Below are 57,671 nucleotides of genomic sequence, written 5' to 3'. Positions count from 1 at the left end.
TTCGGACCATTACCAGAGAATGCCACCCCGTTAAAGGTCGGCTATGGTTTTGGAAAACGGGATACCGGGGGCTTTAACGCCTTACGGGCCGTTTTATTCGAAAAAAAAAACTAAGTCATCAGGTTGTTAACCGAACGAAGGACGACGTGTTAATGATCGAAGCCAATTTAGACGATCAGACGGGTGAGGGTCTGGGGTACGTCATGGACCAGCTGTTAACGGCTGGTGCGTACGACGTTTTCTTTACACCAATTCAGATGAAAAAGAACCGCCCCGCCACCAAATTGACCGTACTGGGTAACGTACAAGCTAAAGCGGAACTGACCAAGCTAATTTTAAGTGAGACCAGTACGATTGGGGTGCGTTACCAAACTTGGCACCGAACGATTATGAAACGGCACTTTATCACGGTGGAAACACCGTATGGTCCGGTTCAGTTTAAGGTTGCGACTTACGATGACGTTACGAAAAAAACACCGGAATACGCGGACTGTGCTAAGTTAGCACAACGGTTCCACATTCCGTTACGGACGGTTTATCAGGCGGCCACGGTTGCCGCCGCGCAGTTGGACGAGGAGGAATAGTTTTTTGTTACATCAATTGATTGCCGAATTCATGGGAACGGCCTTAATGATCATTTTTGGGGTCGGGGTTCACTGTAGTTCGGTCCTGAAGGGAACTAAGTACCGGGGTTCCGGGCATATTTTCGCCATCACGACTTGGGGTTTTGGGATTAGTATTGCACTTTTTATTTTTGGAAATGTTTGTATCAACCCCGCGATGGTTTTAGCGCAGTGTTTGCTAGGCAACTTACCATGGAGTAGTTTTATTCCTTACTCGGTTGCCGAAGTACTGGGTGGGGTGATTGGTTCCGTAATCGTTTGGATTATGTACGCCGACCACTTCAAGGCGTCAACGGACGAAATTTCACCAATTACGATTCGTAACTTGTTCTGTACGGCACCAGCTGTACGAAACTTACCACGGAACTTTTTCGTGGAATTCTTCGATACCTTTATCTTTATTTCTGGGATCTTAGCCATTTCAGAAATTAAGACGCCCGGAATCGTTCCAATTGGTGTTGGACTGTTAGTCTGGGCCATTGGGATGGGACTTGGCGGTCCGACCGGGTTCGCCATGAACCTCGCGCGGGACATGGGCCCCCGGATTGCTCACGCCATTTTACCAATTGCCAACAAGGCGGAAAGTGACTGGACGTACGGGATCATCGTTCCCGGAATCGCACCGTTTTTTGGTGCCGCGGTCGCCGCTTGGTTTATGCACGGATTTTTTGGAATTAACTAGTAATTAAAATAAAAAAAGAAGGCTATTAATATGACAACATTAGCAGCAAAGAAAGCAACGTTAACGAGTTTATTAAAAGATTTGGAAAAGGTTACGGTTGCCTTTTCTGGTGGGATTGACAGTACGTTAGTTTTGAAAATGGCTTTAAACGTTTTAGGTCAAGAAAACGTTACTGCCGTTGTTGCCAACTCCGAATTATTCACTGACGAAGAATTCGATAAGGCCGTTAGCTTAGCTGAAGAAATGGGCGCCAACGTTCAAACGACGACCTTAGACTACTTAAGCGACGAACACGTTAAGGAAAACACTCCTGACAGCTGGTACTATGCTAAAAAGATGTTCTATACTCGTTTGAACGAAATGGCCGCTGCTAACGGCAGCAACGCCGTTTTAGACGGGATGATCAAGAACGATGAAAACGACTACCGTCCTGGTTTGAAGGCCCGGACCGAAGCCGGTGCTCGTAGTTTGTTACAAGAAGCCGACTTTTTCAAGGTTGACGTACGTGCCTTAGCCCAAGAATTAGGGTTAACGAACTGGAACAAAGTTGCATCTTGCTCCGTATCTTCACGTTTTCCATACAACACGACTTTGACGCACGAAAACATTGCGCAAGTTATGGCTGCTGAAAAGTACTTACGTAGCCTTGGTTTCCCAACGGTTCGGGTTCGTTTCCACGAAGACATTGCCCGCATCGAATTACCAGAAGCCCGCATTGGTGATTTCTTGGTATTCAATGACCGTGTTAACCGTCAATTACAATCACTCGGTTTCCGTTACGTTACCTTAGATTTAGGTGGTTTCCGCAGTGGTCGGATGAACGATACGTTGACAAAGGCACAGGTCGAAGCATTCGCGTAATCAGTAAGAGTGTGAAGTTCAGACGGGTCGGGGGTGAGGATTAGCCTAGCCAGCGATGATATGCGGGCTTGGCATATTATTGTTGGCGTCGCTAACCGGAAGCCCCGGTCTGACCTGAACACGTTTCAAAACGCACGTATAAATTAAACATGCATTAACGGAAAACGGGCAATAATCACGGTTTTGGTGATTGTTACCCGTTTTTGGTTAAGCGGAATGGGTTGCCCGAACACGTTTCGAAAGGCAAACTGAATCCGATAATAATGAAAATTTATTGGCGTTGTTCTAGGTGATAATAAACTAGTTAAGCGTATAAAAATCCCGTTAGACATAGTGGCTAACGGGATTTTTCAATTGAATAATTAATCAAAGTTAACGACTAATTTACCAACGACCTGGTCGGCTTGAATTCGTTTTAAACCGGTCACGAGGTCGTCACGACGCAGAACGTCGCTGATGAGCGGATCGACCTTTCCGTTGGCAACTAAAGCCAGCAGTTCAAATGCCATTTGACCCAAGTCGGCAATTTGTGCGGGATTCCCGCTGCGGTGAGCACCACCCAAATCAAGGTTACTGATAGTAACGGCTTGGTTTGTCGGAAAGGCGGGCGTGTCTAAAACACAAACGAGTTGACCATTGTAGGCTAACCGGGGAAGGTCGGCTTCGGGATGACCAATCGTGTTAACGATTAAATCAACGCCTTGGTGGTGGGTCAGTGTCTGGAGTTGGTGATCCACGTCTTCGGTACGGTAATCAATTTGAGCGTCGGGGTGCAACGCCGCTACAAAGGCTTGCTTGCCCTTAGAAACGGTCGTGTAGACGGTTTTGCCGGCTTGTTTAGCCAATTGAATAGCCATGCTGCCGACACCGCCAGCACCGGCGTGAATGAGAACGGTTTGAACGGCGTTTAAGTTAGCTTTACGGTATAGCGCCTGGTACGCGGTCAGGCCCGCACATAGGCTTGCTGCCGCGGTTTCAAAGCTAACGGTCGTTGGAATATCGGCGAGGGCGTCGGCTGGAAAACTAACGTATTCCGCAAAGCAACCGTTCTGAGTCAGGTTACCGTGACCACACACGCGTTGACCCGGCCGGTAGTTTTGAACGTTGGCCCCGACGGCCTCGATAATTCCCGCGACGTCTAAGCCTAACGTGTGCGGGTAAGTCCACGTGGGATGGTCTCCCGTGACAACCTTATAATCAACCGGGTTTAAACCGACTGATTGGGTCTTGATCAACACTTCGTCGGGCTTAAGTACGGGCATGGGCCGTTCTTGCCATTCAAGGTCGCTCAAGGTGTGGAGCGTTGCGGTTGGCACAACTAGAGCTTGCATAAATAGTCACTCTTTTCTTCATATTTTACTACTGATTACATTATAACCGCTTCTGTTGAATAGCCTGAACAAAAAGCTTTTACCGGTGAGGCTACGTAAATTGAACGAAAATTAGTTAAAAAATAGTAATTGACGTTAGCGGTTACAATCGTTAGACTGAAGTTGACCAAATTAATAAATATTAAACACTAGGGGTGTCCAAAAATGGGCTGAGATGGCGCTGTGAGCGTCGATCCCTTTGAACCTGTAAGTTCAGACTTGCGTAGGGAAAGTGTCACAGCTAAGAATTAGCGACCACTCGATCAATGCAGGTTGATCAGTGGTCGTTTTTTTATAAGCGTGCCACTTGGGAAAGGGTGAATTAAACATGGAATTAAGACTATTGACCGCGTTACGGGCACAAAATCCAATTGTTTTTAACATTGCTAACTTTGTCACGGTTCAGGACGTAGCGAACGGACTTAACGCGTTAGGGGCGTCACCCATCATGTCGGCGGAAGTTCAAGAAGCCGAAACCATGGTACAAATTGCTGGAGCCGTCTGTATTAATTTGGGAACGCTGACGGAGTTACAAATTGAACAAATGCGGGTCGTGGGACGACTGGCTAATCAGTACCACAAACCCGTCGTATTGGATCCGGTTGCGGTCGGAGCAGTTCCTTACCGGAAACGAATTGCCCAAGAATTATTGACAACTTTTGATGTAGCTGTAATTCGCGGTAATGCTGGTGAAATCGCAGCGTTAGCGGATATGGATTGGCAGGCTAAGGGGATTGATGCCGGAACGGGGACGGGGGACCTGATCAGTATTGCCAAAGCTTGTGCTAACCGGTACCACTGTTGCGTGATATTATCGGGGCCGACCGACGTGATTACGGACGGGACCCGGGTGGTTCAGGTGCATAATGGAACTCCGTTATTTCAGTTGCACGTGGGCTCGGGAGACTTGCTATCCAGTATCGTGGCGGCGTTTACGGCCATTAGTAGCGATACTTTTGAAGTAGCGCAGACGGCGTGCTTGGTTTTGGCGGCAAGCGGGGAATTAGTTGCCAGTCAACTAACGGCGGACCGTCCAGCGACGTTCACCGTGGAGTTAGTTGATAAGCTGAGTCTGGTGACCGTACCGGAAATTGAAGCCGTTGAAAGTTTAAATTAAGGTCAAAAGGGGACGAGGAACATGAATGAATTTCCACAAGTATTAACGATCGCGGGGACCGATAGTGGAGGTGGTGCCGGGGTCATGGCGGATTTAAAAACCATGCAGGCACGGCACGTCTTTGGCACGGCCGTCGTCGTTGCGGTAACGGCGCAAAATACGCTGGGAGTCCAGGACTTTATGGCGTTACCCACCAAGTTAGTTGATGAACAATGCGCGTCGTTAGCCACAGATTTAAAAATTCTAGCTTGTAAAACCGGCATGTTGGCCGATGCCGCTCACGTGCACGCGGTTGTTGAGAATTTAAAGCGTTACGATTTTGGACCACTAACGGTTGACCCGGTGATGATTGCTAAGGGCGGCGCGGCCCTGTTAGCGGATGACGCAATTCAGACCGTGCGTGATGAATTAATTCCCTTAGCCACGGTGGTGACCCCCAACTTACCAGAAGCAGAAAAATTAACCGGGCTGACGATTACCAATAACGCGACGATGGTTAAAGCCGGCCACGCGTTACAGACCTTAGGGGCTAACAACGTCATTATTAAGGGTGGTCACGAAGCGAACCCGCAAACGGCCAACGACTTTGTTTTATTGGCGGACGGGACAGCCTTCTGGTTATCCGCACCGCGGGTGGCAACCGTTCGGACACACGGTACGGGTGACACGTTGTCCGCCTGCATTACAGCAGAATTAGCGAAGGGTCAATCCGTAGCGAGTGCAATCAAAACGGCGAAGGCGTACGTGGCCGGGACGATTCAGGAGACGATTCAAGTGGGCCACGGTCACGGACCGCTTAATCACTGGGCAGCACCCAGTAACGAGGTGACCGTTCATGACGCTTAAATTTAATAAACGACAATTACAGGCGTACTTTGTGTGTGGCACGCAGGACGTACCGGGTAAAGATCTGGAAACTATTGTTCAAACGGCCCTAGATGCCGGCATTACGGCGTACCAGTACCGGGATAAGGGAGCGAGTCAACTGACCGCGCCACAACGGTTGGCGCTTGGCCGGCGCTTACGGCAACGCTGTGCGGCGGCGAAAGTGCCCTTCATTGTGGACGACGACGTAGAATTGGCTTTGGCGTTAAACGCTGATGGAATCCACGTCGGGCAAAAAGATGATCAGGTCACCACGGTTTTGCAACGGGTTGCGGGCAAAATATTTGTGGGATTATCTTGTTCTACCGTTGCGGAGATTGAGATTGCCAACCAAATTGACGGAATCGCGTACATTGGGAGTGGCCCGATTTTTCCAACTACGTCAAAAGCCGATGCCGACCCGGTCGTCGGTTTAGCTGGGCTACGCCAGTTAGTAAAGGTTTCGAAGCGCCCCATCGTCGCGATTGGTGGCATTACCGTTCAAGAATTGGGTCCCGTTGCCCATACCGGGGCGGCCGGTTCCGCGGTGATTTCGATGTTGGCTCAGAGTCCGGACATTGAGCAGACCGTCAACGCTATGTTGGCGGTGACGGAGGTGCGGCCATGAAGTCAGCGGGTATTTTTAAAAGCCAATTTTTACTTTGGCTGGGGGCGGCTATTTCCATCGCAGAAATTTTAACGGGAACCTTAATGGCACCGCTGGGACTGATGCAGGGCTTAGCCGCCATTATACTCGGCCATTTAATTGGCTGCGGCCTCTTTTTAGTTCCCGCTGGCTATTTAGGGGCTAAGTTAAATCAATCCGCCGTAGGAACGGCGCAAATGGCGTTTGGTCGGGGCGGCGTCATGCTAGCTTCTGGATTGAACGCACTACAACTCGTGGGCTGGACGGCGGTCATGATCGTAAACGCGCAACTTGCCATGAACAGTATTAGTGGTAAGTTGTTTAACTTTAAAAGCCCAGTCTTAATGGCGACCATCGTCGCAATTTTAATTATTGGCTGGCTCTTAATGGGAAATCAATTATTATTTAAGATTAATAACGCGGTGGTGGGCTTACTCGTCTTGGGGGCCGGATTAATGTTAGCCATGGTGTTTATGACCCCCGCCACGCACGCAGCGGTGGCGAACACTGCCAACATGACGTTCGGTCAGGCGGTGGAATTAAACGTAACGATGGCACTATCGTGGTTGCCGTTAATTGGGGATTATACGCGGCGGGTGGACCGGCCGTTACCCGTTGCCCTGATCAGTGCGGGGGGCTACTTTTGCGGTAGCCTCGCAATGTTTACGACGGGCTTATTAGTCGTGTTACGCACGGGACAAAGTGACGTTACCACGTTACTGACCCAATCCGGTCTTGGATTGATTGCGCTACTGATCATCGTCTTTTCAACGGTAACGACTACTTTCTTAGATACTTACTCCGCCGCCACTAGTTTAGCCAATTTGACGGGAAATCGGTCAATCAATCACTTAGCCGTCGGGGTGACGGTGGTGGGGTTGATCATTGCGTTAACCGTTGCGATGACTTATTACCAAAACTTTCTGTACTTAATCGGGTCGGTTTTCACGCCACTTTACGCGATTATCTTTGTGACGTACTTTATTCGTCACGCAACGTTGCCGTACTGGTTAAACTTTATCTGGTGGGTGGTTGGCATTGGCGCCTACTATCAATTGCAAAAACTAGACTTCGTTGGGGGTACCACGCTGCTGGTCTTAGTTGGTCTGGGCTTAGCCGTTTATTTGTCGGGCCTGGTTGTAAAACCGGCACCAATTGTCCACGGACTTGCCAGTTGACATTTAAATTGAATAATTTTATGGTGAAGCTAACCGAGTTTTAGCTGATGATCCCTAGGTTCCAGTTTGGTTCCTAGGGATCTTTTTATAAGAGAGAAGGATGAACTGATGACAAAACCCATTATTGGAATCGCACCAGGAACCCTGGTCGTTAATAGTCAGATGTTTCCGGGTCGCGAACGGGATTACGTTAACCGGGATTTTTTGCGATCAATTACCGATAACGGCGGCGTTCCGTTAGTTTTGCCGGTAACGACGGACGCGGAGACGGTCAACCGTTACGTTAGCTTAATTGACGGCTTATTATTGTGCGGTGGGCACGACGTTGCGCCGTTTACATACGGTGAAGAAGCGTTACCTAAGTTGGGTGAAATTGATCCACAGCGTGACGCTTACGAGATTGCCCTCACCAAGGCCGTTCACGCCGCCCATAAACCCGTCTTAGGCATTTGCCGCGGCATGCAGATCATGAACGCGGGTTACGGCGGTACGATCTATCAAGATGTCAGCTACATGCCGGCGGGACAGGGCACACTAAAACATATGCAGGGTCAAACGGCGGCTTACGGGATGCACCACGTAACGGTTGCTCCGGATTCGGTGTTAGCCGGTTATTTAGGGGCAACGACCTTGGCAGTGAATTCGTTTCACCACCAAACGTTACACAAAATTGCGCCCGGTTTTAAAACGGTAGCCACGGCGCCGGATCAGGTCATTGAGGCCATTGAAGCGACGGATGGTGGGTTACAACTCGGTGTGCAGTGGCATCCTGAAATGATGCAACAAGTGAATACCGTTGAGGCCCGGTTATTTGCCGGCTTTGTTAAAGCGAGTCAGCACTAAGGTGGGTCGAAACCAGTAAAAATGGTCGGATTACGATAAAATAAAACCAACAATGTTTCACGTGAAACATTGCGGTACATAGTTAATTTCACAACGAGAGGATTGGGGACCATGGCAGCAAAATTTCAATTTGAACCGACACCGGTCACGGCGTTGGCGGATCAGTACGATGTGATTATTATCGGTTCGGGAAGTTCCGGGTTAGTGAGTGCGGTGCAAGCACATGAACTGGGGTTAAAGCCCGTTATTTTAGAAAAAATGCCTAAGATTGGTGGGAATACCACGCGGGCCTCTTCCGGCATGAATGCCGCGGAAACTTTAGTGCAGCTAGAGCACCACGTTGTGGATAGTTTTGCCGACTTTTACCATGAAACGTTGGTGGGTGGTGGCCGGCAAAATGATCCCGCGTTGCTGGAATATTTTGTGACGCACGGTGCACTGGCAATTGATTGGTTAAAAGCGCACGACATCGATTTGGATGACTTAACAATTACCGGTGGAATGAGTGTTCCTCGCACGCACCGACCCAGTAGTTTGGCCCCAATTGGGGGATTCTTAGTGACCCAACTATTGAAAATCGTGGCGCGGGAAAACATTCCACTATTTACGGCTGTGACGGTCCAAAGTCTTCAACAAACGGCTAACCGTATCACGGGTGTTAGTGTCCAATTAGCAGACGGGACGCAACGTACGCTTACGGCTAAAAGTGTTATTTTAGCTACCGGTGGTTTCGGTGCCAACCCGAAACTGATTGCTAAGTACCGGCCCGATTTAGCTGGTTACCAAACGACGAACCAGCCGGGGGCCACCGGAGACGGGCTTTCACTGGCCGCTGAGGTGGGGGCTCAATTAGTCGATATGGATCAGATCCAAGTCCATCCCACGGTTCAACAAGAGACGCCGCACGCTTACTTAATTGGCGAAGCGGTGCGGGGCGAAGGCGCAATTTTGATTGATGACGCGGGACACCGGTTTGTTAACGAACTGGATACGCGTAAAAACGTAACCGCGGCCATTGACGCGTTACCGACCAAACACGCGACCCTGATTTTAGACGCGGCGGTGCGTAAACGAGTCCCGGCCATTGAATTTTACGACCACGTGGGCTTAGTTGAAACGGGCGCCGACTTACCAGCACTGGCGACTAAAATGGGGGTTCCGGCGCCGGCCCTGACGGCTACGGTGACTCGCTGGAACCAGGCAGTAACGGCACAACGGGATGAAGATTTCAATCGGACGACCGGGATGACCCACGGACTAACCACCGGGCCGTTTTATGCGATTCGCATTGCACCAGCCGTGCACTATACGATGGGTGGTGTAAAGGTTAACGCGCAAACCCAGGTGTTAGATCACCAAGGGCAAGTTATTGCGGGGTTATACGCGGCCGGCGAGGTTGTTGGCGGCCTTCACGGCAATAACCGGATCGGTGGTAATTCGATTGCCGAGACGGTGGTTTTTGGACGTCAAGCGGGCCAACAAGTTTACCGAAATTCGGTCAATTAAAGACAAGTGATGGAACGTTAATTTCTTAATAATGGGAATTAACGTTTTTATTATACGTGGTAAGGCTTTCATCAACGGCGTCGGTTTCGTATAATAAGGATAACTAAGCAGGGGGTGGGGTTGTGAAATCGTTAGAAGTTGGGATGCACGTGACAACCGACGCACAACGAACGTACCGGATTTTGGCCGTGATTAATCGGGGCCGCCGGGTATTAGTTCAAGCGGAATCCGGACACGCTGATGTCCAAATGATGAATGTCAGTGAAATTGTTCAGATAACTGACCAAGACATCACCACCCCCGACGTTCAGCTCGCCACCGTTACGGTAGTGGGCGAGCATTACGTGGCTGACGTGGCAACGACGTTAGCGTCGTTGCACGTTGGGATCCCCGTTCTATTACAGCGTGAACCTGATAATGAGCATGATGACAACGCCATTTCCGTATGGACGCGTGAACATGCCCAGGTAGGTTACGTTGCCCGGTATCAAAACCAAGCGTACGCCGAATTAATGGACCAAGGCAAACTATTGTACGGTGTCGTCACGCAGCTGGACCGGGAGCAGCAACGCGTGGAACTGATGCTGCGCCGGGTCACCGAACATCCTAGTTCGTTCGACGCGTTACAGGTCCGTCAACGAGTAGCGACTAACCGGGGCGCCTTAGCTACTATGCCGGCGAATTTAGTGCGTTCCCCCTTAGGCGACGTGGTCATTACGTGCGACGGGCGGCCATTACCGTATCAAACGGTACCACTAACGCCCTGGCTGACGCCGGCCGATGAGTTAACCGTAACGCACCGGTACTTATTAACGCCGGACTGGTCACGAGTCAATGAAAATAGCGTGGTCACTTGTCAAACGACTGGTAGTGGCCAAGTGATTCAGCGGTGGCAATCTCCGCAAGAAAATGCATTAGTGTTGACCAACGCCGATAGTTTTTACGTGGTCGGCATGAGCGCCGTAACGATGACGGGCCGTAATGATAATTTAGCGGGAGACGCGACGGACCCAACGGCTTTTTACCGGGTCAGTGACGTTGCCGAGCACGTGCGGTTAGGTTTTGTGGTTAGTTGGACGCCGTTTGGTGATCCGCGAGCACAACCGGCGTTGCAAGCAGCGCTAACTTTTCCGGATCAACCGGTTGTGCCGTATTTACCAGTTCCGGCAAATCAAAACCACGCAACGTTTACGCAACAGGAATTGGCGGCCCTGCTGGTCTCCGGGTTGCCCAATTCACAAGGCGACCGGGTGCTTGAACCGAGTGTTTCTGATTTGACCGTTGAAAAAATTCGGGTCACGTTGGGGGACCAAGCGTACCACGCGTTAGCCGGTTATCAGCGCCGGGTTCAATTACTGCCAGGGTGTTTAGAAAACGTTAATACAACGTTAGTCCAAGCCCTCATTCACGCCGTTATTTATCATGAGATTGCGACCATGCACTACTTTGTCCCAACGGTTGGCATGGTGACCCAACCGATTTATCCGCTGCAACTTTTCAGCACGACGGCTAAGGACGATGAACAGCGGCTAGTGGGGTGCTTGGCCTTTTACAATTACGATACGTTTGACATGCAACAGGTCCCCCTGTCGGCCATTGCCAACTTAGCGGTAATTGCGGATCCGGAACATCCCCAAACTACGCCAGCACCGCCTAACCCAGATTGGCGCCAAATTTTTTTGCATAGTTGGAATAGCCAGGATGGAGACTAAGCAGTCAATAATAGTTAAACTGGATTTCAAGCCTAATAAAAAAACGTGCCGTAGTTTAAAATTACAACACGTTTTTTTATTAGGCTTTTTTCAGGTAAGCCTGTGCGGCGGCCAGCATATCGGCGGTTTGTTGGTTAAGCAGTGGGGGTAAGTTGTCGAAATCAAAATAGTCTAAACCAAGGGTCTCGTTGGTGGCGTGATCTAACGCCGCGCCGCCAACTGGCTTGACGAGGTACAGGGCGCTAATAGTTTGGGCAACGTCACCGTTAGGGTACACGGTTTCCCCACGGTCAAAAATACCGATGCGGTCAATAATTTGGACTTTAAAGCCGCTGTCTTCCTGATATTCCCGGACGCAGGCTTCCGCGTAAGTTTCACCATATTCCAAGTAGCCGCCGGGTAAACTCCAGTTATGGGTATCGGTACGCAGGTTTAGCAGGACTTGGTGCTGTTCATTCACTAAAATACCCCCGGCGGTGTTTAAAATAATTGGTTTGTGACCAACGAGGGCGCGAATTTCTTGAATATAATTTGCCATGAGAGGAACCCCTTTTCTTCTTTACTAAGCTTATTATACGCAAAACGGGGTAGTCTGCCGTTTAAGTTGATGAAATTCTACGAATATTGGTTTAAACGGCGTGGGTATTAGTCTATGACCAGTTTACTAGTGCTAAACTAATTTGCGTCACGGTTATTTTTTAGCTAAGATAAAAGTTATATACTATCAAGAATCGATAGATCGTTCTTTGATTTAATGAAAAGAGAGTAATATATGCAAAGAAAATTAAGTACGGGCCAGATGCAAATGATTGCATTAGGTGGCACGATTGGGGTCGGTCTCTTCATGGGGTCGAGCTCGACCATCAAATGGACCGGACCGTCAGTTTTGATTGCCTACGTTGTATCAGGGGCCTTTTTATACCTGATTATGCGGGCACTTGGCGAAATGCTGTACGTGGATCCTAACACGGGTTCGTTTGCTAAGTTTGCTTCCGAATACATTCACCCGGTATTTGGGTTTCTAACGGCGTGGAGTAACGTGTTCCAGTTCGTGGTCGTCGGCATGAGTGAAATGATCGCGCTTGGCGGTTATTGTCGTTACTGGTGGCCGAATTTGCCCGACTGGGTGCCGGGATTGATTGCAATCGCCTTTCTGTGCGCGGCCAACCTAATCTCGGTCAAAATGTTTGGAACCTTGGAAACCTGGTTCTCACTCATTAAGGTGGTTACCATTATCTTGATGATCATTGCCGGTTTAGGATTGATCCTGTTTGGTTTTGGCAATAACGGCCATCCCATCGGCATCAGCAATTTGTGGTCACACGGCGGCTTTTTCACCGGCGGGGTCAAGGGGTTCGTGTTTGCCCTGTCGATCGTCCTGGCATCGTATCAAGGTATCGAGTTGATCGGGGTTACGGCGGGTGAAGCGGAAAATCCCCAAAGTACCCTGGTAAAAGCCATCCGGTCAACGGTTGCCCGAATCCTGATCTTTTACGTGGGGGCCATCTTCGTCATTGTTAGCATTTACCCGTGGGACCAATTAAGTCAAATCGGTTCGCCGTTTGTACAGACGTTTGCCAAAATTGGGATCACCGCGGCAGCTTCAATCATTAACTTCGTGGTGATTACCGCGTCGCTATCCGGGACGAATTCCGGAATTTATAGTGCGAGTCGCATGACGTACACGTTGGCTGAAAATCACCAGTTACCGCGAAAAATGACGTTGTTGAACCGTCACGGGGTACCGTTTTATTCCGTTATCGCAATTTCAGCGGGAATTCTGATTGGAATCGTCCTAAACGTGGTTTTACCGCTATTCTTTAAGGATGCGGGTGAAATTTTTGTGATGGTGTACAGTTCCAGCGTCTTACCCGGAATGGTACCGTGGTTCGTGATTCTCGTGAGCCAAATTGAATTTCGGCGGCAAAACGCGGACAAAATGGCGGGGCACCCGTTTAAGATGCCGTTTTCGCCGTATTCCAATTATTTAACGTTAGCCTTTTTAGCGTTGACCCTGATTTTCATGTTCATCAACCCAGAAACGCGCTATTCCATTCTAGTTGGGGTGGTGTTCCTGGCCGTCATGACCGTGATCTATTTTCGAAAATACCACGGTAAAACTGAAGAAAATCTGTAAGCAGATGGGCCTTCCTGGTAATGGAAGGCCTTTTTGTTTTGCCATTTTTTGCGGTAAAATTAAAACAATCAAGTTTAGAAAGTGGTGGCACGAATGGTTAAACAGGGGCACTATGCCAAAGCTAGTCGGCAAAAAAAGTTGCGACAATTAAAACAGCGACACCAAGTGCACGCGGACCGCGTCATTGCGGACGACGCAATTGTGGAATTTTTACAGGTTCGGTATCACCTGACTCGTGGAAGTAAGCAGCGGCCGGTGGTGCGCAAAACGATGCAACACTTTGTGACCCAGTGGCTAGTGCTTGCCCAAGCAACGGGAACGCCCAGTTGGGACGTGACGACCATTACCAAACAAACCTTGCAACAATTTAATCGCCAATTACCATGGCAGGGCTACGCGCTCGTCAACGCAAACTTGCTGGATTTTCAAGCCTTCTTGTTAAAGGAAGTTCCGGCGGTACCGTTAAAGGTCCGGCTAGGGGTAAGTCATGCATTGACCCCGCTAACGTGGCAAGCATTATTGACGACGCAATTAGCCGTAAACACGTTATTAGGGATGTTTGGTGATCAGCTCGAAAAGGTGACCACAGCCCAAGTTAACCAGTTACGCAGGGGGTTAATCCGGACGGACGGAGCTTTGGATTGGGGCAAGGTTGCTAGCTTAGTTGCCCCGGTAACCATGACGCCCCCGGACGCGGATGTGGCGACGCAAACTTGGTTCACCCAATTGACTAAATTAGATATCGATGATTTTGACTAATTGGTAAAGAATAGGAGGGCCTAAAAATGAAATTTTTAACGTCGGATGGAATTCAGTTAGATTATACCGATGAGGGCAGTGGGCAACCCGTGGTTATTTTGACCGGTTTTGGGGGCTCTAAGGCTATTTGGCACGCCCAGATTCCAGTGTTAGTTCAAGCCGGTTACCGGGTGATTAACTTGGATGGTCGCTGCCAGGGACTATCGGAACACACGGCGAAAGGACCACGGATGAGCCGCCGGGCAATTGACGCCCACGAGTTAATTAAAAAACTGGGACTGGAACGCCCAATTCTACTTGGCAATTCGATGGGTGCGTCGACCTGGTTTGCGTACCTGTCCCTTTACGGTGATCAATACGTGCGGGCCGTGATCGACGTCGATCAAACGCCTAAAATGATTAATACGCCACAATGGCCTTACGGATTCAAAAAGGTGCAGTGGCGTGATTTTCCGGACTACTTCAAATTACCTTTGGGGCGGTCGACGTACAAGCACATTGATGACGACACGTACGACCAAGTAAAGGCGGTCGAAGCCCAAGCACCGTTTGATGCGGGATTGATGTTACCGCTGCTGATCAACCACGCGTTTCAGGATTGGCGGGACGTGGTGGCACAGATTACGGTTCCATTTTTAATTATTGCCGGTGAAAAATCGCCGTATTTTAACCCGGCGTTTGCGGCGGTCACCGCTAAAATGGCGCAAAATGGGCAGAGCGTAATCATTCCGGCCGCTGGGCACATCGTGATGGCGGAACAGTCGGCGGCGTTTAATGAACAACTATTGAATTTTTTGAAAGCGCTTTAAATAAACGAGCTTTACAAATTAGGAGGGCTGGCAATGTCGATTCACAATAATAACTTTTTTTCAAATACGCTGCGGCGGTCGGTGCAGGTTCAAGTTGTTTTACCCGAACCAATGACGTCGGCCGGAACTGTAGCGGCTGCTTTCCGTAGTGGTCACCAGGCGTTACCGACGTTATGGTTGTTGCACGGGCTAGGCGGTGACGCCACGACCTGGTTACGTGAAACGGCGATTGAACGGTTGGCGACGCAGTACCGAGTGGCAGTGGTGATGCCCCAGACCGAGCGGGGATTTTACACGGACATGGTGGCGGGGCCGAAGTACTGGACGTTTATGACGATGGAATTACCAGAACGGATGCGCTACCTATTTCCGTTAAGTGCGAATCCGCGGGCTAATTTCGTGGCGGGAAATTCCATGGGCGGCTACGGGGCGTTGCGTTGGGCGCTCACGTATCCCGAAAAATTTGCCGCGGTGGCGGCGTTGTCACCAGTCACCGATTTAGCCCGGTTTCGAATGGCACAAGCGGCCATTATGCCGGACATGGACGCCGCCTTTGACCCGCAACGGTTAACCGGTACGCCGAACGACGTTAATTGGCTGGTAAAACAGTTACAACCAACTGTGACCCCGTTACGAGTATTGATGACGACTGGCGATCAGGACATGTTGCGCGGAATGGACGTTGCCAGCCGCGAATTATTCAGGACTAAGCTTGGTGATCACTTTACTTGGTGGGAAGGTCCTGGTCGTCACGACTGGCCTTTGTGGAACGAACAGTTACCCGCTGTGATGCATTGGTTGGTGAAGGGGAGTTTCCAAGAGATATAAATGCGCTTACAATAACTGCTAATGTTGATTTTTTAATAGTTGCAAGTTGTAATATCTGTGGGTGATAATAGTGGCATAACTTGAATATGGAGGCAATGAAATGGGAGAACCGTACGGTGTTGGATTAGATATTGGGAGTAACTCGGTCGGTTGGACCGTTGTGGATCAAACGGGGCATCTGATCAAGGTTAAGGGGAAAACGGCGATCGGAGCCCGACTATTTAAGGAAGGTGAGCCAGCCGCGGAACGACGCAGTTTTCGAGCAACTCGGCGACGTTTGAAGCGGGTAAAATGGCGGCTACGATTACTGCGTGAATTTTTTGACCAACCTGTTAGTAAGGTGGATGAGGATTTTTTTGCCCGGCGAAAGTATTCAGCTGTTTCACCACGGGATCTTCAGTACAATGGCCTAGCTAAAACGTTGTTCAATGATCGAACGGATAAAGCATTTTATGATCAGTACCCAACGATGTACCATCTGCGTCAAGCTCTGATGACTGAGAAACGTCAATTTGATGTTCGTGAAATATATCTGGCGCTACATCACATCGTGAAAAGTCGGGGAAATTTTCTACGCAATGGTTCTGTAGCGGACTACCAAACTGTAAAACTTCAACTGGGTGCTAAATTTAAAGCCATCAATGAACTTTGGGCGCAAATTGATATTAGTTTAAACCTCCAGTTAACTAATAATCAAAAAGATTTACAAAGCATCAAGCAAATTTTAGTTCGTAACGATTTATCACGTAGCGATCAGCAAAAACAAATTACGCCATTATTAGCCCCAATCACCGGAACAACGGCGGACTTAAAGAAGCGCCAAAAAGCGGTAATTAGTGAATTTGCCAAAGCCCTAGTTGGAAACAAAGCTAAGGTGGATGTTTTGACCGTTACCGAGGTTGACGCGAATGCGAAAAAGGACTGGGCCTTTGAAATGGGTGACAGTCAGGACGCTTTACCGATTATTGAAAAGGACATGTCAAATTTAGCACAGGAATTAATGGCATCAGTCATAGAATTATACGCAGCTGTTAATTTGGCACAATTAATTCCTGAGGGTAAGTCATTTTCACAAAGTATGATTGATAAATATAACCACCATCATGATGATTTGGTCTTGTTTAAAGCTTATTTAGATAGCCAAACAGATATTGTACGGAAGCACGCTATTCGGACCACGTATGACCATTATATTGATGGTGTTAAGAGTAAATCGGTACCACAAGCTGATTTTTATAAGGAATTAGAGAAATTTATTAAACTTGACGCGAGTGAAAATGAGTTTGCAGCAAAAATTCAACAGGCAATTTCAATTGAAGAATTTATGCCAAAGTTACGAACCAAACAAAATGGTGCCATCCCGTATCAAGTACAACAAAATGAGATGGATCAGATTATTAGTAATCAAAAGCGATACTACCCATGGTTAGGCGAAGCCAATCCGGTTAAGAAACGTCAGGGAAAATTTCCGTATAAGTTGGATGAATTAGTTGGTTTTCGAATCCCATATTACGTTGGGCCGTTAATTACCTCAGAACTGCAGGAAAAGACGGCTAACGCCCAGTTTGCATGGATGGTTCGTAAGGGAAAGGGACAGATTACGCCGTGGAATTTTGAGGAAAAAGTAGACCGAGAAGCGTCGGCAACTCAATTTATTCAACGAATGAAAACGACGGATACGTATTTGCTAGGAGAAGACGTCCTTCCACAACATAGTCTAATTTATCAGCGATTCATGGTACTTAACGAATTAAATAAGATTAAAATTGATGGTCAACCCATTACGGTTGCGCAAAAGCAACGGTTATATGAGCAGGTTTTTAAACAAAAAAAGACGGTCAGTGTAAAGGTTATCCAACGTAATTTAGTAAGTGCTGGTGAGTATCCGGTGGAGCCTAAAATCACGGGCTTAGCAGATCCCAAACAATTCAACAGTTCATTATCAACCTATTATGATTTGAAGAAGATCATCCCAGAAGCTTTAATTGATTCAGTGAAGCAGGATGATATCGAAAAAATTATTATGTGGTCGACCATTTTTGAAGATAATGAAATTTTTATGACTAAGTTAACCACGATTACTTGGCTATCTGAAGCTCAACGTAAAGCCTTAAGTCACTTACGTTATCGTGGTTGGGGTCAACTATCTAAAAAGTTGCTAACGTCGTTTAGAGATGAAAATGGGCGTTCAATTTTGGATGAGCTGTGGGCAACTAATCATAATTTTATGGAATTACTTAGTCAGGAATCAATTGCAAAACAAGTTACTGCGGCTAATTCCGTTGATTTACATGAGTCAGATTTGCAAGATACAATCAATAGCTTGTATACTTCACCGCAAAATAAAAAAGCGATTCGCCAAGTCATGCTCGTACTGGCGGATATAACGAATGCCATGCATGGTCAGGCACCGAGTCATGTATACATTGAAGCTGCACGGGGTGGGGGCCAAGTAGGCCGTCGAATTCAAGCACGTGCCAATCAAATTCAAAATGTCTATAAAACTACGGCCAAAGAAATTGTTGATACGGATGTTAAAGCCGAGTTACAGACTAAAGTGAAAGATAAAGCGACGTTTACGGACCGCCTAGTCCTTTATTTTATGCAAAATGGGCGTGATTTATATACGGGTAAATTGATTAATATTGATCAGTTATCAAATTACGATATTGATCACATTTTGCCGCAATCCTTAATTAAAGACGATTCACTGGACAACCGGGTATTGACTAACGCCGTGCTTAATCGGGAAAAGGACGATAATTTTGCTAGTGAAAAGTTTGGTGACCGGATGGGTGGCGAATGGCGGAAACTACACCAGGTTGGGTTGATCTCTAGTCGAAAATTACGTCATTTAACGTTACGTCGGAACGAAATTAATAAGTACGCTGAGGGTTTTATCCACCGGCAATTAGTTGAAACACGTCAGGTTATTAAACTGATTACTAGTTTAATTGACGCGAAATACCCGGAGACGGCCATTGTATCCGTCAAAGCAGATCTAACGCACCAATTTAGAGAAACGTTTAATTTTCCTAAAGTTAGAGAAATCAATAATTACCACCACGCTTTTGATGCTTATTTGACGGCGTTTATTGGTAATTATTTACTACGGCGGTATCCGAAGTTAGAACGTTTCTTTGTTTATGGTAAGTTTGCCAAGGTACCGGTGACTATGAATCGGTTTAACGTAATTGAAAAATTAAAGTCGGTTACAAAACCAATTACCATTGCGGAAACGGGAGAGGTACTTTGGGATAAGGACCGCGATTTAGCCATGTTTGCCAAAATCTATAACTTTAAACGGATTTTAGTGAACCGTGAAGTTTATGGAAGTAACGCGGCCATGTTTAATCAGACACTGTACAAGGCTTCGGATAATAACTCTAAAACATTAATTCCAAAGAAAAAAGGGATGAATACGGACATCTATGGGGGTTATTCAAGCGAAAAATCGGCTTACTTGGCTATTGTGAAAGTACCCAAGAAACAGAGTTTTGAATTTAAGGTTATGGGAATTGCGACGCGTCAGTTATCACAAATTAAACAATTGGTAGCTAGCGGGAAATCCGAAAAAGAAGCGGTTGAGGTAGTGATTGCACCGAAGTTTGAACGGTTTGATAAGAAGACTAATGCAATGACTCAGGATGAATTTGAGGTTGTTCTTCCAAAGGTTAGATTTGAACAAGTTTTTCGCGATGACTTTAAAGGGAAGGTTCACCGGTTTGCATTAGGAACTAATTTTTATTATCACAATATCCAAGAATTAATATTGAAATTAGGTGTTCAAAGAAAATTACGAAGGAAGGAAGCAACGTCAAATGATTTAGACCAGGTGTTTGATGCTACGATTAAACAAGTAAAAAGATATTTCCAATTGTATGAAAATCGAGGATTTAGAAAAAAACTGCTATCAAAAGTGGATGATTTTAAGCAAATTAATGATCTTGAACTTAAAAAAGCAGTGCTAAATCAGTTGTTTATTGGACTTCATGCTAACGCTACACTGGGCGATTTACGCGAATTAGGACTCGGAAAAGACTTCGGAAAATTAATGTTATCCGGCGGAATCAAGTTAACAGAGAACGCGGAAATCATTTACCAATCACCAACCGGATTGTTTGAACGAAAAGTTGCTTTGAAAGATCTTTAAAACAAAAAAGGTGCCACCAAGTAACTGGTGACATCCATGTACATATGTAGGGCCCAATAAATGCATAGATGCAAGGACCTCAAAAGGTGAAACTCGACTAAAAGTCTTGTTTGATCTTGACGCTAGTAGTCATATCAATAAGGATTAAAAATTGATACAGGTTAATAGTAGCACAAAAAATTAAATAGGCAAGAAGGAATGAATATGGGATGGCGAAACATGGTCATTACACAGCATGCAAAGGTTTCGTATTCAAATAGGTTGTTAATTATTCAAACGGATCAGGATAAGTACCACGTGCCAATCACGGATTTACAATTACTGTTAATTGGGACTACCCAGGCAGTTGTGACTACTTCGGCTGTGTGTGCTTTAGCCGAAGCCCACGTTAAAATTGTTTTTACGGACCATCAGGGTGAACCGGTTTGTGAAACTAATGATTATTATCCAACTAGACGAACTGCTGACCTAGTTCGTAAGCAAGTTGCTTGGAGTACGCAACGGGTTGAGAACTTGTGGACTAAAATTACGGCTAGTAAAATTACTAATCAAATACAGGTAATCGATTTTATTGGTGGCGACTCACAGGAATTGAGTGATGAACTGGATAAGTTGGAACTAAACGACGCGACGAATCGTGAAGCCGTGGTGGCTAATAAATATTTTACTTTATTGTTTGGTGATGAATTTCATCGCAGAAACTTTGATCCGGCTAACGCCGCACTGAATTATGGGTATGCATTGTTACTATCACTAGTTAATCGCGAGATTGTTTCCAATGGCTATTTAACCTGTATCGGAATTCACCATGTGAATAATGAAAACGAGTTTAACCTGGGATCGGATCTAATGGAACCATTTCGGCCCATTGTGGATCAGTGGGTCAGTCAACAAAAGTTTATCGAGTTGACACCAGATGTGAAGATTGGACTTGTAGCGTTGTTGAGCGTTGAAATTAATTTTAATGGTCAACAAACGTATCTAAGCAATGCTATTAGTCAACATGTTGCTAGTTGTTTACATTTTTTGAGTGAAGAAACGGATGAAATCAAGGTAGAGGTGATCTTACCAGATGAGGTATCGAGTCATGCGATTAATAGTCATGTTTGATGTGCCAATGGATACGTCTGAACAGCGACGGGCGTACCGGCGATTTCGAAAAGCACTGATTGGTGAAGGCTTTTTAATGATGCAATATTCAAATTATGTGCGCGTGTGTGTCAATAAGAAGGCGGCACAATTTGTCGAAAAAAGAATCACACCGTTGGCACCACCGGGTGGTAAAGTTCAGACGATGACGGTGACTGAAAAACAGTACCAAGCCATGCATTATATCGTGGGGGAGCCAAGTACGGATATCACGAATTCGTCGGAAAGGACTATTGTCATATGAATTTGACGTATTATCCTTTTAGACCTTTTCATGTAGAGCCGGGAAAAATTAATGTAATTGATACTGGAAGCAGCAAAATGTATTTTGATTTGATTCAAGGATTTGAAGATCGTACGGATACTATTCGGGTGAGTGACGATAACCTTGAGTTGAAAACCATAGCCAGTCAATGTAGTTGGTATGGGGATCTGATGCTAACGGTAGATCTGAACCACTTGTTTAAACAGAAAATCCAACAGCGAATCATTGAATTAATGGTTGACAATCAGCAAGTAGCACTACTTGAAAGTGGTAGTAAAATGGTTTCACAGGTAACAGATGCTAGTTTTTTGATGGATTTACCGTTAGAAGTGACTGAGTTACCTAATATCGACAAGATCATGAAGTTTGTGGGAATCTCGTTTCCAAAAACGTTGGCGGAGAATGCCAGTGAAATATTGGAGACCTTGATTCAAACGCACGTTGAATTAGGTAGTCAAAAATGTATTGTTTTGACAAACGTTAGCCATTACGTCACCACTAAGCAGTTAACAGCAATTAATCAGTTATTAAAGGAATTACAGGCAACTTTACTTATCATTGAATACTCAGAATTAAAGCGAGTGAAGAAGTTTCGAAATTCCTGTTATTATTACGTCGACAGCGATTTAGTAGATTGGCGTGATATGAGTTAATTAGATAAGGATTAGGATATGACGGTCTTGAATAGTAGTCATATTAATAAGGATTAGGACGGTTAGGGGTCGTTTGCATGGTTGAACGTGGTCTTGAATAGTAGTCATATAGGATTTGAAACGATATTTATAGTCCTGTTTTGTTGTACAATAAACATGATGGACTTAGGGCAGTAACTACATTAATAAAAACAAATTAATACTTGAAGGTGTTTTTAATGTGCAAAATTTGTGGAACTTATAAGAACCATCGTTTGAATTCAGGAGGTTGTCCCCATATATCTTGAATAGTAGTCATATCAATAAGGATAAAAATGCATTTTAAAGTAATTGCTGTCAATATGTCTCATCCATAAGCTGTACAAATTGTTTCACGTGAAACATCTTCAAAATAAAAGGATCCGTATTTTCGACTGACTAATAGCCGGAAAAGCGGGTCCTTTTTACAAGGAGTGTAATGCTAGTTAGGATGAATGCAGTTGATTAAACAATCTTGTCCGGATTTAACAAGTTATCCGGATCTAACGCGGCTTTAACCCGTCGCATGGTTGCCATTTCGGCGGAATCGCTAGTGCTTTGCAGGTAGGGCCGTTTAACGTAGCCGATGCCGTGTTCACCGGAGACCTTACCGCCGAGTTCGCTGGCTTTGGCGTACAAAGCTTCAAACACCGTCTTCAATTTTGCCGGCCATTCGGTATCGCTATAATCGTCCTGGCAAACGTAGAGGTGTAAGTTACCGTCACCAACGTGGCCAAAGCCGGGAATACGCACGTTTTGTTGTTCGGCTAAGTGGTGGGTAAACGCCACGAATTCGGCCGTTTGATCACGTGGTACGACCGCGTCGGCTTCGTCCATCGTCGTTGTTGAGGCTTGGATGGCTTCCAAAAAGGCGTCGCGGGCTTTCCAAACGGTCTCCTTTAATTCGGGAGTGTCCAGAACGTAAGCGTCGGTTGCCCCGTTGTCCAGGCACAACTCAGCTAACGTCTCGTAATCCTGCTCAACGACTTCTTCGTGTTGACCATCGAGGGTCATTAGGAGGTAAGCCGCCGCGCCCGCTTGCGGAAAGTCCTGCTTTTTAAAGGCTTCCCAGTACTTAACGGTGTCCGCTTCAAAAAATTCGACGGCGGTTGGTGTGATGCCCGACTGTAAGATTTTCGGAACGGTGGTTAAGGCGCTGTCAAAGTCGTCAAACGGAATCAGTAGACCGGTACTGTACTTGGGGAGGGGACTAATCTTCAGAACTGCTTCCGTGACAATCCCGAGGGTTCCTTCCGAACCAATGTACAGGTCCTTTAAGTCAAAACCGGAACTGTTCTTAACGATCTGGCCCCCTAAGTGGAGCACCTGGCCATCGACGGTAACGACGGTTAACGCCCGCACGGATTCGCGGGTTACGCCGTACTTGACAGCCCGCATACCACCGGCGTTGGTCGCGATGTTGCCCCCAATCGTTGCCGTTTTTTCGCCGGGGTCGGGGGCGTACAAGAAGCCCTTCTCAGCCGCGTAGTCCGCAACGGATTTAAGTTGCGCGCCGGTTTGAACGGTCAGTGACAAGTTGTTTTCATCTAAGGCGATAATTTGGTCCATCGCGCTCATATCAATGAGCAGGCCCCCTTCGGTCGGTACGCAGCCCCCGACAAGTCCAGTACCGGACCCGCGGGTCGTCATTGGGACTTTGGCGGCACTTGCTAATTTAGCGAGGGTCGCTACTTCGGCAGTTGTTTTAGGGGTGACCACGATGTCGGGCAGGTGGGCCACCGTGCCGAGTTCGTCGTGGCCCCAGTCAGCCGTGATTTGATCACCAAACTGGATGGCGCTGGCATCAAAGTTAGCCGTAAGTTGGTGGTAAAGTGCGGTAGTTTGGTCAGTTGTAATCATATGTTAAACCTACTTTCATAAATTAATTTTCTACGGTAATTTCCTTAGTACCCTTAATGTAATCGATAAACTGTTGCAAAACGGGGGACAGTTGCCGGGTATGGTTGTAAGCAATGCAGACGGTCCGGGTATCTGCCGGCACGTCCAGTGGGATGCGTTTTAGATTAAAAGCATCTAGCAACATGGTGTTAGCCACGACCCCCACCGTCTTGTTTTCAACAACTTGACCAGCAATTGGAATTTCACTGTCAAACGATTCGGCAAACGTCAGGTTAGGGCACTTTGCGTTTAGGGCGTGCCGCACCGATTGACCAATTGGGGCTTTGGGATCGTATGTAACCAGGTCGTAGGGGCGCAGTTGATTAGGATCAATGTGCTTTTCGTTGGCAAGCGGGTGGTCCGGCGGTACAATAGCGACAATTGGTTCAGAAAACAGGGGAATAAAGGACAGGTCGGTATACGTGACCGCCCGGGAACAGATACCAACGTCGTATTGACCATTATCCAGCCCCTCTAAGATGGGAACGGAGAACTCGTCGTGCAGAATAAAGTAGGGTGAACGACTATTCTGGGACTGAAAGTTCTTAATGAGTTTTGGCAACCGTGTCCCGATGGAAGTGGGAATACAGGCCACGTTGATAATGCCGGCGTCGCTTTTAATCTTCTGTTGCAATTCACGCTTACCCTCGTCTAAAATGTTAAGAGTTGAGCATGTTGTGTTATAAAACATTCGTCCATATTCGGTTAGTTGGACGTTACGTCCAGTTTTTTTAAATAGTACGCACCCGAGTTCCTTTTCCAGGGACTTCATGGCGTTGCTAAGACTTGGCTGACTGATATAAAGGTGGGCTGCTGCTTTAGTGTAGTGTTGATATTCGGCTAATGTTCGGAAATAATAAAGCTGATTTAAATTCAACAGGGATCCCTCCTAATAGCGTAATGATTATAGTTACTTTACTTCTATACTATACTATGAAACCGCTTACCAATAAATTAGCCTTTATCTATGAACTAATAGATTTCATCTATAAGAAGCCGCTAATTCAAATAGTTAACGTGTTTAAAAATCGACAAAATAATTAAATCACAAACAAATTTGCGCCACTTTTCAAAAATAGGGGCCAAATCAGCGCTGTGATATCAACGTTATTTCCAAAAGTTATGAATCCGATGACTTTTGGAATTTTTTTTTTGTGAATCGACGCACTACACTAAGAGTTGTAAGAAAGCGATACCATTTAGCGTCAAAGGAAAGGAGGTTCGATATGGAAACAACTAATACCAGGATGGTTCATCGTTCGCACGTGTTTACGGCGGCGTTTCTAATCATCTTTTGCTGTGCGGCATCTTCGGCGTTTTCCGTTTTTGCCATTCCGTTACAAAAAGCGACTGGCGGTACTGAATCGCAGGTCGCGTTAACGTTAACCCTTTATCAGTTTTTCATGGCGTGCTTCGGCGTTGCGTCGGGTCACATTATGGATAAGTTTGGTGCAAAGAAGTTGATGTATTTTGGTGGATTGATCTTTGGCCTGGGATGGTTGTTAACCGCTTTCGTGCATAATTTATTCTTTCTTTACTTAACAGTTGGTCTGATGGCGGGTGCCGGAAACGGTATTATGTATAACCCCGCATTATTGACCGCTTTGAAATGGTTCCCCGAAAAACGCGGGACCATCTCCGGGCTACTATTAGGAGCCGCTTCGTTAGGCCCCCTGGTACTAGCTAAGGTGGGTGCCATTTTATGCAGCCAGTACGGAATGAACGGATTCATTCCAATTGGACTAGCGTACTTAGTCATCTGTTGGGCAGTCGGTTGGATGATGGAGACACCAACGGAACACGACGTTGCAACGCCGGCCGTGACCGCAAATAGTCACGATTTCACACCTCAGGCGATGCTTAAAACGTGGCAGTTCTGGTCGTTATTGCTATTATTCTCAATCGCTTGTACCGCGGGCATTATGTTGATTGGCTCCCTTTCAACGATTGCCCAAGTTCAATTACAGATGACCCCGATCGTCGCCGCTAACATGGTGGTGGTCAACACCTTAGCCAACTTTGGCGGTCGGTTATTGACCGGTAAGCTAACCGATAAGCTGGGACAAACTAAGACCTTAGCCGGAATTTTAATTTTGACGATGGTCGGTCTGGCCGGATTGCGGTTTAGCACGGGATTAGTTGGTTTCACCATCTTCCTAATTCTGTTAGGCGCATCCTTCGGGGGTGTCCTGGTGGTTTACCCAACCTTAACGGGTAATACGTTTGGGTCGACCCACTCGGGAATTAACTATGGTTTGATGTTCTTTGGTTACGCGATTGGCGCGTTGGTTGGACCGCAAATTGCTGCGCTCTTTACCGATAAGGGTGCCGGGACCGCAACTTATTACCCAGCTTACTTGGTAGCCATCGGGGTTGCCGCGGTAGGCCTGATTATTGATTTAATCCTGATGTCGAAAGGCATTGGTACTAAAAAACAAACAGAGGAGAGTGCAAAATAATGACTACTACTACTGAAGAAGCACGTCCATACGAACCAACTAAAAAATTAGTTCACACTAAACCTGGGACTAAGATGACGGATGAAGACTTCCAACTTTATTTGAAACAAATCAAACACTTGGCAGAAAACGAATTTGACTACTTACAAAAAGAAGTCGAAGTGACGAACCGTTTCCCACAAGAATTCTTTAAATTAGCGATTGACAACGACTTATACCGTTTCGCTTTACCATTGAAGTACGGTGGCTTTGGTTTAACTTGTTCCCAAATTTTCCAAGTCCAAGAAATGTTCTCACGTGGCCCTGGTGGCATGCGGATGCACTTACACTACGCCGCTGACTTGAACTGGCGGATCATGGATGAATTCGGTCAACCAGAATTAAAGGCCGAAGTCATGCCAAAGCTACAAGATAAGACCATCTTTACTTGTTTCGCCTTAACCGAAGAGACCGGTGGTACCGGTGCCGACTTGCACACGACCGCTGTTCGTGACGGTGACGACTACATCTTAAACGGTGAAAAGACGTTGATTTCTCACACCGACTGCAGTGACGCGGCTTACGTTATTGCCGTAACTGATCCGGATGCTGAAGGTGACAAGCGTTTGAGTGCCTTCTACGTTCCAGTTGACACCCCAGGATATGAAATTGTGCCAATGCCTCACATGATGGGCTGCCGTGGTGCTGGTCACGCCGGCTTGAAGTTCACGAACATGCGGGTTAACAAGAAGTACTTGTTAGGCAAGGAAGGTGACGGTTTACACGTTGCCATCGCTTCATTATCAATCTCACGTGCGCACATTGCTTCAAGTAACTTAGGGATGAGCCAACGGATGCTTGAAATGTCGATTGCTCGTGCTAAGGATCGTGTCACCTTTGGTAAGCCGTTAGCAAAGCGTCAAGCCATTCAACAAGAAATTGCTGACATGGGGACTGAAATCTTTGCTTTACGGACTATGTTACACAACTTGGCAGAACAATATGATCGTGGCGAAGATATTGAAGAAAAGGCCGCAATGTGCAAGTTGTTCAGTATCAACACGGTTAAGTTAGTTTCAGACTACTGTCTTGAAATCTTCGGTGGGATTGGCTACTTCGAAGACAACCCTTACGGACCAGTTGAACGCATGTACCGTGATTGCCGGGCAATGTGGCTTGAAGAAGGTCCACGTTCAGTTCAACGTCTTACGGCAGCGCGCAAGCTGATTGCTAACGACGGCATTATTGAATAATAAATCGTAAAAAAGCATGCCGATAGTATAGGTTGACTAAGCCGTGCTATCGGCATGTTTACTTAGGAGGAAGTTTTCATGAGTAAAACTTTAGAAGGTATTCGCATTGTTGATATGACTACGTTTTTGGCCGCACCAACCGTTGCCCGGGTTTTAGGTGAATGGGGCGCGGACGTCATTAAGGTTGAACCGCCTAAGGGGGACGCGGAACGTACGCAGGGGGCCGTCTTTAACATGCACTACTCTGACGACGAAAACCTCGGTTTTGATATTTCGAATTTGAACAAACGTTTCGTTACCTTGAACTTAAAAAAGGAAGACGGGTTAAAAGCTTTTGACGACTTATTAGCCGGTGCTAACGTCTTTTTGACGAACATTCGGACCCAATCCCTGAAGCGGTTGGGCATTGACTACGATTCGCTGAAGAAAAAGTTTCCAAAGCTGATTTTTGCGCAGGTCTTGGGTTACGGCGAAAACGGTCCACAAAAGGACGCCGCCGGTTTTGACGCGACGGCTTACATGTCACGTGGCGGGGTCTTAGGAACCACCTTGGAAGCGGGTCAAAGCCCAATGAACCCGGCGAATGGTTACGGGGACTTCCAAGTTTCCATGTGCCTCGCTGCCGGGATCTGTGGCGCGCTGCTCAAACAGCAACGGACGGGCGAAGGTGACAAGATCACCGTTAGTCTGCACCACGCCGCGTTATTCATGCAAAACGTCGCAATGGTTTCCGCACAATACGGGAATACTTACCCGAAGAGCCGGTTGAACGTGGCCAACCCGTTTAACGACTGCTTTAAGACCAGTGATGACCGTTGGTTCGTAATGTGCGTTCCCGTCTTCAACCGGGACTACAACAAGGTCATGACCTTAATTGGACGTAAAGATTTGGTTGATGACCAACGTTATAACAACATTGATCACATTAACGCTGAAAAACTAAATACTGAATTCATTAAAATTTTGGACGAAGCGTTCAAGAAACAACCCCTGCAACACTGGGTCGACGTCTTTAAAGAAAACGACCTGCCACTAGAAGCTTGCTACGTTCCAACCGAAATTTACAAAGACGACGAAGCTTGGGATAACGACGAGTTACGTAAGCTGAAATACCCGTCCGGTAACGAACGGATGATTCCAACGAACCCGGTACGGTTTGCCTCCCAAGGGAAGCCTGAATTGAAGATTTCCCGGGCGCAGGGTTCGGACACCAAGGCCGTTTTGAGTGAACTTGGTTATTCAGACGAAAAGATCGCTAAGTTAGTTGATGAAGGTGCGGCCGCGGAAGTTCGGCACATCGGCGACCCGGTTTAAGACGGAGAGGAGAGCACGTTATGGCATTACAATACACGGATGAACAAAAAGATTTTTTGCAAATGGTCAAGGAGTTTGGTGATCAATACTTAAGTCCTAAAGATGTTCAGAAATACGATCAAGCGGGGGAATGCCCCGTGGACCTGTTCAAACCAGCTTTTGATATGGGACTACACATGTTGGAAATCCCAGAACAGTACGGTGGCGCGGGCCTATCCTACGAAACCACTGCGATGATCTTTGAAAAGTTGGCCAGCTACGATCCAGGCTACGCAATTACGCTGGTATCGACCTTCGTGGCGTTACGTTCCGTCATGATTGCCGGCAACGAGGACCAGGTTCAACGGTTTGCAGATATCATTGCCCCTGGGGCCTTTGCAGCCTTTGCGTTAAGCGAAGCGGACGCTGGGACCGACGCGGGTTCCGTTCAATCAACGGCCGTTCGCGATGGCGATGATTACATCTTAAACGGTGAAAAAGCCTTCATTACTAACGGGAGTTTAGCCGACGTCTTTGTTGGGGTCTTCCGGACCTCCGATGACGGTAACAAGGGTCTTAGTGCTTTCATGGTTGAAAAGTCCCGGGGCGGTATCACCGCTGGTAAGCACGAAGATAAGATGGGCTTGCGGCTCTCTAACACGACGAACGTAACGTTTGACCACGTACGGGTTCCAGCAACCAACCGGATCGGTGAAGAAGGGGCCGGCTTAAAGGCCGCTTTAAACAGTTTGAACTTATCACGGGCCTTTGTCGCGACCTTAGCCGTTGGGATCATGCAACGGGCCTTGGACGAATCGGTCAAGTACGCCCAGGCACGTCAACAGTTTGGCAAACCAATCATTAAATTTGAAGCTGTTCAAGAAATGTTAGCTAACATGGCAATGTCGACGGAAGCTTCCCGCTTAATGGTCAACAACACCATGAAGATGATGGATGCGGGGAGCTTGGTCCGTAAAGAAGGGGCCATGACCAAGGCGTTTGTTACGGATGCCGTTCAAAAGGTCACTTCCGACGCCGTCCAGATTTTCGGTGGTTACGGGGTTTCCAAAGAATTTCCAGTTGAAAAATTAATGCGGGACTGCAAAGTCTTCCAAATCTTTGAAGGGACGAACCAGATTCAACGGGTCACCATTGCCCACGAATTGGATCGGGAGTACCGCAATTAGGGGTGAATCAGAATGAAATCGCTTGTATTTATTAAAAGTGTTCGCAAATTAAACGCGGATCCGCAATTAGACGCTCAGGGCCAAGTTAACGCGGATGCCGACGTGGGAATCAATTACGTAGATAAGCTGGCCATTGAAGCCGGTTTACAGTTAGCCGGAACGGACGGCAGCGTCACGGTTGCCTCCTACGGTGATCCGCAGGCTACGGAAAGTACCTTGCGGGATGGTTTGGCCATGGGTGCGACGAAGGCCGTCGCCATTACCAGTGATTTGTTGACTGACCAGTCTAATCAAGTTGGCCTGGGTGTCGTTTTGGCGGAAGCTGCGCAACAACTTGGAGACTACGACGTTATCTTAACGGGGGACCAGGCTAAGGACGATGTCCAGGGCTGCGTCGGTTTACGGATTGCCGATGCGTTACAGTTACCGTACTTTGACCGGGTCAACCAACTAACGTTAAACGGTGACCAGTTAGACTACCAGTTACTATGGGAACACGGTAACGTAAATGGTTCAACCGCAACGCCGGCAGTTATCTCGGTCACTGATACGATCAATAAGCCCCGGCTCCCTAGTTTCAAAACTAAGATGACAGCTAAGCGGGCTGCCATCGATACCGTGGACGTTGCCAAGTTAACGGTGATGGATGCGGCAACCTGGAAGAAGTTAAACGGAGCGGTTGTTGCACAACGGTTCGTGCCAAAACCGGAACGGCCCGCGGCTAAAATTGTTAATTATGATCAGGGCAGCGGGGCGGCCATTGACGAATTAATGGCGACGCTGCAACAACAAAATATTTTATAACGGTGGTGAAAATCATGACAGAACGACCAATGTACTTAGTCCTATTAGCCGATCCGGCCTTTACGGACAAAAATCTAAATTTAATTCATTTTGCACAGGAAAACTTTAAGGATCAGGCGTTAAACGCCGTGGTTGTGGCACCTGCCAGTGATGCCGCCGTTGCAGCCTACGAGCAGGCGGGGTTAAACGAACTGGACGTCTTAACGTACGCCCAGTTCTCCAAAGTTAAAGTTGCCCAAACGGCTGCCAGCATCAGTGAGTTTTTGACTGGTCAGTCACATAGTGTCGTGTTGTTCGGCAATGACTTTGGAACAACCAGTATTGCCAAACAGGTGGCGGCCAAGTTACACGAACCACTACTGACCCACATCAACGCGGTGACCGCGGTAGATGCTGGTTGGCAAGTTCAGAAGCGGGTTTACGGCGGCAACTTGCTGCAACAATTAACACTGGCAAGCGACGCACCAGTACTGTTGACCTGTGACGTCGCGGGTGTTGACGAAACGGTGAGCGCCACGACTTCGGCTGCAACGGTAGTTAAAAACCAAGCGGTTACGGACGTGGTTGCCGCGGACGACGTGGATTACCAAGCCTTACAAACAGCGGTCGACCAACTTGAAGACGCTAAAGTGGTGGTTGCCGGTGGTCGTGGGATGCAGGGCCCCGACGGCTTTAAATTGTTACAACAACTAGCCGACCGCTTACATGGTAGTCTCGGGGCTTCCCGGGTCGCCGTGGATGCTGGCTGGGTTGGTAAGGAAACGATGATTGGAATGACCGGGAAAACCGTTGTACCCGACGTTTACATCGCCGTGGGGATCTCGGGTGCTTTCCAGCACACCATTGGGATGGATCAATCGAAGTACGTGATTGCCATCAATACCGACCCCGATGCCGCCATTTTTAAGCTTGCTAATTACGGCATCGTTGGCGACGGTGAAGCAGTTGTCAAACAACTATTAAGTAAGTTAAAGACACCCGTTACGAGTTAAGGGAGGAATCATTCGTATGACTAATTCGAATAGTTTGCAAGCGCCGAGCACCTTTCCCCTAACGATTGCTGCGGTTTGGCGCAAACGGTGTACTAAAACACCGGATAAAACCTTTTTGATTCAAGACCGGCAGCGTTTAACGTACCGGGAAGTGGACCAGTTAAGTGAGCAAGCCGTTAATTTTCTGGATACCCTGCATTTAACCCGGGGAGCCGTGGTCGCCATTCAAATGGCAACGAGTATTACGGCCGTTCAGTTAATGTTAGCCTGCATCAAGCAGGGAATTACGGTTTTGCCACTGAATCCCCACTTGGATCCGGACGAAGCGCAAGCGTTAGTGGACAGAATGGAACCGGCCGTAATGGTAACCCAAAGCGATGGCCGTAATTCGTTGAGCCTCAATGATTGTCCCGCGGGATACGAGCGGCAAGCAGTTCGACTTAGTCAAGTGCCATTACAAGTTTTGACCCGTCACCATCAAACCGTAACGGCGGATGGTGACCACCCGGCGGTCATCATGTGTACGTCCGGGACGACCAGTTTTTCCAAGGGCGTGATCCTGTCCGACCAAAATATCTTGTACAGTGAGCTTCAGTTTAACCGCATTTATGGTATCACGGCAAACGACGTTTTAGTGTTGCCTTCGGGGATGTACCATGCAATTGGGTTTCACCACGGCTTAGTGTCCACCATGTTGGCAGGAAGCACCTTAGTTTTAATGCGGCACTATTCGGTGGCCGGGTTAAAACGCGCCGTTTTGACGTACCACTGTACCTACCTCGTCACGGTACCGACCGTTATTTATGACGTGTTGAGCTGGTTTAAACGGCCCAATTCCCTTAGATTTATTATTTCTGGTGGTTCCCCGCTGAGTTTTGATTTGATCAAGCGTGCCAAAAGTGTCCAATTGCCAGTTTATAACATCTACGGGTTAACGGAATGCGCTCCGTTTCTGTGCACGACGCCGGCTTACTTTGAAATGAAACAACAGCAAACGACCGCCGGCTACCCGATTGACGGGGTGCGGGTCGCCATTTTAGACGATTTACACCGGCCAATTCACGAAAAGGGCCAAGTTGGTCAGATCGTGGTCAAAGGTCCGGTTGTATTTGGCGGGTACTATCACGATCCGGTAAAAACCAAACAGGCTTTGACCGCGGACGGGTGGTTAAAGACTGGTGATCTGGGTCACTGGAACCGTGATCAGGCTTTGGCAGTTGATGGTCGTAGTAAGGACGTGATCATCCGGGGGGGGCGAAAATATTTCGGCCTACGTGATCGAACGCGAACTGTTACGGCACCCCCACATTCAGGAGGCCGCCGCGGTAGGGCTTAAAGATCACCGACTGGGTGAAATTATTGGGGCCTTCATCGTCGCAACTCCGGGTAATACCGGACTGACGCTAACCATGATCAAAAACTTTTTAGCGGCGCGGGGGGTAGCTAAGAAGTTCTGGCCAGAAAAGATTAAAATTGTTGCCCAGCTTCCCCGGACGAGTTCCGGAAAAGTTAAAAAGCACCAACTGGTTTTAGCTGCCCAAACGGATAGTCCCATTATTAGTCACGACCACGCTGGGCACGATTCTGGCTGGGGAGTCACAATGGAAGCTTAGGGCTAAAAATTTAAATGAAGGATCGGTGAACGGCATGAAAAACGCATTTTATCAAGTTGAGATGGGCGACTTCTTCGTCTCGTCCGGCATGTTAAATCATCTAAATATTTTGCACGGTGGGGTGTTGTTAAAGCATTGCGATTCCACCGTGGGGGTGTTGGCCAACCGGTATAGCCAATCGCGGGTTCTGACCGTTGCCATTAAAAACTTTAATTTTGCGTGCCCCGCGCACGTTGGCGACCATATCTGGTTTCGCGTGACGCTGCTCAAAACTGGGCACCATTCGATGACGTTTGCCGTTAGTATTTTTAGCCAGGGCTTTGAAGATTCCACCGCGACAAAGATTGGTGAGGGTTTAATGGTCTTTGTAGCGGTCAGTGAGAAACTTCGACCAGTACTCGTTAAACCGTACGTTGTTACTGACGCGGAACAACAAACCAAGCTTAATGAACTTATGAGTAAATTTGATGTTTAAAATAATTATTCCAACGAAACGTCCCACCAAGCGGTTGCCTGATGGGACGTTTATTTTAGTGTTTGATGAAAATGTTAGTTTAAGGGGCACTCAGAATTTCACTAGTTTTGAAATCCTGGGTGCCCCTATTTTCCCTGGAAACGGTAGAATCCGACCGCTACCAAGTTGTGTGAATATTAATATTTGCTGACCGTTGCCGGCATTTGATCGATCACGTCAGTTAACGCGTCTGTAAGACCGTCACTAGAAACGGTTGCCCCGGTCACGGCGTCAATATCGGGGGTCTGTTCGGTTAAGATGCGGTCAATAACTTGGGGCAGTGCCTGCTTTTCAAGTCCGTGGAGTTTGGTCCCGGGTTTAATTTCGATACCGGTAATCTGGTCATCAGAAAAAGTGAATTTAACGGGAAGGTCGTGTAAGTAACCATCCGCGATGATTTTGTAACTGCCTGCTTTATATTTAGACATTTTACTCAACTCTTTTCCAACTAAATCATTCCGCTAACCTTATCGTAGCACGGATTAGCGGCAAGATTGATTGGTTTTAACTATCGATTAATAGGGCGCAAAAACGCGGTGTTTCCGTTTGGAAAACACCGCGTTGATAGTGGTTTTAATTAGTTCAACACTTCATCTCGTGAGAAACGGAAACGGAGAAATTTACCGATTTCCGTTACGATTAAGACAATGATCCCGCAAATGATCGGGATGCCCCAACCGTACCAGAAGTTGATGCTAGTCGTGTGGAAGACCGACTGCATGAACGGCAGGTAAATGATCCCTAACTGTAAAACAATCAGGATTGCGATGATGTAAAACGCCATCTTGTTTTGGAAGAAGTACTTGGAAATAACCGGGTGGTCGTTCCGCAAGTTAAACAGATAGAAGATCTTACCAAAAATAATGATGTTTAACGACATCGTACTACCAATTACGTTTGGCAGGCCAATCGCGGTCAGGTAATCGTAAGCGAAGATCCCTAACCCGGAAATCAGCAGGGAAACGTAGATGATCTCAAACGAGTCGAGTTTGTTTAATAATCCGGCCTTAACGTTACGGGGCCCCCGTGCCATAATTCCGGCCTCGGGCGGCTCAAAAATGAACGCGAACTGGATGGTCAGCGCGGATACCATGTTGATCCAAAGTAACTGGGTCGGGTAGAGGGGCAGGTCGTGGCCCATTAAAATACTAATAATTACGACCAGCCCTTCGGCAAAACTCGTTGGGAGTAAGAACCGAATGGTTTTACGGATGTTATCGAAGACGTGCCGGCCTTCCCGCACGGCGGCCACGATGTCCGCAAAGTCGTCGTCGGCTAAGACCATGTCGGCCGATTCCTTGGCAACTTCGGTCCCCTTGATCCCCATGGCAACCCCGATATCGGCCTGCTTAAGGGCGGGGGCGTCGTTGACCCCGTCACCAGTCATTGAAACTACGTGGTCGTTAGCCTGTTGGGCGCGAACAATACGTAACTTGTTATCCGGCGTTGCCCGGGCAAAAACGTTGTAATCGTCAATCTTGGCCTTGAGTTCGGTGTCGTCCATGGCATCGATTTCAGGACCGGTAATGGCGTTAACGTGGGGGGCTAAATTTAGCTTGTTCGCAATGGCCATCGCGGTATCGGGATGATCCCCGGTGATCATTTTGACCTGTACCCCGGCTTGACGCAATTCGGCAATGGCGTTTGCGGCCTCTTCACGCGGTGGGTCAATGATCCCAACCAAACCAGCTAAGTTCAAGCCGCCAATTTGTTGCGCATCAATTTCCGTAACGGTCTTAGGAACGACTTGGTAGGCTAACGCTACGACGCGTAAACCGTCCGCCGTTAAGTTTGCCATGGCGCGTTCCCAGTAGGCTGGCTGATCCGCTTGGTTCGTCAACCGCAGAACGGTCGCGGGTGACCCCTTGACCATCAGTAACCGTTGGCCGTCTAAGTCGGCTAACCGGGCTGAAAAACGAAACGCCGAGTCGAACGGTAACGAATCCACTTCGGCAACTTCGGGGTCGTGACCGGTCATTTTCCGGTACAGGGTGGTCAGGGCGCCGTCGGTTGGTTCACCGGTTAACTCCCAGCGGTTATTTTCAAAGTGTAGTTGGGCGTCGGTCGTTTGACCAGCAATGTTCACTAACCATTCCATGTTGGGATCAGCGTGCCAGTCCACGGTCTTACCGCGTAATTTCAGGGCACCGTCAAAGTTAACACCACCGTTGTCGTCGTAACCCACCCCAGTTACGTCAAACGTGTTCGCGGGTGTGATGACCTTGGTGACGGTCATTTCGTTCTTAGTTAAGGTCCCGGTTTTGTCGGTATTCACGATGTCCACGGCACCTAAAGTTTCCACGGCGGGCAGCGACTTTACAATGACGTTTTTCTTGGTCATCTGGCGGGTCCCCATGGCGAGAACAACCGACGTACTGGCCGGTAAACCTTCGGGCATGGAACCCACGACCATGGTAATGACAGCGATCAACAAGGTTGGCAGGCTGTAAATGTTTGTAACCATTCCTAATAAGAACAGGAGGACGGCGGCAATAACGATGGCTACCGACAGCCAGAGCCCCAAGGAATTTAAGTTGCGCATTAACGGTGTGGAAGTCTGTTTAACTTCACTAACGGATTGTTGGATATGTCCGATTTCAGTATTTTCGGCAGTTGCCGTGACGATTCCGAAGGCGGACCCGCTGGTGACGGCGGTCGAAGCGTAAACCATATTTTTACGGTCAGCTAGGGCCAGCTGGTCGGCGGGCATCGGTTCTTCCTGCTTTTCCACGGCGTTCGTTTCACCGGTCAAAACGGATTCTTGAACGTTGAAATTATCCGCGGAAATGAGCCGCATGTCGGCGGGAACCGCGTCACCAGCTTCCAGGTTGACTAAGTCCCCAACAACTAGGTCGCGGGCGTCGATTTCGAGCTTTTGCCCGTCCCGAATTACAAAGTTCTTGGAAATCAGCATTTCACGAATCCGCTCGAGGGCGTTCCCGGCTTGCCGTTCCTGGACGTAACCGATAATGGCGTTGGCGATGATCACCAACCCAATAACGATGGAATCCGAGTAACGGTGCATGAAGAACGTTAAAATCGCGGCGGCTGCCAAAATATAAATAATACTGTTATTAAACTGCTTGATGAATTGTACGAACCGGGACGTCCGTTTGGTTTCCAGTTCGTTTCGACCGTCGTGTTGTAAACGGTCGGCAGCTTCGGCGGCGCTCAGTCCATCCTGAGGATTCGTATGGTACTTAGCGGCTAAGGCTGATTCATCAAGCTGCCACAACTTGACCGGATCAGGGGTTGCCTGATCATCAGTAGTTTCTTCCGTGGGGGTCAATCTATGGACATTATCTTTTATCATTCAATCCACTCCTAAAAATTTATTATATTATCGATGAGGTTCTGTAAAATCACGGCGCTTCGTGCGCTTTACGTAGGCCAATTTCGCCACATCCCTTCCAGAGTTATAGTGTGTTTAATATATTATATATGATAGGCGTTATTTTTGGATATTAAAATGTTTGACAAATTGATGACTGAAAATGACAAATATGACGGGGAGGTATCTGGTCATTAAAAAAGACGCACACCGCTAAGTGTCCGCCAAGGTCAGTTTAGTCTTCAACCGGATCCTTCATCAATAACCATAAGATGAGGTACGCAATTAAGCCCGGAAACATCGGGGTAATGGTAAGAATGACAAATAGTAAGCGGGTGACGTTCGCGTTCCAGTTAAAATGCTCGGCTAACCCGCCCAGAACTCCCGCAAAGACCCGGTTATGTGCGGAACGGTGAATGTTGATTTTCATAAATATAGCCCCTCCTTTAATCGTTACCTATAATGTAGCAGGTTTGCGGCTAACCGGCTACTAATTTAAGTGCACTTTAATGGTAAAAGATTAGCACTTAAACACAGAGAGTGCTAAATTGTTGCATCTTTTAATAAAGCTGGTAGGATATAAGTTGAAGGTCAGGAAAGGTCAAAGGTGTTTCAACCGCTGACCCGTTTAACTAGCCAAAAAGTAATATTGAAAGGGGACTGTTAGTATGGCTAATACTTTAATGAATCGGAATGACTTTGGGATGTTGGATCCGTTTGAACGGATGGCTGAAAGTTTCTGGGCACCGTTTGAAAATATGACCCAGGTTTTAAAGACCGATATTGATGAAAATGATGACCGTTACCAAGTTAAGGTTGACGTGCCGGGCATTGATAAGAAGGACGTCAAGTTAGATTATCGGGATAACGTTTTATCCATCAAGGTTCAAAAGGAAAGCTTCGTAGATCACGAGGATAAGGATCAAAACGTTGTCATGAATGAGCGCCATGCTGGCACGTTACAACGGCAATATGCGTTACCAAACGTGGCCGCTGACAAGATCAGTGCAACTCAAGCGGATGGTGTACTAACGATTACGTTACCAAAAACGGCACCTGCTAAAAGCGAAGGCCATATTGAAATTCAATAATTAGACCGTCAAATTTGAAAATAACCGGGCAGTTTATCAAAGCTGCCCGGTTATTTTTTTCGGTGCTGGTTGCGTCGGCCAACAAAAATGCGTATTATTTAGTGTAAGCGCATTCATTTAAAAAACATAGGTTAATAATTAGAAAAGGTGATATTGGATGACAAAGGCATTTCCTAAGGGCTTTTTGTGGGGCGGCGCGACTGCTGCCAATCAAATTGAAGGAGCGTGGAACGTTGATGGAAAGGGACCGAGTACCGCTGATATGGTGACGGGTGGGACTTTTGAGCGACCCCGGCGCTTTACGGCGGAACTTCAATCAGATACATACTACCCCTCGCACCAAGCGAGCGATTTTTATCACCACTGGCGTGAAGACCTGAAGCTACTACACGAAATGGGTTATAACACTTACCGGATGTCGATTGCGTGGAGTCGGATCTACCCTCATGGGGACGACGAAGCGCCCAATCAAGCGGGACTGGATTTTTACCGAAAAATCTTTGAACAGTGCCAAGCGTACGGGATTGAACCGATTGTGACGATTTCGCATTACGAAACGCCGTACTATTTGACGAAAAAATATCACGGCTGGTTAGACCGCCGGGTGATTGATTTTTATTTGCGGTACTGTAAAACGCTCTTTTTAAATTATAAGGACCTGGTGCACTACTGGCTAACTTTTAACGAAATTAATATTTTAATTATGATGAACGGCGGGTACGTGGGAGCCGGACTACCCCTTGAAGATGGCAGCCCGCTGTTTAATTCGCGCGTGACAGATGCCCAGCGTCAGAACTGTTTTCAAGCGCTCCACCACCAATTCTTGGCCAGTGCCGAAGCGGTTCAACTAGCCCACCGAATTAACGCTGATAACTGGGTCGGTTGTATGATTGCGGGGTCACAAAGCTACCCGCTGACGCCCAACCCGGCCGACGTCTTAGTTAATCAACGGGCAATGGAAATGAATAACTGGTTTTGTGGAGACGTCCAAGTCCGCGGCGCTTACCCGTACTTTGCTAAACGTTATTTTGAAGATCACCATATTCGCTTACACACGGAGCGGGGCGATTTAGCCACGTTAAAAGCTGGTAAGGTGGACTTTTATTCGTTTAGTTACTACTCATCTAATACCCGTACGGCCGATCCAACTGAGGCGGAATCAGCGGGAAACATGACGGTGGGAGCGAAGAATCCTTACTTGAAATACAGCGAGTGGGGTTGGAGTACCGATCCCACCGGTCTCCGGATTTATTTAAATGAAGTTTACGGCCGTTACGGAATTCCCGTGATGGTCGTTGAAAATGGGTTGGGTGCCCGTGATGAAGTGACCGTGGATGGTCGGATTAATGATGATTATCGGATTGCGTATTTGAAAGAACACATCGAAGCGATACACGCGGCGATTGACGACGGGGTGGACCTAATTGGGTACACGCCCTGGGGCTGCATTGACTTGGTGTCGGCTGGTACCGGTCAAATGGCAAAACGTTACGGCTTCGTCTACGTTGACCGCAACGACCAGCAGCGGGGGAACTTTCGGCGGCTTCCTAAGAAGAGCTTTTACTGGTACCGGCAAGTTATTCAATCGAATGGGGCAGATTTGAGTAGCACGAACATTAATACCACGCTGTGACTGGAAGGATAGTTCGAATCCGCGTGATTCGGACTATTTTTGACGAAAAATTTCCCGGGAAATAACTGTCATTTCCCGCAAAAAATGTGATAATCTAGTTATCATGACACACTTACTGAAAATTAGTTGTCATTAGATTTGGAGATGAAAAACGTGGATGACGCAGAACGTGAGCGCGGACCATGGCATCGGAATTTGATTGTTTTATGGTTCTGTACGTTCGTTGCTGGGATGGCTTTTAGTGAAATTATGCCGTTCCTCTCATTATTCGTCAGTCAATTAGGCGACTTTACTAAAGCCCAGGTGACCTTTTACAGTGGCCTAGCTTTTGCCGCAGACTACGCGGTCTCCGCAATTTCAGCACCACTATGGGGGATCATTGCGGACAAAAAGGGTCGTAAAATCATGTTACTACGGGCGTCCCTTGGTATGGCGGTGGCCATGGCTTTGATGGGCTTTGTGACTAACGTTTGGCAACTGGTCGCTTTACGGGCCCTGCAGGGTGTCTTCGCTGGCTTTATTTCTAACGCGCAGGCACTAGTAGCGTCCCAGGCCCCCCGGAAGTACAGTGGCCGGGCTCTGAGTACGTTAATCACCGGGGCGGTCAGTGGTCAGTTGTTTGGACCGGTGATTGGGGGCTTTTTGGCCCAACTATTCTCGATCCGGAACACCTTTTTTATTACGGCCGGTTTGTTGATGTTGGCGTTCTTACTAAGTTTAATTTTTGTTCAGGAACACTTTAAACCGGTGGAACACCACCGGCAACCCGGGGATAGTCGTAACCCGTTAGCGGCGTTTCAAAATCCTAAACTGATTATTGTGATGCTGTGTTCAACGGCAATTGTGCAATTTGGGAACGCCTCGATTGCCCCGATTATTAGTTTGTACGTACGGGAACTAATGCATTACCGCGGGCCCATTACGGTGGTTGCGGGAATTATCGCCGCTTTACCAGGAATTTCCAACATTATTTCGGCCCCCCGCTTGGGGCGGTATGGTGACCACCACGGCTCTGGTCGGGTCCTGTTATTTGGGTATATTTTTGCGGTTGTGATGTATTTCCCCCAAGGAATTGTGACGAGTGTTATAGCGTTAGGAATCTTGCGATTTGCCATCGGGATCTCGGACGGGGCGTTGTACCCGGAAATTCAAACGGTGTTAACCAAGAATACCCCGGTTCATTTAACGTCGACGGTTTTTAGTTATAACCAATCATTTCAAGCGATTGGAAACATGTTCGGTGCATTGCTCGGTGGCTTGGTCGCCGGGTGGTTTAATTACAACGCTGTCTTTATCATGACGGCGGTCTTGTTATTAATTAACCTGGTCATGATTTTGTGGTTAGTACCAGAGATTTGGAAAAAAGATGGCCGCACGACGGCTTGATCAAGTTAAGAAAATTCGCATGGGACGTCAATCACTCGATTTTGAGTCATTGACGCCCTTTGTTTTATACCACTGTTCAAAAACGATTGTTTTTGCAAATTGAGACAACGTACTTGCCTTAGAGTAGGACGAAGGGCCTAAACTGTCGTTGTTGCAGTCGGAAAGGCTGCTAAAAAGGAGTTTAATGATGGCAATTATCCAAATTTTAACGGTCGTGCTCGTCGCTACCGGGTTACTTACGCTGGTAGGCGATCCCACCGTTCAATTACAACCACAACGACTGAAACGACAACGTTCAGCCCGTAAACACTAATTAAAGCTTATAGGAGTGATTAATAATGGCAATTCTAACGGAGACTTATAAATTGGCTAATGGTGTTTTGATCCCGAAAGTCGCGTTTGGAACGTGGCAAATTCCTAGTGGTGATACGGCCTATCAAGCGGTTAGGAACGCTCTTTCAGCCGGTTATCGGCACATTGATACCGCGTTGGCTTACCGCAACGAAGCTAGTGTTGGTCAAGCAATTCGGGATTCGGGGATTCCCCGTGAAGAAATTTTCGTTACGACGAAACTGCCTGCTGAGACAAAATCTTACCGTGGGGCGTTAGCCGATTTTGACGAATCGATTAAGAACCTGGGTCTTGACTACGTTGACTTATACCTCGTGCACGCGCCGTGGCCGTGGGGCCGAATGGGTCAAAATTATGACGAAGGTAACTTGGCAGTCTGGCAAGCGCTGGAAGAAATTTACCAGCGTGGTCGCGCGAAGGCCATTGGCGTTTCTAACTTTGCGGTGCGGGACCTAAAAAACGTCTTTAAGCAGGCGACGGTGAAGCCGATGGTCAACCAGATTCAATACTATTTAGGTTTTACCGAACCCCAAATTACCCAGTTTTCAGAAGCTAACGGGTTATTGGTAGAAGCATACTCCCCGTTAGCAACTGGCGGCGTATTGAATAATCCGGACGTTCAAAAAGTAGCGGATAAGTACGGTGTCAGCGTTGCCCAGTTAGCTTTGCGGTTCGTTTTGCAAAACGGGGTTTTACCACTGCCTAAAGCGGTTAACCAGGCGCACATTGAAGCCAATACCCACTTGGATTTTGTAATTAGTGAAGCGGATATGCAAACGCTAAACGCCATGCCCGACGCGGCTGACCGCTACATGCATAACCCAACGCAGGGTTAGTGGGTAAAATGTTTGACCCGCCCCCCGTTAGCGGGAGTAAACTAGCTGATGAGTAATAAAACTAAGATTGATTTTGATAGGAGCGATTTGATGACAACAATTAATGCAGCTAACGCTGGAACGTATGCGTTTGATGATCAGTTCAAGGTTAATCGCCTAGGATACGGCACTATGCAGTTAACGGGACCCGGTACGTGGGGGCCTTACGCTGACCCTGAAAACGGGATCAAGGTCATTCAAAAGGCACTGGAATACGGTGTTAATTTCTTTGACACGGCTGATTCATACGGCCCGTGGTTTGCGGATCGGTACTTAGCGGCCGGCTTAAAAGGGGCGCAAAATCGGGACCAAATCTTTATTTCAGACAAAGTTGGTCAGACGCGTCAAGGTCCTAACGTGTGGACGCCGCACGGTGAACCGAACTACTTACGGCAACAAGTGGAAGTTTCAATGATGACGTTGGGAATTGATCACGAAGACCTCGTGTTTTTACACCGGATCGACTCGCATTTCTCAATTGCTGATCAAGTTGGTGAATTAAAGCAATTGCAAGACGAAGGTAAGATCAAGCACATTGGTCTTAGTCAAGTCACCGTTGAACAAATTAAAGAAGCCCAAAAAGTAGCCAAAATTGACGCCATTGAAAACTTGTTCAACGTTTCGGACCACCGGGATGACGACGTCGTGGATTACGCGGCGTCCCAAAACATGGCGTTTCTGCCGTGGTTCCCGCTGGCAACGGGAGCCCTGGCACAACCGGGCAGTGTCCTAAGTACGACGGCTCAAAAGTATCAAGTTAGTCCAGCGCAAATTGCGCTCGCCTGGTTATTGAGGCGGTCACCTAATATCCTACCAATTCCGGGGACGAGTTCCGTGGAACACTTGAAAGACAACGTGGCGGCGGCCAACGTCGATTTATCGACGGCCGATTTCAACGGGCTAAGTCAGTTGAGTCAAAAGTAATTTTAAAACACGTGAAACGAGGCTGTAACGAGAGTCACAGCCTCGTTTTCGTCTCCGAACAATTATGGTCGACACGGGTTTCAAAAGTCAGCGGCTCCGCTTAACGGCGGATGTTAAACAATCCAAGCCCAGGATTATTCACCATCCGCCGTTAATGTTCACCAGCTAACCGACCTTTGGCGCACTCTGGTTTTTTGCGGCTTGTGCCGTAATTCGATTGCGGTTAAAATGGATAAACATGATTGAGAGAGGATTGATAACATGAGTACGCGAATTATAAACGATCACCCGGCCATTTATTTAGCGGGTCCTTGGTTTACGACGGGCCAACCGGAACGGTTAGCTAAGATTGAACGGTTAATGGACGACATGCAGTTGACCTATTACAGTCCCCGGCTAGACGGTATCGATTTAACGCCCAACGCGACTGAAGCGGACCGCAACGCGGTATTTGCGGATAACGTTGAGCACCTTAAACAAGCTAAGCTCGTTGTAGCCGTGGTGGACGGGTTTGATACCGGGACCATCTGGGAAACTGGAACGGCGTACGGCCTGAACATTCCGGTGGCCTATTACGGTGAAACCCTCGATGAGGGGACTTTTAACGTGATGTTAGCTAAATCTGGTAAGGCCACCGTAGAGAATATGGCTGATCTGGAAGCTTTTTTACGGGACCCCACGTCCGATAAATTTCAATATACGGGTACCATTCGTTAATTTTGAATGGTTAGTCAAAATGAAAAGCCGCTTCGAATTTTTTTCGAAGCGGCTTTTTGGTGGCTACTAATGATTTAACTTAAAGTTGTGTTTCAACTTAGGAAACACGACCCGGTCGGCAGTTGCGATGAGTACCCCGTTCATTAAAATTGAGTAGAGTGTACCAACGTTGACGGCCTTTACTTGGTGCGTAACGGCAAAGGTAATCAGAATCGTTACGATGGGGGGAACAAAGTCGATTAATTGTGAGGCGGTGGCGTTCCCCTTTAAGTACATAAACCGCAGAATGTTAGTTGTATCGTCGTTAGGATGCATGAAAATGTTGGCACGCTGGTAAATAGAAATTGCGACGCAGAAAGTGGAAACCCCTAAAATGGATAGGCACATTCGCACGAACCAGGGCAACGCGGGAATTCCGGCCCAAGTAAAGAGACTGATAAAAACGTCGATAAAGTAGCTAAAGAACAGGACAAACACTAACTCGCCACCAAAACGGGGAAGGTCGATGCGGCGAATCAGAAGCTGGTTCGTCAGCGCGTTGATCAGCCCAATGATAAAAAGCAGTAGACCAACGTCCGGGCCGAACGCGTTGTGGAGGTTAACCGCGGCTGCGGTCCAAATGCCGCTACCCACGTTGGACGTCACGCACAGTGCGTTGCCAAACGCGTTAAGAACTAAACTAAAAATCAAGGCCGCGATGCGGGCCGTTAATGAATTATGTGTACTGGATTTTACCGCCAAAATAACTCCTCCTAAAACTTTCACTATTCATACTAAGTCATTTGTTGGCGGGAAAACAGGAGGTTCCATCACGATATTCATAAAAGGATTGAATTGATTTTCTTATTTAGATAAAAATAATTCATAAATAGCTGTTAAACTTGGTCCATCATTTTATAAACACCAAGTAGAATTACTGGTGATACGTCGGCGTTGGCGGTACAGTTTGGGTGTAATGTGGAAGTGGGTGGGCGATTAATTAATTAATTTTTTATGAAAAGAAATAAAAATTTTCAGTTCAAACTAGACAATCACTATCCAAGTTGTATAATGTACCTGTAAGCGTTATCAATTACCTAATTACCTATTTTGGGGGCGTTATTATGGTTAAAAGTAAAGCAATTATGATTGGTGCCGGACTGGCCAATATGGCCGCGGCGGTCTATTTGATTCAAGACGGTCATTGGGATGGTAAGGACATTACCTTCTACGGTGTCGACATGCACGGCGCAAACGATGGTGGTTCTACGACCGATTTCACCAGTGAATACTGGAACAAGAATCACCCGATGGAAAACACGACGGGGTACGTTGCCCGTGGTGGCCGGATGCTGAACTACCGGACTTACGTTGACTTAATGGATTTATTGGACCGCATTCCGTCCGTAACGGAACCGGGAATGACGGCCGCGGAAGATACGCGTGACTTTGACTCTAAACACCGGACTTACGACGTTGCCCGGTTGATGCAAGGCGGTAAGGGAATCCTGGATGCAGGCAAGTTGGGCCTGAACAACAAGGACCGGACCTTACTCAGTAAGTTAGTTTTGATGCCTGACAGTGAAGAAACTAAGTTGGACAACGTTTCCATTGCGGACTACTTCAAGGAAGATCCGCACATGTTCCAAACGCACTTCTGGTACATGTGGGAAACCACGTTCGCCTTTAGAACCCAAAGCTCCGTTCAGGAATTACGGCGTTACATGCACCAAATGATCTATGAATTTACGCAAATTGAACACTTAGTAGGGGTCAACCGGACCCGGTACAACCAGTTTGAAAGTATGATGTTACCACTGATCAAGTACTTGGAAGGCCAAAACGTCACCTTCATCGATAATAAGATCGTTGAAGACTGGAAGTTTAAGGATACGGCCATGCAAGACGAGATCACGGTGACCGGCTTAGTGATCAAGGACGTTAAGAGTGGCGAAACCGAAAAAGTAGAAGTTGATGACGACACCGCCGTTATCTTCACGAACGGTTCAATCACCGATTCCGCAACGATGGGGGATTATAACACACCCGCACCGGAAAATATGGAATACGGAATCAGTGCCGCCCTCTGGAAGAAAGCGACTGAGCGTTTCTACAACTTAGGGACGCCGGACAAGTTCTTTAACGACCGTAATGCCAGCGAATGGGTCAGCTTCACGTTAACGACTAAGGACCACTTGTTCTTAAACGAAATTGTGCGGATCACGACTCAGGAACCCGGCAACGCGTTGAACTCCTTCTTGTCAACGACCCCAATTACGCCGTTGAACCAAAAGGACGTTAACATGTCGATCGTGGTTCACCACCAGCCACACTTTACCACTCAGAACCCAAACGAAACGGTTCTGTGGGGCTACTTCCTCTACCCACGTCGGCAGGGTGAGTTTGTCCACAAGCCGTACATCAAGATGACGGGTAAGGAAATGGCGCAGGAATTGATTGGACAATTATCCAAGGTTGATCCGGGTCCTGGTAATATCAAGGACAAGGAAAAAGAAATTTTGGATAGCATCATCAACAACATTCCGGTCTACATGCCATACGCTTCCGCACTGTTTAACAACCGTGCCAAGACGGACCGGCCGGAAGTTTTGCCAAAGCATTCTACGAACTTAGCCTTTACGGGTGAATTTGCGGAACAACCTTACCAGATGATCTTCACGGAACAAAGTGCGGTTCGTTCTGGTGAAATTGCCGCTTACCACTTTGCGGGAGTTCCAATGGAAAACTTGGTCAAGACACCACGTTATGATAAGGATCCTAAGACCCTGCTTAAAGCAACTAAAAAGATGTTTAGTTAGGGACTAACTTAAAAGTCAAAAACGACGTCGTGCAATTGCACGGCGCCGTTTTTTCATACTATTAGCTCGCGAAGCGGTTACTTAACGGCTTTTAACTGGGTGGTTGCGATCCAGCCTTGACCCTTTAAATAAACGTATTCGTGTGCCGTCGCCTTCTTGCTAGTCTTAGCGTAGAAGGCTTCCTTGGCAGCGTAACACTTCTTGGTCGTCAGGTTAGTGGGCTTCGACGTTAACGTGACCTTGCCGTCCTTTTTGAAGGACGCGCTAAAGGTTGCGGAAGCGGCCTTGGCACGGTAATTTTGCTTAACGGCCTTGGTTTTGCGCGTTACGGTCAACGTGCACTTCTGATAAGCACCCTTAGTGAGTGCTGAGGCGGTGACCCAGCCAACCGTGGTCCCTTTTTGGTTCTTTAATTCGAGACACTGGATCTTTTTTGCGCCCTTCTTACCGGTCGTAATAGTAATGGCTTTGACGGCACGGTAAGTCTTATCGGTGGCCAACTTCCGTTTCGTTGGGGTTACCTTGGCCTTGGATTTTTCCAAGCTGACCTTAGCTAAAGTAGTGTCCGTCTTGGCCCGGTAAGCCACTTTGTTCACCTTAGCCGTTTTACAAAGTGTATACGTTGTCGCTTTGGCCGGTTTAGTCGTCGCAGCACTTGCAACGAGTGCTGTGGTCGGTGCTAAGGGCGTGACTGCGATGGGTAAAGCTAAAGCAACGGCTGCCATAATAGTATTTAATTTTTTCATATCAAAATCCCCCTAAGATCTAAACCTATGATGTTGATACGCCACCTAGTTTAGTGGGTCGATTGATTTTGCACAATTAAACTGACGCAATTTACTGAAAATCGCAAAGTTAATTTAGTGTTGAATGGTAAACGTGTGCTTGCTTGACAATTGGATCGGCCTAGAAAGAGAGTGAGACAAAAGTCGTTTAGTTTGTGAGCATTAACGTGAAATCCGTTTCGACACCATTGTCACGGAAACGGAAGTCGCAAGCTTTTCTTTAGGTGGTTACTTAAAGTGAAAGCCCCTTGCGCAGCTCTGAAAAGAAGGTGGCCAGTTTGCTAATAAATCCCGGCGTTTGTGAATTAGGTGTCGTTGTAATCGCCTTGGGTGTGGCCGGTGCTGCGGGTTGGCGAGCTTTACTTTTAACGGGAGCTTGTAATTCCTGCTTAGCGACCCAGCCCAAGACCTTGCCTTGTGGTGTTTGGAGCTGTAAGTAGGTACGGCGTGGTGCGTCGCGTTGTCCCGTCGTTAAAGTGATCGCTTTGACGGCCACGTAAGTCTGATTGGAGGCTAGTTGCCGCCCCCGCTGGTTAACGATGGCGGCGGCCCGGTCGGCGGTAAAATCAATCTGATAAGCCGCAACGGCCGTTTTAACGTGGTAGGTTTGCGGACGCAGAACGGTGACTTTCGTTAAGTGGTACATGGTTGCTTGTGTAGTCGTCTGCGCGGCCGCGCGCGCAATGGTCACTGGCAATGGCGCCGCCACCCCCGTTATGAGTGGTAACGTGCAGGCAACGGTTGTGATGAATAGGCTAAATTTTTTCAAGCGTGATCCCCCCGGAAGTGTTAAACCTAACGCTAATACGTCCACAGTGTAGCGTGGGTTTTTAGCAATGCCAATCAAAGACGCATTTTTAACGGGGATAGTGCAGTTAGAATAATTAACGTAGCTAATTTTTGATCCGGTAATTAGCAAGAATGTGATATGCTAGAACAACAGTTCTTTTAAGAGGGGAGAGGTCGCCGTGCCAGCAATGACCACCTTAGTAACACCCGCAGAAAATCGATTTTTCCTATTGAGCGAGCGGGTGCGCCGGCAAAGTAGTTTACAACAAATTAGTCAGTTGTTACGGGACCACGTAACGATCAAGGCTGATAGTGATTTTTTAAAACCAACCGTTTGTAACTTGATCGTGCAGGAACATGCTAACTGGTTGACCGCGTGCAGTCACGAATGGCAACTGTTAGCCAGTTTACCGTACGTGATCAATCCGAGCACGGAACGCCGGCAGTGGCACCACTGTGAACTCTGCCATAAACCGGTCCGCTACGAATACCACGTTCAAAATAAAGCCAACCACCAAGAACTAGTGGTGGGCTCGGAATGTGTTAAAAAATTTATGAACGCCGAAACGCGGTACTTAATGGTGATTACGACGGAAGATAACCGCAACGCGGTCCAACAGTACCAGACACTGACGGCCGCGGTACCGGTCATACCAACCATCATGTTTCAGCAACCCTGGTTCCCCGATTTAGCGGCAAAGCAGCGTCCGCAAGCCCAACAACTACGCCGAGCGACTACCTTAACCGTGACGACGTATTTAAAACAACGGACGACTGAGTTACCATTGCGGGCGTTAAAGCCAGCGCAACGGACTTATCAGCAGTTGTTAGCGGACGAACGGGCGACCTTAGATGCCGCGCAACGAGCCGCACAACGGCAAATTGAGCATGATCAACAGCAACGAGCCGTGGCAGCACAACGGTCCGCGATTACGGCTGAACAACAGTTACGAACGAGCCGGCCTTACCGACGGTACTTACGGCAGCTCGCCGCGATCATCGTGACGCGTCCCGAGCGGTCGGTGGCCAAACAGCAATTTGAGCGGCTATCCGCACCTAACGTGTCAAAACCGTTAGTTAACTCTTATCAATTTGGCCAGATGGTGATGGAATACCGCCAGACTACTCAAATCAAGGTCCGGCGCTTAGCGATGCTGGATCATCAATTCGTACACGACCTTGATACGGTGACCCGCCAATTAGATCAACGCCAGACCGTGCGTTTTTATGACGACGTGTTCAACAGTTGTTGGGGGTTAGCCTATCACCAGCCGGCTGCACGGCGAGCGGATTGGCAGCGGTTATTGACGACGCGCTGGGCGACACAATTAACGCTGACCTGGTTTGAACAGTTACGGCAACAAGTGACCGTCCCAACCATTCAGAACTGGCTTAAAACGCACGCGGACCCAACGATGCAAGCCGAACTAAACACCCGTTTAACCCGTAATCCGCATTTAAAGGTGATTGCCCGCGATCGCTTAACGAAGGCGGAATTACGGACGTTTTGTCAACGGGAACTTACGGCGAGCACCGGGTTAGGTGACTTTCAACGCCACTTTGACCAACAGTACCAACTACCGGCTGAAAAGCAGGCCGAATTACACGAAACGTTGGCTTACTACTACGTGGCACAACGTAGTCAGACAGACCATCAGGCCGCTTTTCAGCGTTTTCAGTGGCTGCTTGCACAGGAGCAATAATGTTTCACGTGAAACATTTATAAATAAGCGTGGGCCAAGGTCGCTGGGACCAGGTCAAGCGAAACTAACGGAATTTTAGCCCCCGTTGCGGCAACATTGTTATGGAAAGCAAAAAGGTATAAATTACTCGGCTTATTTGGAGTAATTTATACCTTTTTAAATTTGCTTCGATTCCCACTTGGGAGTTATTTGAATGGATTCCAGAAACGACCACCGTTGACTTTGAATAGGGCGATCCCGATTAAAATCAACAACGCGACGACGAATAGGGCGAGGTAGTCGTTACGCTGAAACTTTTGTGCCATGTACCAAGTCCGCTTTTTACCCTTACCAAAGCGGCGCAGCTCCATCGCTTGGCTGATAACTTCAATGCGGTCCAGGCTGGAGAAAATTAAGGGCAACATGATTTGTACCCCGCCGCGGACCCGGGTCATAAAGGGGGCCTTTTTAGAAATTTCAAAGCCCCGTGCCTGCTGGGCCAAACTAATGGTGCGGTAATCGGACTGGACGTCCGGAATGTAGCGCAGGGCGATGGCTACCGAGTAACTAATGCGGTACGAAATTCCAATTTTATTTAAACTGGCTGCAAATTCACTGGGATTAGTGGTCATTAAGAAAATTAACGCCAACGGGACGGCAAACGTATATTTAAGAAGTAAGTTAAACTCGTAAAAAAGTTGTTCGGTGGTCAAGTTAAAGTAGTGGTTAGAACTACCGAGTAAAAGGTGTTCCGTTCCGTAAATATCCACACCGTAATGGGGTGCAAAGACGTAAACCATCACGAGGTTCAAGACGGAAAAGCCAATAATAACACTCATTACGAAGGAAACGTCCCGGTACTTAATTTTGGAAAAATGAAATAGGATCAAAGAAAAAATCATAATTCCAATTAAGTAGCGGGTATCGTAAGTCATCATCCCGATGACGGATAGGCCAACGAAACTGAGTAATTTGGTGCTTCCACTTAACCGGTTTAGAAACGTATGGCGGTCGTCGTAACCAATTAGTAGTTGGTTTTGCATTAGCGGGCCTCCCGTTCAGCTTGGACAAACTTAGCAACAAATTCGGTCGGGTCAATTTGGTGGGCCGCGGCCAGTGTGTAAAGACTCGTCTGTGCCAGCGACGCCTGCGTAATGATCGCATCGTTGGTCAGTACGTCGGCGGGGGTGGCGTCCATCAAAATGTGGCCGTTACCGAGCACGATGGTACGGTCGGTATATTCAAGCATCAGGTGCATGTCGTGGGTGATAAGCATGATGGTCATTTGTTTTTCACGGTTGATCTTCGTCAAGAAGTCCATCATTTCGGTGTAGTGTTGCAGGTCTTGGCCGGCCGTTGGTTCGTCTAAAATCAGCATAGCGGGTTCCAGCACGAGAATGGCCGCGATGGTGACCCGCTTCTTTTGCCCAAAGCTTAGCGCTGAGATGGGCCAGTGACGGAATTCATATAAGCCACAGACCTTTAAAACGTCGAAAACGCGCTGCTCAACGGTGGCGGGATCAACGCCGCGAAGGACCAAACCAGCGGCTACTTCGTCGTAAATCAGCGTTTTGGAGATCATTTGGTTAGGGTCTTGTAAAATGTAGCCGATTTGATCGGCCCGTTCTTTAACCGACTGAGTTTCGAGCGGTTGGTCGTTAAACGTCATGTGCCCGGCTTGGGGTTGCAAGAAACCAGTAATCAAATTACTTAGCGTGGACTTGCCGGTCCCGTTTTGCCCAACTAGGCTGACCATTTCGCCCCGATAAAGGGTGGTGGACAGGTCGTTAATGATGGGCGCGTGGGGGTCGTAACCAAACGTCAGGTGCTTCACGGTTAATAAGGGCTGCCCGTGTTTGACGGGTGCTTTAAGCGTAACACCGGCCGTCCATTGTTGGAGTTTATCCGTTAGGCCGGGAACTTGGAGCTCGGCTAATCGGTCTAAGTGGTGACAATCGTCGAGGTTGACGCCGGCTAACTTTAACGCGGACAGGTAGAGTGGTTCACGCAGTCCTAGTTGGGCCATTAGTGATTGCCGTAAAATTGCTTCGGGACGGTCATCGGCAACGATTCCCCCGTCCTGCATAACGATCAACCGATCGATGGGTTGTTGAAGCACGTCTTCGATCCGGTGCTCGATGATCACGACGGTTAAGTCTTGGGTGTGGGTCAACTGGTCGACTAACGCCATGGAAGCCTTACCCGAAGCGGGGTCCAAACTGGCTAACGGCTCGTCGAACAACAAGATTTTACTGTTGTCGATCAGCACGCCGGCCATGGCGACCCGCTGTTTTTGACCACCCGAAAGTTCCTGGGGACGGTGTGTTAGTAAATCTTGTAAATCAAGGGTAGTGGCCCACTTGGCCGTGGCGGTCCGCATGCGGGCTTGGGACTGCTGGTCGTTTTCAAGTGAAAAGGCCATGTCCTCAACGACGGTCAGGCCAACGAACTGGCTGTCGGGGTCCTGTAAGACCGTCCCAACGTTCATGGACAAGTCAAAAATAGAACTCTGGGTGATGTCTTGGCCGGCAACCGTGGCGCTACCGGTGACCGTTCCCGGATAGGATTGCGGGATCAGTCCGTTTAGACAACGCCCAAGCGTGGACTTGCCAGAGCCAGACGGGCCCGCGATCAGGACCTTTTCGCCCGGATAAATATCCAGGTTAACGTGGCGTAACGTGGGCTCAGTTTGGCTATTATATTGAAATGAAAAGTCTTTAAAACTGATAATTGGTGCGGTCATAATATTAACGTTCCTTTTTTAAGCTCCCACGTTGAGTCCGGGTCCGGGAATATAAAACGAGTAGGATGGTCCCAATAATGGCAACTGAGATTGAATCGATGATCCAAGTCGTGACGCCTTGAACGTACACTTTATTGGCCGGTTCATGATAAATAATGATATCACCGGTTGGTGCTAAAAGCACCCAACCGATAAAGTTAACGATGATTTGGTAAACGTTGAACCAAACTAACTTGGCCGTTGAGAGGGCACCGTTAGCAATTTTGAGCCGGTTTTTGGCTAACCCGAAGGCGACTCCAATCAAACCATCCACGATCACCCAGGTCCACCACGGTGAGCCGTAGGTAACGAAATCGTTTAAAGCGTGACCAATGAATACTGCTAAGCCGGCGGCAACGGGTCCAAAAACGGCGCCGAGCAGCGCCAAAAAACCGATGGAAACGTTGACTTGGGTATTGGGAATCCCGGTTGGAATGGCGACGAACTTCATTAAAACGAAAATAACGGCGGCGCCGATCCCGGTAGCTACGACGGTGCGGATGGAATTAGATTGCTGATTTTGCATTAAAAACACTCCTTAAAATAAATTGACTATATAATGGCAAAACAACGGTGATGAGGATTATCGCAACGAAAAAACGCGCCCGAAAGTTGACACTTTCAAGGACGCGTTGTGCGTGTTACCACCTAGATTTTCCCAAGTTGGGACTTCTCTTGAGGTTAACGAATCGCTCCGACTAGGGTTAGTAATCACCCCAGTAGCTTCTTCGAGACCATCTTCAACTAATCACGCCACCGCTTTGCACCATCCGCGGTTCTCTATAGACGCTCGTTAATTTACTCATCCCGTCACAGCTTTTTCTCATCTGAATTTAACTTATTACAGCATACGCCAAAGCACTAGCTAGCGCAAGTAAAACCGAACGAATGGAGCCGGTTACATGGTCATTGAACGGAATTTATTTATCATGCACTTTATGGGCCAGGTAGTAAGCCCCCCATTCGGCTAATTGGCCCTTGGAGATGGCCTTAGCGTACCCCTGTTCAAGGAGTTTTTGAAAAATGGGGGTAAATTGTGCGGTGGTCTCTTGGGCGAGAATCTGGGCTTCTTCCTGGTTTGAAACCCGGGAAAAGTCCACGTTGATCTCCGGTTTAAAACCGGCCAGGGCTTTGATGGCGGCCGAATAAATCACGGCTTCTTGGTCTAGCTTAATTGAATGAACTTCCATAAATAGTATCCCCCTGTAAATTAATCTGGTCGTGCAACTATTATAGCGGTCCTGTCGTGCTAACGGAAAAATTGTGACCGCCTGATTTGGTTAATTAATCAAAGATTATAAAAGTATATACAAATGATTTCATTTAGCTACTAAAAGGGGTAAACTAGTTGACAAGAGCTTATTAAAGAAAGAAAGTGACTAATTTGGCTTATAAGTATGAAACGATTGCTGACAGTTTACGCCGCGATATTAAGTCCGGGAAGTATACCCCGGGTGAATTAATGCCGGACCAAAATAAGTTAGCAGCCAAGTTTGATACCACCCGGATTACGATCCATAAAGCAATTCAACTATTAATTATTGAAGGTATGGTGTATTCCAAACGGGGTGCCGGAACGTTTGTACGCAAAGATTTCGGGGTGAAGGAACAGCGGCAGGAAACGCTCGTTGACCGGCCGCTCGGGACGACCCGCACGCATCAGGGTAAGAAAGTAACCAGCAAGGTTTTGGAATTAGAGGCGCGGCTACCTACTAAACGGGAAGCCGAGCAGTTAATGATTGATGAGATGGACCCGGTCTACGTTATTCGGCGGACCCGGTTTGTTGAGGATAAGGTTTGGGCTTACGAACACACCATCATGCCCACTGGGTTGGTTACGTTGACCAAGAAGGTGTTGGAAGGCTCCATTTACGGTTATATTGAGAAAGAAAACGGAATGACGATTGCTGGTTCCCACCGGATTATCTCCGCGGCTAAGGCGACCGAAGAAGACGTTGAGGCCATGGGAGCCACGTTAAACGACCCCGTTTTGGTGATTAATCAAGTCAGCTACATGGACGACGGTCAGCCGTTTGAAGTTTCGGAGTCCCATTTTCCGTACGCGACGAGCACCGTGGTGGCGGACATTCAAGTCCATTAAATGGGTCACGCGCCGGTCGTCATTTGCGACCGGTTTTTTTGATGGGATGGATTGGATTAAACCACCGTGGTCGTTTGCATTCCATGGGTAAGAGCGCCATAATTAGGTTGAATAAAGTAAGCGCTTCAAACGGCGCAAAAAGGGGGCTTACCTGATGCCTGAGAATTTTTACCAACGGTTAATTGACAAGTATGAACCGATGACCGAAGCGGCGTTTCTAACACTCATTAGTGTTCGCCAGCCGATTAAAAGTGAGGATATTCCGGCTAAGATCGCGACGTTAACGGATAATAAATTACAGCTTGGTTTGGGAACGTTGTTTACGAATCTTCACGCCATGACCAAGGACTACTTAATGACGGAACACGTTGATGAAGACGACGTCCACACGTACGAGATCACTGGGAGCGGCGAATCCGTTTTGGAAGCGGAGTACGCCCGGCTGAAACTCTTGAATCAAATCTGCGAAAAGGAGCAACTCAAGGGATAATTTAAAGGTTAGTTTTCATTGGGGGAAGTGGGAACCATGCGGCGATATAAATTAGCAATCAAGGGTTCTGAAGAAGAATTAAAATGGTTAAACCAGCTAGCGCAAAGGGGTTGGCTGTTAACCAGGGTTCACGGAAACTGGTATCAATTTAGTAGAACTGAGCAAACGTACCGCCTGTTTAGCGAGTACGTAACGGACGACGTGGTGCCGGATGCGCACCAACCAAGCGGGCCGTTTGAAATTTTGGCGACGTGTCACCTTAAGAATCCGGACGTCCGGGTTCTTTACACTGGGACACCCCAAGCCCAGTTAGGGGATGCACGCATCGATGCCGGCGACGCAACTTTGCAGTTAAAAATTGCACTGGCCTTGCGGGGGCACCTCCTGAACATTATGAATGGGTTAATCATCTTAGGCGTCCTTACAATTGTTGGTCTGCTTTATTTTAACCTAGTGCCAGAAGATGCTTACGATTGGATCGTGTTTGGCTGGTTAGTCATCAGTTTTACGCCGGCCGTCATAGCGGGGAAGGTTCACCAACGGGCCAACGCGTTACGGGTACGGACTAACGATTACGAAGGTGCCTGGATGCCGACTCAGCACGTTTTTTTAAAAAACATGCCTAGCGAATTGGACACCGATAAGGTTAAGAGTATTGGTGAGTGGGCCCTTGTTGGTCACGATAAGAAAGGCACTTACTGGTATGACGTCCGTTCATTGGCAAGCTTAGCAGAAATTAAGCAAACGCTACGCCCAGTGGTGGGTAATAGCGTTGAGATATCGATTGTCAGTTACTTAGGACTGGCGCCAATTGGTTACATTTAATTAAATTTGGTAGTTATGGGGAAGCGATGGAGATGTGGAAACACCGGTTTATGATCAAAGGTTCAAAACAAGAGTTAGCGTGGTTAAATAGAATGGCGCAGCGGCATTACCTGCTAGTTGATATTTGGAATAGCTGGTACCATTTTAAACGGGTGACCACGACGTATCACCTGTTTAGTGAGTACGTCCCGACGGACCTGGTGCCCGAAATGGCCAAGGCTAACCAGATGTTTAAAGTGTTGGCGACTTACGAAGTATCGAATCCGGATATTCAGGTAGTGTACACCGGGACGGATCAGACCGTCAGCACCCAAGTGACGCCCGGTGATCCACAGATGCGTTTAAAGGTCGGACTGCGAATGCGGGACCAAGCGTTGAATACCGTTAACGTAACAATTTATTCGGTCGTAGGCTTTTGGGCCGTCCTCCTGTTTTTAGTCATAAGTCAAGGTGGTAGTAACTTGGACACTGGCATGACCTTATGGTTCTTGACAATAATGATTGCCGGGGTAGCAGTATTTCGTCTTTACCACTCGGCTAAAAAGTTACAGGATCAAATCGTCATTTTACGGCGGGACACGAACGATTATGACGGGGCCTGGATGCCAACCATGCACGTGTTTGTTAGCCCGTTAACGGCCGATTTGGATACGAGCGCACTCAAGAGCTTGGGCCGCTGGTCACTCGTTAACCGGACGAATAAGGGCGCGTACTGGTACGATTTGCAGACCCTTGCGAGTGAAGCGGAAATTAAAACGAGTTTAAAACCGTACGTTGAACCAGACTCGAAGGTCAGCGTGGTGAGTTGGCTCGGCTTAGCGCCACTGGGTTGGTTTATGTAAATTTTGAATATCTTAATGGACCGGGGGGAATCCCGGTTTATTTTTTTGCCATTTTTTTCTTATAAATTAAATAATATTAAATGACAATAAATAAAAATAGTAG

The 57,671-nt window shown here is 47.7% G+C and carries 55 protein-coding genes, 1 pseudogene and 1 riboswitch (1 of these 57 running past the window's edge); of the genes and pseudogenes, 41 read left to right on the top strand and 15 right to left on the bottom strand.

Translation table 11 applies throughout. From position 1 onward, the window contains the following. The 4 genes in view from D1831_RS05105 to larE are tightly spaced (at most 38 nt apart) and all read left to right on the top strand, a layout consistent with a single transcriptional unit that may run on beyond the window. Positions 1 to 114, top strand: the final stretch of a protein-coding gene (locus D1831_RS05105; protein WP_125071851.1) for a LarC family nickel insertion protein. The gene continues 771 nt to the left of window position 1, outside the view; only the last 114 of its 885 coding nucleotides appear in the window; its start codon lies off the left edge, out of view; it ends in the stop codon at positions 112 to 114. Between the two features lie 38 nt (positions 115 to 152). Further along, the gene (gene larC, locus D1831_RS14815; RefSeq protein ID WP_125071850.1) at positions 153 to 584 is read left to right on the top strand and encodes a nickel insertion protein; all 432 of its coding nucleotides are present in this window, start codon (positions 153 to 155) and stop codon (positions 582 to 584) included. Positions 585 to 588: 4 nt separating this feature from the next. Continuing rightward, positions 589 to 1,305, top strand: a complete 717-nt coding sequence (gene larD, locus D1831_RS05095; protein ID WP_125071849.1) for a D/L-lactic acid transporter LarD — start codon at positions 589 to 591, stop codon at positions 1,303 to 1,305. A 30-nt stretch (positions 1,306 to 1,335) separates the two neighbouring features. Beyond that, entirely contained in the window at positions 1,336 to 2,166 is an 831-nt protein-coding gene (gene larE / locus D1831_RS05090) for an ATP-dependent sacrificial sulfur transferase LarE (protein WP_125071848.1), read from the top strand. Between the two features lie 362 nt (positions 2,167 to 2,528). Here larE and D1831_RS05085 read toward each other — a convergent pair whose 3' ends face one another. Next, positions 2,529 to 3,497: a zinc-binding dehydrogenase gene (locus D1831_RS05085; protein WP_125071847.1), complete on the bottom strand. Its 969-nt coding sequence runs from the start codon at positions 3,495 to 3,497 to the stop codon at positions 2,529 to 2,531. A gap of 180 nt (positions 3,498 to 3,677) precedes the next feature. Further along, positions 3,678 to 3,784, top strand: a riboswitch (TPP riboswitch). A gap of 80 nt (positions 3,785 to 3,864) precedes the next feature. Between D1831_RS05085 and thiM the strand changes: the two genes are divergently transcribed. The 7 genes from thiM to D1831_RS05050 all read left to right on the top strand — a co-directional run bounded on the left by thiM (position 3,865) and on the right by D1831_RS05050 (position 11,402). Next, complete coding sequence (gene thiM, locus D1831_RS05080) at positions 3,865 to 4,653, top strand: hydroxyethylthiazole kinase (protein WP_125071846.1); 789 nt, start codon at positions 3,865 to 3,867, stop codon at positions 4,651 to 4,653. 21 nt (positions 4,654 to 4,674) lie between these two features. Further along, complete coding sequence (gene thiD / locus D1831_RS05075) at positions 4,675 to 5,499, top strand: bifunctional hydroxymethylpyrimidine kinase/phosphomethylpyrimidine kinase (protein WP_125071845.1); 825 nt, start codon at positions 4,675 to 4,677, stop codon at positions 5,497 to 5,499. Beyond that, the gene (gene thiE / locus D1831_RS05070; RefSeq protein WP_125071844.1) at positions 5,489 to 6,145 is read left to right on the top strand and encodes a thiamine phosphate synthase; all 657 of its coding nucleotides are present in this window, start codon (positions 5,489 to 5,491) and stop codon (positions 6,143 to 6,145) included. Before thiD ends, thiE begins: the two co-directional genes overlap by 11 nt. Further along, the gene (gene cytX, locus D1831_RS05065; RefSeq protein WP_125071843.1) at positions 6,142 to 7,341 is read left to right on the top strand and encodes a putative hydroxymethylpyrimidine transporter CytX; all 1,200 of its coding nucleotides are present in this window, start codon (positions 6,142 to 6,144) and stop codon (positions 7,339 to 7,341) included. The genes thiE and cytX overlap by 4 nt, the downstream gene beginning before the upstream one ends. Positions 7,342 to 7,449: 108 nt before the next feature. Continuing rightward, the gene (locus D1831_RS05060) at positions 7,450 to 8,184 is read left to right on the top strand and encodes a gamma-glutamyl-gamma-aminobutyrate hydrolase family protein (protein ID WP_125071842.1); all 735 of its coding nucleotides are present in this window, start codon (positions 7,450 to 7,452) and stop codon (positions 8,182 to 8,184) included. A gap of 111 nt (positions 8,185 to 8,295) precedes the next feature. Further along, positions 8,296 to 9,690: a flavocytochrome c gene (locus tag D1831_RS05055; RefSeq protein WP_125071841.1), complete on the top strand. Its 1,395-nt coding sequence runs from the start codon at positions 8,296 to 8,298 to the stop codon at positions 9,688 to 9,690. A 122-nt stretch (positions 9,691 to 9,812) separates the two neighbouring features. Then, the gene (locus D1831_RS05050) at positions 9,813 to 11,402 is read left to right on the top strand and encodes an HIRAN domain-containing protein (RefSeq protein ID WP_125071840.1); all 1,590 of its coding nucleotides are present in this window, start codon (positions 9,813 to 9,815) and stop codon (positions 11,400 to 11,402) included. Between the two features lie 79 nt (positions 11,403 to 11,481). Here the strand turns inward: D1831_RS05050 and D1831_RS05045 are convergent, their stop codons facing one another. Then, positions 11,482 to 11,940: an NUDIX hydrolase gene (locus D1831_RS05045; protein WP_125071839.1), complete on the bottom strand. Its 459-nt coding sequence runs from the start codon at positions 11,938 to 11,940 to the stop codon at positions 11,482 to 11,484. A 234-nt stretch (positions 11,941 to 12,174) separates the two neighbouring features. On the opposite strand from D1831_RS05045, the gene D1831_RS05040 reads away from it, so the two are divergent. From D1831_RS05040 to csn2, 8 genes are all read left to right on the top strand, one after another. Then, positions 12,175 to 13,539 (top strand): amino acid permease, encoded by a 1,365-nt coding sequence (locus D1831_RS05040; protein WP_125071838.1) that lies wholly within the window; start codon positions 12,175 to 12,177, stop codon positions 13,537 to 13,539. A 93-nt stretch (positions 13,540 to 13,632) separates the two neighbouring features. Beyond that, complete coding sequence (locus D1831_RS05035) at positions 13,633 to 14,298, top strand: hypothetical protein (protein ID WP_125071837.1); 666 nt, start codon at positions 13,633 to 13,635, stop codon at positions 14,296 to 14,298. A gap of 26 nt (positions 14,299 to 14,324) precedes the next feature. Continuing rightward, a complete protein-coding gene (locus D1831_RS05030; RefSeq protein WP_125071836.1) occupies positions 14,325 to 15,107 on the top strand; it encodes an alpha/beta fold hydrolase in 783 nt (260 codons plus the stop codon). A 33-nt stretch (positions 15,108 to 15,140) separates the two neighbouring features. Further along, a complete protein-coding gene (locus D1831_RS05025; RefSeq protein ID WP_125071835.1) occupies positions 15,141 to 15,935 on the top strand; it encodes an alpha/beta hydrolase in 795 nt (264 codons plus the stop codon). A 100-nt stretch (positions 15,936 to 16,035) separates the two neighbouring features. Then, a complete protein-coding gene (gene cas9, locus D1831_RS05020) occupies positions 16,036 to 20,088 on the top strand; it encodes a type II CRISPR RNA-guided endonuclease Cas9 (protein ID WP_125071834.1) in 4,053 nt (1,350 codons plus the stop codon). A gap of 204 nt (positions 20,089 to 20,292) precedes the next feature. Continuing rightward, a complete protein-coding gene (cas1, locus tag D1831_RS05015) occupies positions 20,293 to 21,198 on the top strand; it encodes a type II CRISPR-associated endonuclease Cas1 (protein ID WP_125071833.1) in 906 nt (301 codons plus the stop codon). Then, positions 21,176 to 21,481: a CRISPR-associated endonuclease Cas2 gene (gene cas2 / locus D1831_RS05010; protein ID WP_125071832.1), complete on the top strand. Its 306-nt coding sequence runs from the start codon at positions 21,176 to 21,178 to the stop codon at positions 21,479 to 21,481. The genes cas1 and cas2 overlap by 23 nt, the downstream gene beginning before the upstream one ends. After that, on the top strand, positions 21,478 to 22,155 hold the full coding sequence (gene csn2 / locus D1831_RS05005; protein WP_125071831.1) for a type II-A CRISPR-associated protein Csn2: 678 nt from the start codon (positions 21,478 to 21,480) through the stop codon (positions 22,153 to 22,155). The genes cas2 and csn2 overlap by 4 nt, the downstream gene beginning before the upstream one ends. A 483-nt stretch (positions 22,156 to 22,638) precedes the next feature. Here the strand turns inward: csn2 and D1831_RS05000 are convergent, their stop codons facing one another. From D1831_RS05000 to D1831_RS14920, 3 genes and pseudogenes are all read right to left on the bottom strand, one after another. Next, entirely contained in the window at positions 22,639 to 24,033 is a 1,395-nt protein-coding gene (locus D1831_RS05000) for an FAD-binding oxidoreductase (protein WP_125071830.1), read from the bottom strand. Between the two features lie 22 nt (positions 24,034 to 24,055). Then, complete coding sequence (locus tag D1831_RS04995; RefSeq protein ID WP_225422774.1) at positions 24,056 to 24,706, bottom strand: LysR family transcriptional regulator substrate-binding protein; 651 nt, start codon at positions 24,704 to 24,706, stop codon at positions 24,056 to 24,058. Between the two features lie 69 nt (positions 24,707 to 24,775). Beyond that, positions 24,776 to 24,949: pseudogene (locus D1831_RS14920) on the bottom strand (LysR family transcriptional regulator); the annotation flags it as partial. Positions 24,950 to 25,298: 349 nt separating this feature from the next. Here D1831_RS14920 and D1831_RS04990 point away from each other — a divergent pair. From D1831_RS04990 to D1831_RS04950, 9 genes are all read left to right on the top strand, one after another. After that, the gene (locus D1831_RS04990; protein WP_125071828.1) at positions 25,299 to 26,531 is read left to right on the top strand and encodes an OFA family MFS transporter; all 1,233 of its coding nucleotides are present in this window, start codon (positions 25,299 to 25,301) and stop codon (positions 26,529 to 26,531) included. Next, the gene (locus D1831_RS04985) at positions 26,531 to 27,763 is read left to right on the top strand and encodes an acyl-CoA dehydrogenase family protein (RefSeq protein ID WP_125071827.1); all 1,233 of its coding nucleotides are present in this window, start codon (positions 26,531 to 26,533) and stop codon (positions 27,761 to 27,763) included. The genes D1831_RS04990 and D1831_RS04985 overlap by 1 nt, the downstream gene beginning before the upstream one ends. Before the next feature lie 78 nt (positions 27,764 to 27,841). Further along, positions 27,842 to 29,077, top strand: a complete 1,236-nt coding sequence (locus D1831_RS04980; RefSeq protein WP_125071826.1) for a CaiB/BaiF CoA transferase family protein — start codon at positions 27,842 to 27,844, stop codon at positions 29,075 to 29,077. 20 nt (positions 29,078 to 29,097) lie between these two features. After that, positions 29,098 to 30,243 carry an acyl-CoA dehydrogenase family protein gene (locus D1831_RS04975; protein ID WP_125071825.1) on the top strand — a complete coding sequence of 382 codons (1,146 nt, stop codon included), beginning with the start codon at positions 29,098 to 29,100 and terminating at the stop codon, positions 30,241 to 30,243. A 12-nt stretch (positions 30,244 to 30,255) separates the two neighbouring features. Next, positions 30,256 to 31,047, top strand: a complete 792-nt coding sequence (locus D1831_RS04970; RefSeq protein ID WP_125071824.1) for an electron transfer flavoprotein subunit beta/FixA family protein — start codon at positions 30,256 to 30,258, stop codon at positions 31,045 to 31,047. A gap of 14 nt (positions 31,048 to 31,061) precedes the next feature. Next, positions 31,062 to 32,039 (top strand): electron transfer flavoprotein subunit alpha/FixB family protein, encoded by a 978-nt coding sequence (locus D1831_RS04965; RefSeq protein WP_125071823.1) that lies wholly within the window; start codon positions 31,062 to 31,064, stop codon positions 32,037 to 32,039. Positions 32,040 to 32,055: 16 nt separating this feature from the next. Beyond that, positions 32,056 to 33,375: a class I adenylate-forming enzyme family protein gene (locus D1831_RS04960; RefSeq protein WP_125071822.1), complete on the top strand. Its 1,320-nt coding sequence runs from the start codon at positions 32,056 to 32,058 to the stop codon at positions 33,373 to 33,375. Then, positions 33,314 to 33,652 carry an AMP-binding enzyme gene (locus D1831_RS04955; RefSeq protein WP_158610636.1) on the top strand — a complete coding sequence of 113 codons (339 nt, stop codon included), beginning with the start codon at positions 33,314 to 33,316 and terminating at the stop codon, positions 33,650 to 33,652. Before D1831_RS04960 ends, D1831_RS04955 begins: the two co-directional genes overlap by 62 nt. A gap of 34 nt (positions 33,653 to 33,686) precedes the next feature. Next, positions 33,687 to 34,127: an acyl-CoA thioesterase gene (locus D1831_RS04950; RefSeq protein ID WP_125071820.1), complete on the top strand. Its 441-nt coding sequence runs from the start codon at positions 33,687 to 33,689 to the stop codon at positions 34,125 to 34,127. Between the two features lie 176 nt (positions 34,128 to 34,303). Here D1831_RS04950 and D1831_RS04945 read toward each other — a convergent pair whose 3' ends face one another. The 3 genes from D1831_RS04945 to D1831_RS04935 form a co-directional block, all read right to left on the bottom strand. Beyond that, entirely contained in the window at positions 34,304 to 34,594 is a 291-nt protein-coding gene (locus D1831_RS04945) for an FMN-binding protein (RefSeq protein WP_125071819.1), read from the bottom strand. 149 nt (positions 34,595 to 34,743) lie between these two features. After that, entirely contained in the window at positions 34,744 to 37,479 is a 2,736-nt protein-coding gene (locus D1831_RS04940; RefSeq protein ID WP_125071818.1) for a cation-transporting P-type ATPase, read from the bottom strand. Positions 37,480 to 37,732: 253 nt separating this feature from the next. Further along, a complete protein-coding gene (locus D1831_RS04935) occupies positions 37,733 to 37,927 on the bottom strand; it encodes a PspC domain-containing protein (protein WP_125071817.1) in 195 nt (64 codons plus the stop codon). A gap of 238 nt (positions 37,928 to 38,165) precedes the next feature. Between D1831_RS04935 and D1831_RS04930 the strand changes: the two genes are divergently transcribed. The 7 genes from D1831_RS04930 to D1831_RS04905 all read left to right on the top strand — a co-directional run bounded on the left by D1831_RS04930 (position 38,166) and on the right by D1831_RS04905 (position 44,474). Next, entirely contained in the window at positions 38,166 to 38,588 is a 423-nt protein-coding gene (locus D1831_RS04930) for an Hsp20/alpha crystallin family protein (RefSeq protein WP_125071816.1), read from the top strand. 157 nt (positions 38,589 to 38,745) lie between these two features. Further along, the gene (locus D1831_RS04925) at positions 38,746 to 40,221 is read left to right on the top strand and encodes a glycoside hydrolase family 1 protein (protein ID WP_125071815.1); all 1,476 of its coding nucleotides are present in this window, start codon (positions 38,746 to 38,748) and stop codon (positions 40,219 to 40,221) included. A gap of 153 nt (positions 40,222 to 40,374) precedes the next feature. Next, positions 40,375 to 41,607, top strand: a complete 1,233-nt coding sequence (locus tag D1831_RS04920; RefSeq protein WP_125071814.1) for an MFS transporter — start codon at positions 40,375 to 40,377, stop codon at positions 41,605 to 41,607. A gap of 187 nt (positions 41,608 to 41,794) precedes the next feature. After that, positions 41,795 to 41,920, top strand: a complete 126-nt coding sequence (locus tag D1831_RS14810) for a hypothetical protein (protein ID WP_263853670.1) — start codon at positions 41,795 to 41,797, stop codon at positions 41,918 to 41,920. 25 nt (positions 41,921 to 41,945) lie between these two features. After that, positions 41,946 to 42,794, top strand: a complete 849-nt coding sequence (locus D1831_RS04915; RefSeq protein WP_125071813.1) for an aldo/keto reductase — start codon at positions 41,946 to 41,948, stop codon at positions 42,792 to 42,794. 90 nt (positions 42,795 to 42,884) lie between these two features. Further along, complete coding sequence (locus tag D1831_RS04910) at positions 42,885 to 43,757, top strand: aldo/keto reductase (RefSeq protein ID WP_125071812.1); 873 nt, start codon at positions 42,885 to 42,887, stop codon at positions 43,755 to 43,757. A gap of 261 nt (positions 43,758 to 44,018) precedes the next feature. Next, positions 44,019 to 44,474: a nucleoside 2-deoxyribosyltransferase gene (locus D1831_RS04905; protein WP_125071811.1), complete on the top strand. Its 456-nt coding sequence runs from the start codon at positions 44,019 to 44,021 to the stop codon at positions 44,472 to 44,474. Positions 44,475 to 44,540: 66 nt separating this feature from the next. On the opposite strand, the gene D1831_RS04900 is transcribed toward D1831_RS04905, so the two are convergent. Continuing rightward, entirely contained in the window at positions 44,541 to 45,161 is a 621-nt protein-coding gene (locus D1831_RS04900) for a hypothetical protein (RefSeq protein WP_179950293.1), read from the bottom strand. A 416-nt stretch (positions 45,162 to 45,577) separates the two neighbouring features. Between D1831_RS04900 and D1831_RS04895 the strand changes: the two genes are divergently transcribed. After that, positions 45,578 to 47,272 carry an oleate hydratase gene (locus tag D1831_RS04895; protein ID WP_125071810.1) on the top strand — a complete coding sequence of 565 codons (1,695 nt, stop codon included), beginning with the start codon at positions 45,578 to 45,580 and terminating at the stop codon, positions 47,270 to 47,272. Between the two features lie 77 nt (positions 47,273 to 47,349). On the opposite strand, the gene D1831_RS04890 is transcribed toward D1831_RS04895, so the two are convergent. Both D1831_RS04890 and D1831_RS04885 read right to left on the bottom strand, forming a co-directional pair. Beyond that, entirely contained in the window at positions 47,350 to 48,018 is a 669-nt protein-coding gene (locus tag D1831_RS04890; protein ID WP_125071809.1) for a hypothetical protein, read from the bottom strand. 271 nt (positions 48,019 to 48,289) lie between these two features. After that, positions 48,290 to 48,826, bottom strand: a complete 537-nt coding sequence (locus tag D1831_RS04885) for a hypothetical protein (protein ID WP_125071808.1) — start codon at positions 48,824 to 48,826, stop codon at positions 48,290 to 48,292. 208 nt (positions 48,827 to 49,034) lie between these two features. On the opposite strand from D1831_RS04885, the gene D1831_RS04880 reads away from it, so the two are divergent. Beyond that, positions 49,035 to 50,549 carry a hypothetical protein gene (locus D1831_RS04880; protein ID WP_225422772.1) on the top strand — a complete coding sequence of 505 codons (1,515 nt, stop codon included), beginning with the start codon at positions 49,035 to 49,037 and terminating at the stop codon, positions 50,547 to 50,549. Positions 50,550 to 50,734: 185 nt separating this feature from the next. Here the strand turns inward: D1831_RS04880 and D1831_RS04875 are convergent, their stop codons facing one another. The 4 genes from D1831_RS04875 to D1831_RS04860 all read right to left on the bottom strand — a co-directional run bounded on the left by D1831_RS04875 (position 50,735) and on the right by D1831_RS04860 (position 54,500). Beyond that, entirely contained in the window at positions 50,735 to 51,571 is an 837-nt protein-coding gene (locus tag D1831_RS04875) for an energy-coupling factor transporter transmembrane component T family protein (RefSeq protein WP_125071806.1), read from the bottom strand. Continuing rightward, positions 51,571 to 53,271, bottom strand: a complete 1,701-nt coding sequence (locus D1831_RS04870; RefSeq protein WP_125071805.1) for an ABC transporter ATP-binding protein — start codon at positions 53,269 to 53,271, stop codon at positions 51,571 to 51,573. Before D1831_RS04870 ends, D1831_RS04875 begins: the two co-directional genes overlap by 1 nt. A 4-nt stretch (positions 53,272 to 53,275) precedes the next feature. Then, positions 53,276 to 53,836: an ECF-type riboflavin transporter substrate-binding protein gene (locus tag D1831_RS04865; protein WP_125071804.1), complete on the bottom strand. Its 561-nt coding sequence runs from the start codon at positions 53,834 to 53,836 to the stop codon at positions 53,276 to 53,278. A gap of 394 nt (positions 53,837 to 54,230) precedes the next feature. Further along, positions 54,231 to 54,500: a hypothetical protein gene (locus tag D1831_RS04860; RefSeq protein ID WP_125071803.1), complete on the bottom strand. Its 270-nt coding sequence runs from the start codon at positions 54,498 to 54,500 to the stop codon at positions 54,231 to 54,233. A 194-nt stretch (positions 54,501 to 54,694) separates the two neighbouring features. Here D1831_RS04860 and D1831_RS04855 point away from each other — a divergent pair, with 194 nt between their 5' ends. The 4 genes from D1831_RS04855 (at position 54,695) to D1831_RS04840 (ending at position 57,568) form a co-directional block, all read left to right on the top strand. Continuing rightward, complete coding sequence (locus tag D1831_RS04855) at positions 54,695 to 55,411, top strand: GntR family transcriptional regulator (RefSeq protein WP_125071802.1); 717 nt, start codon at positions 54,695 to 54,697, stop codon at positions 55,409 to 55,411. Positions 55,412 to 55,565: 154 nt separating this feature from the next. Continuing rightward, positions 55,566 to 55,901, top strand: coding sequence for a helix-turn-helix transcriptional regulator (locus tag D1831_RS04850; RefSeq protein ID WP_125071801.1), 336 nt, complete (start codon positions 55,566 to 55,568; stop codon positions 55,899 to 55,901). A gap of 36 nt (positions 55,902 to 55,937) precedes the next feature. After that, positions 55,938 to 56,726, top strand: a complete 789-nt coding sequence (locus D1831_RS04845) for a DUF2812 domain-containing protein (RefSeq protein WP_125071800.1) — start codon at positions 55,938 to 55,940, stop codon at positions 56,724 to 56,726. 32 nt (positions 56,727 to 56,758) lie between these two features. Next, positions 56,759 to 57,568, top strand: a complete 810-nt coding sequence (locus tag D1831_RS04840) for a hypothetical protein (RefSeq protein WP_125071799.1) — start codon at positions 56,759 to 56,761, stop codon at positions 57,566 to 57,568. The last annotated feature ends 103 nt before the right edge of the window (positions 57,569 to 57,671 follow it).

Origin of the sequence: Lactiplantibacillus garii (genome assembly GCF_003885105.1) — a bacterium.
Taxonomy (GTDB): Bacteria; Bacillota; Bacilli; order Lactobacillales; family Lactobacillaceae; genus Lactiplantibacillus; species Lactiplantibacillus garii.
This window is presented reverse-complemented; position numbering and strand designations above follow the sequence as displayed.

Bases quoted from the DNA above. Each gene is read 5' to 3' on its own strand.
- larC (WP_125071850.1), top strand. From the start codon at position 153: ATGATCGAAGCCAATTTAGACGATCAGACGGGTGAGGGTCTGGGGTAC.
- larE (WP_125071848.1), top strand. From the start codon at position 1,336: ATGACAACATTAGCAGCAAAGAAAGCAACGTTAACGAGTTTATTAAAA.
- D1831_RS05085 (WP_125071847.1), bottom strand. From the start codon at position 3,497: ATGCAAGCTCTAGTTGTGCCAACCGCAACGCTCCACACCTTGAGCGAC.
- thiM (WP_125071846.1), top strand. From the start codon at position 3,865: ATGGAATTAAGACTATTGACCGCGTTACGGGCACAAAATCCAATTGTT.
- thiD (WP_125071845.1), top strand. From the start codon at position 4,675: ATGAATGAATTTCCACAAGTATTAACGATCGCGGGGACCGATAGTGGA.
- thiE (WP_125071844.1), top strand. From the start codon at position 5,489: ATGACGCTTAAATTTAATAAACGACAATTACAGGCGTACTTTGTGTGT.
- cytX (WP_125071843.1), top strand. From the start codon at position 6,142: ATGAAGTCAGCGGGTATTTTTAAAAGCCAATTTTTACTTTGGCTGGGG.
- D1831_RS05060 (WP_125071842.1), top strand. From the start codon at position 7,450: ATGACAAAACCCATTATTGGAATCGCACCAGGAACCCTGGTCGTTAAT.
- D1831_RS05055 (WP_125071841.1), top strand. From the start codon at position 8,296: ATGGCAGCAAAATTTCAATTTGAACCGACACCGGTCACGGCGTTGGCG.
- D1831_RS05045 (WP_125071839.1), bottom strand. From the start codon at position 11,940: ATGGCAAATTATATTCAAGAAATTCGCGCCCTCGTTGGTCACAAACCA.
- D1831_RS05040 (WP_125071838.1), top strand. From the start codon at position 12,175: ATGCAAAGAAAATTAAGTACGGGCCAGATGCAAATGATTGCATTAGGT.
- D1831_RS05035 (WP_125071837.1), top strand. From the start codon at position 13,633: ATGGTTAAACAGGGGCACTATGCCAAAGCTAGTCGGCAAAAAAAGTTG.
- D1831_RS05030 (WP_125071836.1), top strand. From the start codon at position 14,325: ATGAAATTTTTAACGTCGGATGGAATTCAGTTAGATTATACCGATGAG.
- D1831_RS05025 (WP_125071835.1), top strand. From the start codon at position 15,141: ATGTCGATTCACAATAATAACTTTTTTTCAAATACGCTGCGGCGGTCG.
- cas9 (WP_125071834.1), top strand. From the start codon at position 16,036: ATGGGAGAACCGTACGGTGTTGGATTAGATATTGGGAGTAACTCGGTC.
- cas1 (WP_125071833.1), top strand. From the start codon at position 20,293: ATGGGATGGCGAAACATGGTCATTACACAGCATGCAAAGGTTTCGTAT.
- cas2 (WP_125071832.1), top strand. From the start codon at position 21,176: ATGCGATTAATAGTCATGTTTGATGTGCCAATGGATACGTCTGAACAG.
- csn2 (WP_125071831.1), top strand. From the start codon at position 21,478: ATGAATTTGACGTATTATCCTTTTAGACCTTTTCATGTAGAGCCGGGA.
- D1831_RS05000 (WP_125071830.1), bottom strand. From the start codon at position 24,033: ATGATTACAACTGACCAAACTACCGCACTTTACCACCAACTTACGGCT.
- D1831_RS04990 (WP_125071828.1), top strand. From the start codon at position 25,299: ATGGAAACAACTAATACCAGGATGGTTCATCGTTCGCACGTGTTTACG.
- D1831_RS04985 (WP_125071827.1), top strand. From the start codon at position 26,531: ATGACTACTACTACTGAAGAAGCACGTCCATACGAACCAACTAAAAAA.
- D1831_RS04980 (WP_125071826.1), top strand. From the start codon at position 27,842: ATGAGTAAAACTTTAGAAGGTATTCGCATTGTTGATATGACTACGTTT.
- D1831_RS04975 (WP_125071825.1), top strand. From the start codon at position 29,098: ATGGCATTACAATACACGGATGAACAAAAAGATTTTTTGCAAATGGTC.
- D1831_RS04970 (WP_125071824.1), top strand. From the start codon at position 30,256: ATGAAATCGCTTGTATTTATTAAAAGTGTTCGCAAATTAAACGCGGAT.
- D1831_RS04965 (WP_125071823.1), top strand. From the start codon at position 31,062: ATGACAGAACGACCAATGTACTTAGTCCTATTAGCCGATCCGGCCTTT.
- D1831_RS04960 (WP_125071822.1), top strand. From the start codon at position 32,056: ATGACTAATTCGAATAGTTTGCAAGCGCCGAGCACCTTTCCCCTAACG.
- D1831_RS04950 (WP_125071820.1), top strand. From the start codon at position 33,687: ATGAAAAACGCATTTTATCAAGTTGAGATGGGCGACTTCTTCGTCTCG.
- D1831_RS04945 (WP_125071819.1), bottom strand. From the start codon at position 34,594: ATGTCTAAATATAAAGCAGGCAGTTACAAAATCATCGCGGATGGTTAC.
- D1831_RS04940 (WP_125071818.1), bottom strand. From the start codon at position 37,479: ATGATAAAAGATAATGTCCATAGATTGACCCCCACGGAAGAAACTACT.
- D1831_RS04935 (WP_125071817.1), bottom strand. From the start codon at position 37,927: ATGAAAATCAACATTCACCGTTCCGCACATAACCGGGTCTTTGCGGGA.
- D1831_RS04930 (WP_125071816.1), top strand. From the start codon at position 38,166: ATGGCTAATACTTTAATGAATCGGAATGACTTTGGGATGTTGGATCCG.
- D1831_RS04925 (WP_125071815.1), top strand. From the start codon at position 38,746: ATGACAAAGGCATTTCCTAAGGGCTTTTTGTGGGGCGGCGCGACTGCT.
- D1831_RS14810 (WP_263853670.1), top strand. From the start codon at position 41,795: ATGGCAATTATCCAAATTTTAACGGTCGTGCTCGTCGCTACCGGGTTA.
- D1831_RS04915 (WP_125071813.1), top strand. From the start codon at position 41,946: ATGGCAATTCTAACGGAGACTTATAAATTGGCTAATGGTGTTTTGATC.
- D1831_RS04910 (WP_125071812.1), top strand. From the start codon at position 42,885: ATGACAACAATTAATGCAGCTAACGCTGGAACGTATGCGTTTGATGAT.
- D1831_RS04905 (WP_125071811.1), top strand. From the start codon at position 44,019: ATGAGTACGCGAATTATAAACGATCACCCGGCCATTTATTTAGCGGGT.
- D1831_RS04895 (WP_125071810.1), top strand. From the start codon at position 45,578: ATGGTTAAAAGTAAAGCAATTATGATTGGTGCCGGACTGGCCAATATG.
- D1831_RS04890 (WP_125071809.1), bottom strand. From the start codon at position 48,018: ATGAAAAAATTAAATACTATTATGGCAGCCGTTGCTTTAGCTTTACCC.
- D1831_RS04880 (WP_225422772.1), top strand. From the start codon at position 49,035: ATGACCACCTTAGTAACACCCGCAGAAAATCGATTTTTCCTATTGAGC.
- D1831_RS04875 (WP_125071806.1), bottom strand. From the start codon at position 51,571: ATGCAAAACCAACTACTAATTGGTTACGACGACCGCCATACGTTTCTA.
- D1831_RS04870 (WP_125071805.1), bottom strand. From the start codon at position 53,271: ATGACCGCACCAATTATCAGTTTTAAAGACTTTTCATTTCAATATAAT.
- D1831_RS04865 (WP_125071804.1), bottom strand. From the start codon at position 53,836: ATGCAAAATCAGCAATCTAATTCCATCCGCACCGTCGTAGCTACCGGG.
- D1831_RS04860 (WP_125071803.1), bottom strand. From the start codon at position 54,500: ATGGAAGTTCATTCAATTAAGCTAGACCAAGAAGCCGTGATTTATTCG.
- D1831_RS04850 (WP_125071801.1), top strand. From the start codon at position 55,566: ATGCCTGAGAATTTTTACCAACGGTTAATTGACAAGTATGAACCGATG.
- D1831_RS04845 (WP_125071800.1), top strand. From the start codon at position 55,938: ATGCGGCGATATAAATTAGCAATCAAGGGTTCTGAAGAAGAATTAAAA.
- D1831_RS04840 (WP_125071799.1), top strand. From the start codon at position 56,759: ATGTGGAAACACCGGTTTATGATCAAAGGTTCAAAACAAGAGTTAGCG.